Origin of the sequence: Marinobacter denitrificans (genome assembly GCF_008795955.1) — a bacterium.
Taxonomy (GTDB): Bacteria; Pseudomonadota; Gammaproteobacteria; order Pseudomonadales; family Oleiphilaceae; genus Marinobacter; species Marinobacter denitrificans.
Window position 1 is genome coordinate 228782 of the sequence record NZ_VMHN01000003.1, and the last position, 57671, is coordinate 286452.

Annotated in this window: 53 protein-coding genes (2 of these 53 running past the window's edge); 38 read left to right on the forward strand and 15 right to left on the reverse strand. The window is 57.6% G+C overall.

Annotated elements, in window-relative coordinates:
* Positions 1–316, forward strand: the 3' portion of a protein-coding gene (pdxJ, locus tag FO268_RS13190) for a pyridoxine 5'-phosphate synthase (RefSeq protein WP_150993735.1). Its footprint begins 434 nt before the window's first position; only the last 316 of its 750 coding nucleotides appear in the window; the start codon falls outside the window, past its left edge; its stop codon occupies positions 314–316.
* Positions 317–334: 18 nt separating this feature from the next.
* On the opposite strand, the gene FO268_RS13195 is transcribed toward pdxJ, so the two are convergent.
* Positions 335–3217, reverse strand: coding sequence for an ATP-binding protein (locus FO268_RS13195; RefSeq protein WP_150993862.1), 2883 nt, complete (start codon positions 3215–3217; stop codon positions 335–337).
* A gap of 247 nt (positions 3218–3464) precedes the next feature.
* Between FO268_RS13195 and cysM the strand changes: the two genes are divergently transcribed.
* The 5 genes from cysM (at position 3465) to FO268_RS13220 (ending at position 9354) form a co-directional block, all read left to right on the forward strand.
* The gene (gene cysM, locus FO268_RS13200) at positions 3465–4358 is read left to right on the forward strand and encodes a cysteine synthase CysM (protein WP_150993737.1); all 894 of its coding nucleotides are present in this window, start codon (positions 3465–3467) and stop codon (positions 4356–4358) included.
* Between the two features lie 35 nt (positions 4359–4393).
* Positions 4394–5731, forward strand: coding sequence for a 23S rRNA (uracil(1939)-C(5))-methyltransferase RlmD (gene rlmD / locus FO268_RS13205; RefSeq protein WP_150993739.1), 1338 nt, complete (start codon positions 4394–4396; stop codon positions 5729–5731).
* A gap of 58 nt (positions 5732–5789) precedes the next feature.
* Positions 5790–8027 carry a GTP diphosphokinase gene (gene relA / locus FO268_RS13210; RefSeq protein ID WP_150993741.1) on the forward strand — a complete coding sequence of 746 codons (2238 nt, stop codon included), beginning with the start codon at positions 5790–5792 and terminating at the stop codon, positions 8025–8027.
* Positions 8024–8881, forward strand: coding sequence for a nucleoside triphosphate pyrophosphohydrolase (mazG, locus tag FO268_RS13215; RefSeq protein WP_150993743.1), 858 nt, complete (start codon positions 8024–8026; stop codon positions 8879–8881). The genes relA and mazG overlap by 4 nt, the downstream gene beginning before the upstream one ends.
* A gap of 128 nt (positions 8882–9009) precedes the next feature.
* Positions 9010–9354, forward strand: coding sequence for a hypothetical protein (locus tag FO268_RS13220; RefSeq protein ID WP_027831231.1), 345 nt, complete (start codon positions 9010–9012; stop codon positions 9352–9354).
* A 78-nt stretch (positions 9355–9432) separates the two neighbouring features.
* Here FO268_RS13220 and FO268_RS13225 read toward each other — a convergent pair whose 3' ends face one another.
* On the reverse strand, positions 9433–9666 hold the full coding sequence (locus FO268_RS13225; protein ID WP_150993745.1) for a hypothetical protein: 234 nt from the start codon (positions 9664–9666) through the stop codon (positions 9433–9435).
* Positions 9667–9767: 101 nt separating this feature from the next.
* On the opposite strand from FO268_RS13225, the gene ppc reads away from it, so the two are divergent.
* The 7 genes from ppc (at position 9768) to FO268_RS13260 (ending at position 17501) form a co-directional block, all read left to right on the forward strand.
* Positions 9768–12413, forward strand: a complete 2646-nt coding sequence (ppc, locus tag FO268_RS13230; RefSeq protein WP_150993747.1) for a phosphoenolpyruvate carboxylase — start codon at positions 9768–9770, stop codon at positions 12411–12413.
* A gap of 25 nt (positions 12414–12438) precedes the next feature.
* Positions 12439–13809 carry an HDOD domain-containing protein gene (locus tag FO268_RS13235; protein WP_150993749.1) on the forward strand — a complete coding sequence of 457 codons (1371 nt, stop codon included), beginning with the start codon at positions 12439–12441 and terminating at the stop codon, positions 13807–13809.
* A gap of 204 nt (positions 13810–14013) precedes the next feature.
* Positions 14014–14667: an adenylate kinase gene (adk, locus tag FO268_RS13240; protein ID WP_150993751.1), complete on the forward strand. Its 654-nt coding sequence runs from the start codon at positions 14014–14016 to the stop codon at positions 14665–14667.
* Between the two features lie 4 nt (positions 14668–14671).
* Positions 14672–15367 carry a tRNA (adenosine(37)-N6)-threonylcarbamoyltransferase complex dimerization subunit type 1 TsaB gene (gene tsaB, locus FO268_RS13245; protein ID WP_150993753.1) on the forward strand — a complete coding sequence of 232 codons (696 nt, stop codon included), beginning with the start codon at positions 14672–14674 and terminating at the stop codon, positions 15365–15367.
* Positions 15368–15400: 33 nt separating this feature from the next.
* A complete protein-coding gene (locus FO268_RS13250) occupies positions 15401–16198 on the forward strand; it encodes an undecaprenyl-diphosphate phosphatase (protein WP_150993754.1) in 798 nt (265 codons plus the stop codon).
* A 131-nt stretch (positions 16199–16329) separates the two neighbouring features.
* Positions 16330–16692 (forward strand): UDP pyrophosphate phosphatase, encoded by a 363-nt coding sequence (locus tag FO268_RS13255; protein WP_150993863.1) that lies wholly within the window; start codon positions 16330–16332, stop codon positions 16690–16692.
* Positions 16692–17501 (forward strand): class I SAM-dependent methyltransferase, encoded by an 810-nt coding sequence (locus FO268_RS13260; protein ID WP_150993756.1) that lies wholly within the window; start codon positions 16692–16694, stop codon positions 17499–17501. The genes FO268_RS13255 and FO268_RS13260 overlap by 1 nt, the downstream gene beginning before the upstream one ends.
* 23 nt (positions 17502–17524) lie before the next feature.
* Here FO268_RS13260 and plsB read toward each other — a convergent pair whose 3' ends face one another.
* Positions 17525–19993, reverse strand: a complete 2469-nt coding sequence (plsB, locus tag FO268_RS13265; RefSeq protein ID WP_150993758.1) for a glycerol-3-phosphate 1-O-acyltransferase PlsB — start codon at positions 19991–19993, stop codon at positions 17525–17527.
* Positions 19994–20136: 143 nt separating this feature from the next.
* On the opposite strand from plsB, the gene nudC reads away from it, so the two are divergent.
* Both nudC and murI read left to right on the forward strand, forming a co-directional pair.
* On the forward strand, positions 20137–20952 hold the full coding sequence (gene nudC / locus FO268_RS13270) for an NAD(+) diphosphatase (RefSeq protein ID WP_150993760.1): 816 nt from the start codon (positions 20137–20139) through the stop codon (positions 20950–20952).
* Positions 20949–21797 (forward strand): glutamate racemase, encoded by an 849-nt coding sequence (gene murI, locus FO268_RS13275; protein WP_150993762.1) that lies wholly within the window; start codon positions 20949–20951, stop codon positions 21795–21797. The genes nudC and murI overlap by 4 nt, the downstream gene beginning before the upstream one ends.
* Here murI and FO268_RS13280 read toward each other — a convergent pair.
* From FO268_RS13280 to FO268_RS13295, 4 genes are all read right to left on the reverse strand, one after another.
* Positions 21775–22782: a DUF2156 domain-containing protein gene (locus FO268_RS13280; protein WP_150993764.1), complete on the reverse strand. Its 1008-nt coding sequence runs from the start codon at positions 22780–22782 to the stop codon at positions 21775–21777. The genes murI and FO268_RS13280 overlap by 23 nt on opposite strands.
* Before the next feature lie 19 nt (positions 22783–22801).
* Complete coding sequence (locus tag FO268_RS13285; protein ID WP_150993766.1) at positions 22802–23455, reverse strand: class I SAM-dependent methyltransferase; 654 nt, start codon at positions 23453–23455, stop codon at positions 22802–22804.
* Positions 23456–23696: 241 nt separating this feature from the next.
* Positions 23697–25871, reverse strand: a complete 2175-nt coding sequence (locus FO268_RS13290) for an EAL domain-containing response regulator (RefSeq protein WP_150993767.1) — start codon at positions 25869–25871, stop codon at positions 23697–23699.
* A gap of 22 nt (positions 25872–25893) precedes the next feature.
* The gene (locus FO268_RS13295) at positions 25894–27873 is read right to left on the reverse strand and encodes an HDOD domain-containing protein (protein ID WP_150993769.1); all 1980 of its coding nucleotides are present in this window, start codon (positions 27871–27873) and stop codon (positions 25894–25896) included.
* A 290-nt stretch (positions 27874–28163) separates the two neighbouring features.
* Here FO268_RS13295 and FO268_RS13300 point away from each other — a divergent pair, with 290 nt between their 5' ends.
* From FO268_RS13300 to FO268_RS13315, 4 genes are all read left to right on the forward strand, one after another.
* Positions 28164–29492 carry a MinD/ParA family ATP-binding protein gene (locus FO268_RS13300; protein ID WP_150993770.1) on the forward strand — a complete coding sequence of 443 codons (1329 nt, stop codon included), beginning with the start codon at positions 28164–28166 and terminating at the stop codon, positions 29490–29492.
* A 237-nt stretch (positions 29493–29729) separates the two neighbouring features.
* Positions 29730–31268, forward strand: coding sequence for a fatty acyl-CoA reductase (locus FO268_RS13305; RefSeq protein ID WP_150993772.1), 1539 nt, complete (start codon positions 29730–29732; stop codon positions 31266–31268).
* A gap of 283 nt (positions 31269–31551) precedes the next feature.
* Positions 31552–33498: an acetate--CoA ligase gene (gene acs, locus FO268_RS13310; RefSeq protein WP_150993774.1), complete on the forward strand. Its 1947-nt coding sequence runs from the start codon at positions 31552–31554 to the stop codon at positions 33496–33498.
* Positions 33499–33542: 44 nt separating this feature from the next.
* Positions 33543–34208, forward strand: coding sequence for a LuxR C-terminal-related transcriptional regulator (locus FO268_RS13315; protein WP_027831250.1), 666 nt, complete (start codon positions 33543–33545; stop codon positions 34206–34208).
* 130 nt (positions 34209–34338) lie between these two features.
* On the opposite strand, the gene FO268_RS13320 is transcribed toward FO268_RS13315, so the two are convergent.
* Positions 34339–35319, reverse strand: coding sequence for a D-2-hydroxyacid dehydrogenase (locus tag FO268_RS13320; protein ID WP_150993776.1), 981 nt, complete (start codon positions 35317–35319; stop codon positions 34339–34341).
* A 258-nt stretch (positions 35320–35577) separates the two neighbouring features.
* Here FO268_RS13320 and FO268_RS13325 point away from each other — a divergent pair, with 258 nt between their 5' ends.
* From FO268_RS13325 to FO268_RS13335, 3 genes are read left to right on the forward strand one after another with little or no spacing between them, the layout of a single operon-like run.
* Positions 35578–36804, forward strand: a complete 1227-nt coding sequence (locus tag FO268_RS13325) for a pyridoxal phosphate-dependent aminotransferase (RefSeq protein ID WP_150993778.1) — start codon at positions 35578–35580, stop codon at positions 36802–36804.
* A 5-nt stretch (positions 36805–36809) separates the two neighbouring features.
* A complete protein-coding gene (locus FO268_RS13330; RefSeq protein WP_150993780.1) occupies positions 36810–37001 on the forward strand; it encodes a CPXCG motif-containing cysteine-rich protein in 192 nt (63 codons plus the stop codon).
* A gap of 14 nt (positions 37002–37015) precedes the next feature.
* Entirely contained in the window at positions 37016–37585 is a 570-nt protein-coding gene (locus FO268_RS13335; protein WP_150993782.1) for a DUF1439 domain-containing protein, read from the forward strand.
* Here FO268_RS13335 and FO268_RS13340 read toward each other — a convergent pair whose 3' ends face one another.
* Positions 37586–38737: an isocitrate/isopropylmalate dehydrogenase family protein gene (locus FO268_RS13340; RefSeq protein ID WP_150993784.1), complete on the reverse strand. Its 1152-nt coding sequence runs from the start codon at positions 38735–38737 to the stop codon at positions 37586–37588.
* A gap of 190 nt (positions 38738–38927) precedes the next feature.
* Between FO268_RS13340 and FO268_RS13345 the strand changes: the two genes are divergently transcribed.
* The gene (locus FO268_RS13345; protein WP_191966961.1) at positions 38928–39695 is read left to right on the forward strand and encodes an EAL domain-containing protein; all 768 of its coding nucleotides are present in this window, start codon (positions 38928–38930) and stop codon (positions 39693–39695) included.
* A gap of 21 nt (positions 39696–39716) precedes the next feature.
* The gene (locus FO268_RS13350) at positions 39717–40073 is read left to right on the forward strand and encodes a hypothetical protein (RefSeq protein WP_191966962.1); all 357 of its coding nucleotides are present in this window, start codon (positions 39717–39719) and stop codon (positions 40071–40073) included.
* A 9-nt stretch (positions 40074–40082) separates the two neighbouring features.
* Here the strand turns inward: FO268_RS13350 and FO268_RS13355 are convergent, their stop codons facing one another.
* Positions 40083–40976 (reverse strand): LysR family transcriptional regulator, encoded by an 894-nt coding sequence (locus FO268_RS13355; protein WP_150993786.1) that lies wholly within the window; start codon positions 40974–40976, stop codon positions 40083–40085.
* Between the two features lie 120 nt (positions 40977–41096).
* Between FO268_RS13355 and FO268_RS13360 the strand changes: the two genes are divergently transcribed.
* From FO268_RS13360 to FO268_RS13380, 5 genes are all read left to right on the forward strand, one after another.
* On the forward strand, positions 41097–42308 hold the full coding sequence (locus FO268_RS13360; RefSeq protein WP_150993866.1) for an acyl-CoA dehydrogenase family protein: 1212 nt from the start codon (positions 41097–41099) through the stop codon (positions 42306–42308).
* Positions 42309–42698: 390 nt separating this feature from the next.
* Positions 42699–43514, forward strand: coding sequence for an SDR family oxidoreductase (locus FO268_RS13365; protein ID WP_150993788.1), 816 nt, complete (start codon positions 42699–42701; stop codon positions 43512–43514).
* A 41-nt stretch (positions 43515–43555) separates the two neighbouring features.
* Positions 43556–44620 (forward strand): phosphotransferase family protein, encoded by a 1065-nt coding sequence (locus FO268_RS13370; RefSeq protein ID WP_150993790.1) that lies wholly within the window; start codon positions 43556–43558, stop codon positions 44618–44620.
* Entirely contained in the window at positions 44620–45309 is a 690-nt protein-coding gene (locus tag FO268_RS13375; protein WP_150993792.1) for a histidine phosphatase family protein, read from the forward strand. The genes FO268_RS13370 and FO268_RS13375 overlap by 1 nt, the downstream gene beginning before the upstream one ends.
* Positions 45310–45325: 16 nt before the next feature.
* Entirely contained in the window at positions 45326–46096 is a 771-nt protein-coding gene (locus FO268_RS13380) for an SDR family oxidoreductase (protein WP_150993793.1), read from the forward strand.
* Positions 46097–46098: 2 nt separating this feature from the next.
* On the opposite strand, the gene FO268_RS13385 is transcribed toward FO268_RS13380, so the two are convergent.
* From FO268_RS13385 to FO268_RS13395, 3 genes are all read right to left on the reverse strand, one after another.
* A complete protein-coding gene (locus FO268_RS13385) occupies positions 46099–46968 on the reverse strand; it encodes a DUF6279 family lipoprotein (RefSeq protein WP_150993795.1) in 870 nt (289 codons plus the stop codon).
* Between the two features lie 175 nt (positions 46969–47143).
* On the reverse strand, positions 47144–47953 hold the full coding sequence (locus FO268_RS13390; RefSeq protein WP_150993797.1) for an OmpA family protein: 810 nt from the start codon (positions 47951–47953) through the stop codon (positions 47144–47146).
* A gap of 26 nt (positions 47954–47979) precedes the next feature.
* Positions 47980–48354 carry a DUF4398 domain-containing protein gene (locus FO268_RS13395; protein WP_150993799.1) on the reverse strand — a complete coding sequence of 125 codons (375 nt, stop codon included), beginning with the start codon at positions 48352–48354 and terminating at the stop codon, positions 47980–47982.
* A 248-nt stretch (positions 48355–48602) separates the two neighbouring features.
* Between FO268_RS13395 and napE the strand changes: the two genes are divergently transcribed.
* From napE to FO268_RS13425, 6 genes are read left to right on the forward strand one after another with little or no spacing between them, the layout of a single operon-like run.
* Complete coding sequence (gene napE / locus FO268_RS13400; protein WP_150993801.1) at positions 48603–48776, forward strand: periplasmic nitrate reductase, NapE protein; 174 nt, start codon at positions 48603–48605, stop codon at positions 48774–48776.
* Positions 48777–48785: 9 nt separating this feature from the next.
* Entirely contained in the window at positions 48786–49316 is a 531-nt protein-coding gene (gene napF / locus FO268_RS13405) for a ferredoxin-type protein NapF (protein WP_150993803.1), read from the forward strand.
* Complete coding sequence (locus FO268_RS13410; RefSeq protein WP_150993805.1) at positions 49309–49614, forward strand: chaperone NapD; 306 nt, start codon at positions 49309–49311, stop codon at positions 49612–49614. The genes napF and FO268_RS13410 overlap by 8 nt, the downstream gene beginning before the upstream one ends.
* A gap of 16 nt (positions 49615–49630) precedes the next feature.
* Positions 49631–52135 carry a nitrate reductase catalytic subunit NapA gene (napA, locus tag FO268_RS13415; protein ID WP_150993807.1) on the forward strand — a complete coding sequence of 835 codons (2505 nt, stop codon included), beginning with the start codon at positions 49631–49633 and terminating at the stop codon, positions 52133–52135.
* A gap of 11 nt (positions 52136–52146) precedes the next feature.
* Positions 52147–52623: a nitrate reductase cytochrome c-type subunit gene (locus tag FO268_RS13420; protein WP_150993809.1), complete on the forward strand. Its 477-nt coding sequence runs from the start codon at positions 52147–52149 to the stop codon at positions 52621–52623.
* Positions 52620–53207 (forward strand): NapC/NirT family cytochrome c, encoded by a 588-nt coding sequence (locus tag FO268_RS13425; protein ID WP_150993811.1) that lies wholly within the window; start codon positions 52620–52622, stop codon positions 53205–53207. The genes FO268_RS13420 and FO268_RS13425 overlap by 4 nt, the downstream gene beginning before the upstream one ends.
* A 36-nt stretch (positions 53208–53243) precedes the next feature.
* On the opposite strand, the gene dacB is transcribed toward FO268_RS13425, so the two are convergent.
* Entirely contained in the window at positions 53244–54803 is a 1560-nt protein-coding gene (dacB, locus tag FO268_RS13430) for a D-alanyl-D-alanine carboxypeptidase/D-alanyl-D-alanine endopeptidase (RefSeq protein WP_150993813.1), read from the reverse strand.
* A 260-nt stretch (positions 54804–55063) separates the two neighbouring features.
* Between dacB and FO268_RS13435 the strand changes: the two genes are divergently transcribed.
* Positions 55064–55987, forward strand: coding sequence for an aldo/keto reductase (locus FO268_RS13435; protein ID WP_150993815.1), 924 nt, complete (start codon positions 55064–55066; stop codon positions 55985–55987).
* A complete protein-coding gene (locus tag FO268_RS13440; protein WP_150993817.1) occupies positions 55984–56670 on the forward strand; it encodes a DUF6064 family protein in 687 nt (228 codons plus the stop codon). Before FO268_RS13435 ends, FO268_RS13440 begins: the two co-directional genes overlap by 4 nt.
* Here the strand turns inward: FO268_RS13440 and dkgB are convergent.
* Positions 56639–57448 (reverse strand): 2,5-didehydrogluconate reductase DkgB, encoded by an 810-nt coding sequence (gene dkgB / locus FO268_RS13445; RefSeq protein WP_150993819.1) that lies wholly within the window; start codon positions 57446–57448, stop codon positions 56639–56641. The two genes, FO268_RS13440 and dkgB, sit on opposite strands and share 32 nt — an antisense overlap.
* Positions 57449–57571: 123 nt before the next feature.
* Here dkgB and FO268_RS13450 point away from each other — a divergent pair, with 123 nt between their 5' ends.
* A protein-coding gene (locus FO268_RS13450) for a GFA family protein (protein WP_150993821.1) crosses the window boundary here: on the forward strand, positions 57572–57671 show its start. 314 nt of this gene lie beyond the right edge of the window; 100 of the gene's 414 nt are visible here — the first part of the coding sequence; the start codon lies at positions 57572–57574; its stop codon lies beyond the right edge, outside the window.

Sequence of the window (57671 nt, forward strand, 5' to 3'; positions counted from 1 at the left end):
TCAGATTGATGCCGCTGTAAGGTGCGGTGCGCCAGTGGTGGAACTGCACACCGGCGAATACGCCGAAGCCGCTACACCAGACGCTGAAAATGCTGCGTTTGACAGCCTGGTAGCGGCTGTTGAATATGCCCGGAAGAAGGGTCTGATTGTGAACGCGGGCCATGGCCTGCATTACCACAACACCGAGCGGGTGGCAGCCATTTCTGGTATCAACGAACTCAATATTGGCCATGCCATTATTGCGAGGGCCGTCTTCACTGGCCTGAAAGAGGCTGTCAGAGACATGAAGGCGATCCTCGCAGGCGCCCGGCTATGATCAGGCGCCGTTAACAGCTCAGTCTGCCGTCGCCTGTTGATTCTGCTGGCGGAACATTTGTTGCCAGTCGGTCTGCTCACTCCAGGTTTGCAGACGTTCCATCGCGACGACCAAATGGTCTTTCTGGTATTCGATATCCGGCGAGGCGCACTTCAACGCTGTTTCCAACTGGTTGGCGGCGGCTCGCAGTTCCGGTACGCCGCAGTACCGGGTTGCACCATGCAGTTTGTGCACGCACTCCAGTAACTCCTCGCGCTCACCGTTATCCCAGAGTCTGTTCACGCGGTCCAGGTCGGTGCGGATCTGTTCCACCAGCATACTGAACAGCTCTTCCGCAAGATCTGCTTTGCCAGCAGCCAGCTGGATACTCTCGGCGATGCTGACGCAATCTGCCTGTTTCTTGCGGGTCGACGGACGGAGGGCCCTGCGGGTATCGCGAACTTCGGGCACCGGCAGGTAGGCGTTTCCGGAGCCCGCGTCGCAGCTGTAGCCGGTATAGTCGTAGATGATGTCGATGAGCTGGCTGTTACTGATGGGCTTTGCAAGGTAGCCATCAAAGCCCTGCCGCACCAGCCGGTCCTGTTCTTCGGCCAGGGCATGGGCGGTGAGGGCGATGATGCGGGTGCGGTGGCTGTTATTGTCCAGGCTACGTAGCCTTTCCGTGGTCTCGACACCATCCATGCCTGGCATCTGGAGGTCCATGAAAACCAGGTCAAATGGGCTCTGTCGCGCCTTGCTGAGCGCTTCGAAACCACTGCTGGCACCTTCCGCTTCTATTCGGCAGTCATGTAACAGGGTCAGCACCAGTTTCAGGTTGGCATCGTTATCGTCCACGGCCAGCACACGCGGTACCCGACCCGTCTGCTCGACGGTCTCCCGGGGTTCGGACGGCATCGGGAGCTGCCGCTGGCCACTACTGATACCGTGTACCAGCAGCAATAGCTCATCATAGAGGGCGTCGCGACATACCGGTTTGGTGAGGTGGCCGCTGGCCAGTCCTGACAAGGGTGTGTCGTGGGTTTCCAGTGTCGGAGTCAGTAGCAGGGTGCGGCAGTCCCGCTCCAGTTCCAGGGTTCGTACCAATGAACAATACTGACTGGAGTTAAGCAGGTGACGGGTGATGCCCAGCAGGGCAACAGCGTAACCGGCCTGCTCTTTCTGGGCCTCTTCGATCTGTTCCTGCATGGCGCCCGGTGAGGAGACCCGGTCTACGGTCATGCCCCATTCCCGCAGCATATGCTCTACTGCGAGGCCGGTTGTTTTCTGCTGTTCCAGGTAAATAAGCCGTTCACCGCGCAGGGCGTCTTTCGGAGCGATTGCCTCTCCTGTGGACGATAGCTCCGAGGTGAGGGTAAACCAGAAGGTGGAGCCCTTGCCGAGTTCGCTTTCCAGGCCAATCTTGCCGCCCATCTCTTCCACCAGGCGCTTGGAAATGGCAAGACCGAGCCCGGTGCCACCATACTGGCGAGCGGTAGAGGCATCGGCCTGGCTGAAGGCATTGAACAGCGACTGCTGCTGGGCGCGGGAAAGTCCAACCCCGGAGTCGGTGATGCTCAGTCGAAGGGTAATCCGGTTACCTTCCTTGTCTTCTTCCTCCAGGCTGGCCCGCAGAACCACTTCACCGGTCTGGGTGAACTTGATGGCGTTGTTGACCAGATTGGTGATCACCTGTTTGACCCGCAGCGGGTCCCCCATGATGTTATCGGGAACGTCGTTATAAACCAGTGGTACCAGGTCAAGGTTCTTGCCATGAGCCGCCGGCGCCAGCATGACCATGACTTCCTCGACAATGTCGCGGAGCTGGAACGGAATGCGGTCAAGAATCAGTTTGCCAGCTTCGATCTTGGAGAAGTCGAGGATGTCGTTGATGATGGTCAGCAGTATCTCCGACGACTTACGGATGGTGCTCAGGTGGTCCCGTTGCTGGCGGGGCAGGGGGCTTTTAAGCAAGAGTTCGGTGAAGCCGATAATGCCGTTCAGTGGCGTGCGGATCTCGTGGGACATATTGGCCAGGAATTCCGATTTTATACGGCTGGCTTCCAGTGCTTCCTTGCGGGCAAAATCCAGTTCAATATTCTGGATCTCGATCGTTTCCAGGGTCTCGCGCAGATCTTCCGTGGCCTGGTCAATGTTCTGCTGCATCTCGGCCTGGGCTTTGCTCAGTTCCCCGGCCATGGCGTTCAGGCCCGACTCCAGTTGCTCGAATTCCGGGCCAGCCCCGGTGTAGACACGGGTGTCCAGTTTGCCTTCCTTCAGCCTGGCAACGGCTTCGTTGAGTTCGAAAACCGGGTCGGTAAAGGCGCGGCTCAAGCGCAGCGCAATCAACAGGCTGAGGAGAACCCCTCCCAGCACCAACAGCAGCGAAATCAGCAGGGCCTTATAGGTTTCCTTCTCGGTGCGGATATGGGACATCTCCACCGTGACCCAGCCAATCGGCTTCTTGTTGCCGTTACCCGCATCGGGACGGGACTCCGGGGCCAGCATGCTTTCGATCATCAGATCCTGCAGGTAAACCGGCGTGACGAACACCGTGCTGTCCGGCCTGGTGATCTGTTTCGCCTCCTCGCCGGTCAGTGCACCTTTGCCGATGTCATCCGAGCTGCCAGGGCCGGTGTGAAGCAGCCGGCCATGCTCACTGTCGAAGAAGGTAATGGAGCGGACGTCCTGCTCTTCCAGCAGCGCATTGGAAAGGCTGCTCAACAGGCTTCGATTGGCGGTGAAGAGGCCATACTCAGACCCGGCCGACAACTGTCGCGAGAGAGACTCACCACGGTCCTTGAGCAGGTTTTCAATATTGTTGACCCAGCTGTAGGTAAAGAAAAGCCCCAGCATCAAGGTGGTCAGAAGAGTGGGGACGAGTGTCACCACGAGTACTTTTTTGCGTATGCCCCAGCGCCGCATAGAATGTTCCCGATTGACTGCACCGGCCGGATATCCGGCATTCTTCCCTGTCAGAATAGATGATTCCATCCACTCTGGCCGTGATGGCACCCCCGGATATAGCCCGCAGTCATGGATATAGCGAGAAGCTGTATTGGGAGGCAGCGGATATTCCGCGTATCATGCGAATCCGGAGTGTACCACAGGCTTGTGTAGTCGGCGTTAATGGCTGGCCGCGGGTTGCGGAAGATTTGAGGAAGGTAAAAGCATGCATTTCCCGACCATAGAAGATTACGTAGGGCATACGCCTCTTGTAAGGCTGCAAAGGCTCCCCGGCGAGACCAGCAACGTGGTTCTGGCGAAGCTGGAAGGCAACAACCCGGCAGGCTCAGTGAAAGACCGCCCCGCGATCAGCATGATTCAGGAAGCGGAACGGCGCAATGAGATAGAACCTGGTGATACGCTCATTGAGGCAACCAGTGGCAATACCGGTATTGCCCTGGCAATGGCGGCGGCGATCAAGGGTTACCGGATGGTACTCATCATGCCCGAGAATGCGAGTGAAGAACGCCGGGCCTCGATGCGGGCTTACGGTGCCGAGATCATCAGTGTCAGTAAAGAAGGGGGCATGGAAAGCGCCCGCGACCTGGCGCAACAGATGGAGGCGGACGGCAAGGGCAAGGTGCTGGACCAGTTTGCCAACCCCGACAATCCACTGGCGCACTACCGCACCACCGGCCCTGAAATCTGGGAGCAGACCGGCGGCAGGATTACCCACTTTGTCAGTTCCATGGGCACCACCGGTACCATAATGGGCGTCTCCAGGTACCTGAAGGAGCGCAACCCCGACATCCGGATTGTGGGCCTGCAGCCAAAAGAAGGCGCTTCCATACCCGGTATTCGCCGCTGGCCGGAAGCCTACCTGCCAAAAATCTACGAAGCCTCCCGGGTAGACTCTGTGCTGGATATTGGCCAGCAGGAAGCCGAAGACACCATGCGCGCACTGGCCAGTGAGGAAGGCATCTTTTGTGGGGTTTCTTCCGGCGGTTCCATTGCCGCTGCATTGAAACTGTCAGCCCAGGTTGAAAACGCAGTGATCGTGGCCATTATCTGTGACCGGGGTGATCGTTACCTGTCTACCGGTGTTTTTCCCGGCGCCTGAATTTACCAAGACCAGATTCCAGCAAGAGATGTTCTATGAGCAGAAGACGCAGGAAGGCCCTGCCTACCGAGCCGGTACGTTGTGTGATTGAAACCCTGAGCCACGATGGCCGCGGCATTGCCCGTGATAATGGCAAGGCGCAATTTGTTGACGGAGCGCTGCCCGGTGAGACGGTGATGGCAAAAGTGATCAGCTCTCGCAGCAAGTTTGACGAACTGCGGACCCTGGAGGTGCTGGAAGCCGGAGGTGCCCGGATCACACCGCCATGCGAGTTTGCAGATCTGTGCGGAGGCTGCAGCCTGCAGCACATGGACAGCGATGCCCAGATCCGGTTCAAGGAAGACACCCTGAGGGAGCACTTTGCTCACTTCGGGGGCATTGAGCCAGAGGAATGGGTCCCCCCTATGCGCTCACCCGCACTCGGTTATCGCCGCAAGGCCCGCCTGGGAGTGAAATATGTGGCGGCACGGGAGTCTGTGCTGGTGGGGTTTCGTGAAAAGCGCAACAGCTTCCTCACGGATATCGATCGCTGTGTGGTTCTGGACCCGCGTATTGGTGACCGCATTACGCCGCTGCGGGAAATGCTCCATGGCCTGGAGGCCTACCGTCGCATTCCCCAGGTAGAGGTCGCCTGTGGAGACCAGGAGGCGGCGATGGTATTCCGCAATATGGACCCTTTGAGCGAGGCAGATACGGCCACGCTGATCCGCTTCGGTCAGGCCCATGAATTGCATATCTATCTGCAGCCGAAGGGGCCGGATACGGTGTACCGGATATGGCCCGAAGCCGGCGAAGAACGACTGTCCTACCAGATGGAAGAGTTTGACCTCACCATGAAGTTTCATCCCATGGACTTTACTCAGGTCAATGCAGGGATAAATCGCACCATGGTACACAGGGCCGTGGAATGGCTGGATATCCAGCCAGAGGAGCGGGTGCTCGATCTGTTCTGCGGGCTGGGGAATTTCACCCTGCCATTGGCCCGCCGTGCCGCACAGGTCGTTGGTGTGGAGGGTGACGAATCCATGGTGGTTCGGGGCCGGGAGAACGCGGAACTCAACGGGCTATCGAATGTCGCATTCCACGGCGCTGACTTGCAGGCAGATTTCACCGCGCAGCCGTGGGCGGCTGAAGGGTTTGACAAGATTCTGATCGATCCGCCCCGTTCCGGAGCCCAGGAAGTGTGTGAGTACCTGACGGCCTTCGGGGCCCGGCGGATTGTATACGTTTCCTGTAACCCGGCCACACTGGCACGGGATGCAGGCGTGATGGTGCGCAATGGCTACCGGCTGGTGCGGGCGGGGGTCATGGATATGTTTCCCCACACCACGCACGTTGAGTCCATGGCCATGTTCGAGCGCGTGGATAACTGATGAATCTCGGTGCCGGTCACGGATGGCCGGGTAAACAACCAGGAAGAACAAGAGCGATATGGTAAAAGTTCGCGAAGATTACGCAGTGACGGGCGATGGCCAGGTAGATATCGAACGCTGGGTTCGCCAGATCGAGTCACAGACGCATCTGGAAAACGCCGAACAGTTCCGGCGTGCCTGTGAAAAGGCGGCAGCCATCGATTTTGAGGCAGTGCGTGAAGACCGGGTGTGGGCCCCCGGCTCCAGCAGCTTCCGTACCGGCATAGAGATGGCCCAGGTACTGGTGGAGTTGCACCTCGACCAGACCAGCCTGGTAGCCGCGATTCTGTACCGGGCCGTGCGGGAAGAGCGTATTCCCCTCGAGGAAATCCGTAAGGAATTCGGTGACGAAGTGGCCGGGCTGATTGACGGCGTGCAGCAGATGGCCGCCATATCGTCCATTCACCACCCTCTCAAGGGCAATGTGCTTGGCCAGACCGAAGGCCAGCTCGACAACGTTCGCAAGATGCTCGTTACCATGATTGATGACGTCCGGGTGGCGTTGATCAAGCTTGCTGAGCGAACCTGCGCCATCCGCGCCGTGAAGAACGCGTCCGAAGAAAAACGTATGCGCGTTGCCCGCGAAGTCTTCGACATCTACGCACCGCTGGCGCACCGGCTGGGTATTGGTCATATCAAGTGGGAGCTGGAAGACCTTTCTTTCCGCTATCTGCATGAGTCGGCCTACAAAAAGATTGCCAAACTGCTGGACGAAAAGCGGCTGGACCGTGAAAGCTACATCAAGCGCGTGATCACCGCCCTGAAAAATGAGCTGGGCGCTTCCGGTATAGAAGGAGAGCTGTCAGGGCGCGCCAAGCATATTTACAGCATCTGGCGGAAGATGAGGCGCAAGGGTATCGATTTTTCCCAGGTCTATGATGTGCGAGCGGTGCGGATACTGGTGCCGGCCGTACGTGACTGCTATGCCGCGCTCGGTATTGTGCACACGCTCTGGCGCCACATTCCCAACGAATTTGACGACTACATTGCCAACCCCAAGGAAAACGGCTATCAGTCCCTTCATACCGCAGTGATTGGGCCGGAAGGCAAGGTAATGGAAGTCCAGATCCGCACCCATGCCATGCATGAGGAAGCCGAGCTGGGGGTCTGTGCGCATTGGCTGTACAAGGGCATGGACAAGGGCAACCGTTCCGTTGGTTATGATGCCAAGATCAACTGGCTGCGCCAGGTTCTGGAATGGCAGGAAGAACTGGGCGATCTGTCGGGTCTGGCGGATCACCTGAAATCGGACGTCGCCTCCGACCGGGTGTATGTGTTCACGCCGGAAGGACACGTGGTCGACCTGCCCCAGGGCGCCACACCCGTGGACTTTGCCTATCGCGTGCATACCGAAATAGGTCACGCCTGCCGGGGCGCGAAGGTGAACAGTCGCATTGTGCCACTGACCTATCCCCTGAAGACAGGCGACCAGATTTCCATTCTCACGTCCAATAACCAGGCACCGAGCCGGGACTGGCTGAACCCCAGCCTGGGCTATATTCAGACCTCCCGCGCCCGGGCCAAGGTGACCCACTGGTTCAAACAGCAGGACCGTGACCGCAACATCGTTGACGGGCGCGCCATCCTGGAGGATGAATTCAGGCGACTGTCACTTTATGAGGTGGATCTGAACGATCTGGCGCGAAAAGTGAACTACCAGGGGGCAGAGGATATGTTTGCGGCGGTGGGAGCCGGTGACCTTCGCCCCACCCATGTCGCCAACATTGCCCAGCAGATGCTGGAACCCAAATCGGAACAGCTCGATCTGAAGCTCAGCGCACTGAGGCGCAAACCCTACGATACCGAATCGGACATCCAGATCCGGGGCGTGGGCAAGCTCAAGACACAGGTCGCAAAATGCTGCAAGCCGCTGCCCGGCGATCCAATCGGTGGCTACATTACGGTTGGCCGTGGGGTAACGGTTCATCGGCAGGACTGCATTACCTTTCTCAGCCTCAAGGAGTTCGAGCCCAACCGGATTATCGAAGTAAGCTGGGGCGGACAGCCCGTTGCCGTTTATCCGGTGGATGTGGAAATAGAGGCATACGATCGTTCCGGATTGCTGCGGGATATCACCCAGGTGCTGTCCTCGTCCAAGAGTGATGTGCTGTCGCTGAATACCATGTCCAACAAGGATGAGAATACGGCGACCATGACGGTGACGGTGGAGATCTCCAGCCTCGACCAGCTGGCCCGGTTACTGGCACAGATCCGCAACCTGCCCAACATCATCGACGTCAGGCGCAAACGTTCATGAGCTATACCATTGACGACCTGAAAACCCTGATGGCAAGACTACGGGACCCGGAAACCGGGTGCCCGTGGGATACCCGCCAGACTTTCAAGACCATTGTCCCTCACACCCTTGAGGAGGCCTACGAAGTTGCCGACGCTATCGACCGGGAGGATTACCCGCACCTGGAAGATGAATTGGGCGACCTGTTGTTCCAGGTGATTTTCTACAGTCAGATGGGAAAAGAGCAGAGCCATTTTGATTTCGACTCGGTGGTGGACAATCTGGTGCGCAAACTGGTCCGGCGCCATCCTCACGTGTTTCCGGATGGCACTCTGGAAAGCCGGATCGACCCGGACAATCGCCCCGGTGAGGCGGAAATAAAGGCCAACTGGGAGCGTATCAAGGCCGAGGAGCGGGCAGCGAAACCGGAAAAGTCAGCCGGCACGGAGTCTGCAGGACGGCTGGATGGTATCGCCCGCACACTCCCCGCAATGGTGCGTGCTGAAAAACTTCAGCGCAGGGCCGCCACTCACGGTTTCGACTGGCCAGATGTCGAACCGGTCTTCGAAAAACTCCATGAAGAAATCGATGAACTGAAAGAAGCCTGGTATGACGCGCGCTCCGGCACCGGCCCGGTGGGAGCTGTAGAGGATGAACTGGGGGACCTGCTGTTTGTCTGCGTCAATCTGGCACGGTTCATGAAGGTTAATCCTGAACAGGCCCTCAATAGCACCAATCACAAATTTGAGTCGCGATTCCGTGCTATCGAGGAACACCTGGAACGCGAAGGCCGTGATATGGACGGTGAGTCCCTGGAGGCGCTGGATGCGGTCTGGCAGGCTGTCAAAGGGGTGGAAAAACAGCGGAAAAAGTAACGGATAAGTACAATCCGTTACCATTAAATCCGCCCCCGGCGCGGTCGCTTCGTCTACACTTCCGGTTACTGATGCACACCTTTTGTGCATCTTATGGGCCACCAAGAAGATGCAGGAGTGAAGGCACCATGAAAATCAAAGATCTGGTCAATTACTGGGACAAGCATGCACGCGGTCGGCTGACCCGGGATGCGTATTTTGCCAACCTGTCCGACCAGCATCACAAGCGACTGGAAAAACTGGCCGCGTTGTACCCGATGAAATCCTCCCAGGACCTTATGCGAGACCTGATCTCTGCGGCTCTTGATGAACTGGAGACCAGCTTTCCTTACGTTCAGGGTTCAAAGGTTGTCGCATTCGATGAGGACGGTTTCGAGATCTATGAAGACAAGGGCATGACCCCTCGCTTCATCAGCCTTAGCCAGAAGCACATCCAGAAGCTCAAGGCACGCCAGCTCGAATCGGTTGCCTGATCGGGCCTTTAGCCTGATCAAGACAGTCCTGCAATAGTTACGGGGTGGTTTGGCCACCCCGCGGTCAACTGCCCGCCGTTATTTATCCTTGCCTTCCAGTTTGTCCTTCAACGGGCTCAGCCGGACCAGGTCGTCCAGTGCTGCAGCAATCATGTCATTAAGAATGTCGCTTTCCGAGCGGTCCGGATATAGTTCGGCCAACGCGGCTATGCGCGCTGCGTCTTCCAGCGGCAAACGGAGATTGTAATCGTGGCTCCGCTCGACAGGTTCTTTCTTGCCTTCCCAGTGTTTGGGCAGATCGGTTACTTTCATGAAAACTCCTTGCGGCCACAGGTTTTAATCGTTAGACAGGCTTTAAGAGTAAATAGTATCGTAAGTTTACTTCGCCTCCGTCAATTTAAAAGGACGTCAATGTGACCGAGCTACACCCCGACCTCCGAGAAAACGTTCGCATGCTGGGTGAGTTGCTGGGACAAAGTATCCAGCGCGATCCCGGCCGGGACTGTTACGAGCTGATTGAAGAAGTGCGCGCCGCCGCCAAGGCTGATCGCCGGCAGGAAAGCGGGTCCGGACAGCGCCTGGTTAACCTGCTGGGGAAACTGAGTGATGACGAGCTTTTGCCGGTAACCCGTGCCTTTAACCAGTTTCTGAACCTGGCTAACCTGGCCGAGCAGTACCACGGAATCCGCCGCAAGCGCGGTCACCAGTCGGATCTGATGGTGGAATCTCTCGGCGAGGTGTTCAGTCGCCTCAAGAACGGAGGTGTCAGCGCGGATGAGCTGCATCGCCGGGTAGCGGACCTTCGCATTGAATATGTGCTCACCGCGCACCCCACGGAAGTTGCGCGTCGCACTCTGATCATGAAGTACGACGAGATGTCAGACTGCCTGGCACGCCTGGATCATGACGACCTTCTGCCCGCAGAGCGCGAGGAAATTGTGGACAGGTTGGGGCAGCTGGTCACCGAAGCCTGGCACACGGATGAAATACGCCATGAACGACCAACCGCCGTGGACGAAGCCAAGTGGGGGTTTGCGGTTATCGAGAACAGCCTGTGGCAGGCCCTGCCGCGTTTTCTCCGGAGCCTTGATCTGTCGCTCTCCGAAGCCACAGGCAAAGGGCTGCCCCTGGACGCGTCTCCCATCCGCATTGCATCCTGGATGGGTGGCGACCGCGACGGCAATCCCAACGTCACCCATGAAGTGACCCGCAAGGTGTTCCTCCTGGGCCGCTGGATGGCCGCCGATCTTTACCTGCGGGATATCCAGGCGCTGCGTGCCGAGCTGTCCATGTGGCAGGCAAGTGATGAGTTGCGGGCCATCACCGGGGCGTCCCGCGAGCCCTATCGCATGGTGCTGGCAGGACTAAGGGAAAAACTGATCAGAACCCGGGATTGGGCAGAAGCCAGCGTGGCCGGTGAGCCCGCGGACGCGACGGATATCCTGTTTGCCAACGAGGATTTTACTGGCCCACTGGAGCTGTGTTATCGCTCACTGGTTGAATGCGGCCTGGAAACCATCGCCAACGGCCCGCTGTTGGATACCATTCGCCGGGCACACACCTTTGGTCTTCCGCTGATTCGCCTGGATATTCGTCAGGAAGCTTCCCGCCATGCCGCAGCTGTTGCAGAAATGGTGGACTACCTCGGGATGGGCGATTACCTGTCGTGGTCCGAGCAGGAGCGCCAGGAATTTCTGGTGCGTGAGCTCAAGGGCCGGCGCCCCCTGGTACCGAGGCACTGGCAACCTTCGGAGGAAGTCGGCGAAGTGCTGGCGACCTGTGAAGTGGTGGCGCAACAGACACCGGAAGCCCTGGGCTCCTACGTTATTTCCATGGCCAGCAAGCCCTCCGACGTATTGAGTGTGATTTTGCTGCTGCGGGAAGCCGGCATGGAAAATCGCATGCGGGTAGTGCCGTTGTTCGAGACTCTTGATGATCTGCGGGGCGCACCCGACAGCATGGCAGCCCTCTACAATGTGGATTGGTACCGGGAGTATTGCGAGGGCCGCCAGGAAGTGATGATCGGCTACTCGGACTCGTCCAAGGATGCCGGCCAGATGATGGCGGCCTGGGCTCAGTACCAGGCCCAGGAACAGCTGACGGAAGTTGCCAGTGAACACGGCGTTCACCTGACCCTGTTCCATGGTCGCGGCGGTACCGTGGGCCGAGGTGGTGGCCCTGCCAATCGGGCGATACTGTCCCAGCCCCCGGGGTCCGTTAACGGCAGCTTCCGGATCACCGAACAGGGCGAGATGATCCGCTTCAAATTCGGCCTGCCCCGGTTGGCGGAGCAGAGCCTGACGCTCTACACCACCGCCGTGGTGGAAGCGACCCTGGCCCCGCCCCCTGGGCCGGAGCCGGAATGGCGTGAAGTTATGGACTGGTTGACGGAGCGGTCACTGAAGGCCTACCGCGATGTCGTCCGTGATAACCCGGAGTTTGTGCCCTATTTTCGCCAGGTCACGCCCGAACAGGCTCTTGGCAAGCTCGCTCTGGGCAGCCGCCCGGCAAGGCGCAAACCCGGCGGCGGTGTGGAAAGCCTTCGGGCCATTCCCTGGATCTTCGCCTGGACTCAGATGCGCTTGATGCTGCCCAGTTGGCTGGGCAGTGACGTGGCCCTGGAAGAAGCTTTCCGCAATGACCGGGTGCCGGTCCTGCGGGAAATGATGCAGAAATGGCCGTTCTTCAAAACCTACGTGGATATGCTGGAGATGGTACTGGCGAAGTCCGACCTGCGAATTGCCAGCTACTACGAAAAGACCCTGGTAGACGATCCCGCGTTACTGGAACTGGGCAAAAACCTGCGGGAACGCCTGCAGGGATGCATTCGCCATCTGCTGGAACTCAAGGAGCAGGAGACACTGCTGGAGCAGGAACCGGTGTTTGCCCATTCCATGCGTGTACGTAATCCGTATACTGATCCGCTACACTACCTACAGGCAGAGCTGTTGAAGCGCGACCGCGAAAGTGAAGGCAAGGGCGAAGTGCCCGATATGGTAGAGCGCGCCCTTAAAGTCACCATGGCGGGCATCTCGGCAGGCATGCGAAACACCGGATAATCAAACAGAACACAGGAGTAAAGCCGTGGCGTTAGCGGCAAGACTGGAAGGTTTTCTGGCTCGCAATGGAATCGCCTACCGGGAACTGGCAATTGATCAGGTGCTTAACTTTGATGCAGCGGTGATGGCCTCCGGCCGTCCTCAGGACGAATTTGTCCGGGCGACGCCGCTGATTGATATCAATGGCGTAATCATGGCCGTTCACGGCTATAACACCAGCCTGGACATGGATCTGGTCCACAAGCTCACAGGCCGGCGGCTCCAGCCACTGACCGCTCGCCAGTCGGCGCGCCTGTTTGCCGACTGCGACCCGGGCTTTCAGCCACCGGTAGGGGCGGCCTACGATATACCTGTGCTGGTCGACCAGGATGTGCTGGATTTCTCGCGTTCCCTGATGTGTTGTGGCACCGACAACACGCTGCTGGAGCTGGACCGTACTTCCCTCGCCAGGGCATTGGCTGATGCAACACCGGGGCACCTGGTTATCCGTGGTCAGAACAACGGAGAGCGCGAGGCCCTGACACTTGAAGAAGTAGCCGACAAACTCCAGAAGCTTTATCGCCTGCCGCCCATGCCGGCATTGGCGTTACGCATTCTCAGGCTCACGGCCAACACCGAGGCTACGGCCCGTGAGCTGGCGGAGCTGATTGAATTCGACCCCAGCCTTACGGCGCAGATTATGCGTTATGCCCGCTCAGCACTCTTTAATTACCCTGGCCAGATCAATTCCGTTCAGGAAGCGGTTACCCGCGTTCTTGGTTTCGATCGTGTTGCTCACATTGCCCTTGGCATCGCCTCCGTCCGCGCTTTCGAAGTGCCCCGCCAGGGCATGCTGGGGATGGATCAGTTCTGGCGGCATTCCCTCTACTGCGCCTTCCTGTGCCAGCGCATGGCGCCCAGGTGTAGTGCTGACAAGGGGCTGGCCTATCTTTGTGGTTTGCTACACAACTTCGGCCTGTTGCTGATCGGACATCTGTTCCCGCAGGAATTCAGCGAGCTCAACACTCTTCGTGAAGCCAACCCGGAAGCCAGCATGCATTCGCTGGAGCAGCAGGTATTCGGTGCTGATGACAGCCAGCAGATGCTGGCCGTTGGTCACGGTGCCATTGGCGGAATTCTCCACCGCTTGTGGGAATTGCCTGACCCGGTGGTCAAGGCAGCCGGCATGCATCAACACCAGGGGTATCAGGGAGAGCATGAAAACTATGTGCTCATGGTTCAGCTTGCCAACGGGTTGCTCAAGGAGAAGGGCATTGGTGACGAGTTCAACCCGGATGACCTGACGGCCCTGGCAGCGCCGCTGGGGCTTTCAGACAGCGATATCGCCAACCTCAGTGAGGAAATCGACAAGGTTTCCGGAGATCTGGACGCACTGGCACTTTCCCTGTCATCCTGACCCCCGAACGACTGCACAATACACCCTGATGTAACCTTTTGGTGCATGCTACGGAGGTCCACTTTCTCTGAAGTGGCTGAGTTCGTATAATGCGCCTTCTTCGGCGTGGCCCAGCGGGCCATGACCGGCGAGAGGCTGTCGCAAAGCCGCGGGGTTTTGCCACAGCTTTTCAAATGATAATGACTACAACGGGAGCACAGCGTTATGAGAATCATCATGTTAGGCGCACCAGGCGCAGGTAAGGGGACTCAGGCCCAGTTCATAACCGAGCGGTTTGGCATTCCCCAGATTTCCACCGGTGACATGCTGCGTGCAGCGGTCAAGGCCGAGTCGGAGCTTGGTAAGCAGGTCAAGGAAGTGATGGCCTCTGGTGGTCTGGTGTCTGATGACATCATCATTGCGCTGATCGAAGAGCGGGTAAAGCAGCCGGACTGCAAGAATGGCTTCCTGCTCGATGGCTTTCCACGCACCATTCCCCAGGCTGAAGCCCTGAAAGATCAGGGTATTGAAATAGACTACGTGGTCGAGATTGCTGTTGACGACGAGGAGATTGTGAGCCGTTTGTCCGGCCGTCGTGTGCACGAGGGCAGTGGCCGAATCTACCACGTGAAATATGATCCTCCCAAAATCGAAGGCAAGGATGACGAAACGGGTGAGTCTCTCGTTCAGCGCGCCGATGACCAGGAAGACACGGTCCGCAAGCGCCTGAAAATCTACCATGAGCAGACGGCACCGCTGGTCAACTATTACCAGGACTGGGCGAAGAAAGACCCGGCTGCGGCCCCCAAATACGTACGGGTTGAGGGAGTGGGCGGTCTGGATGACATCCGCGACCAGATTCTTACCCAACTGAAGTAACCGCGTGAAACTACTGGCACTGGATACCTCGTCGGAGGGCTGCTCAGCAGCCCTGCTGGCAGACGGCAGCGTGACGGAGCGCTTTGAACTTGCACCGCGGGGGCATACCCGCCTGCTGATGCCCATGGTTCGTGAGCTTCTTGCCGAGCAGGGGCTGGTGCCGGCTGAGCTTGACGCACTGGCCTTCGCCTGTGGTCCGGGGTCTTTTACCGGTCTTCGAATCGCTACCGGGGTGGTACAGGGCCTGGCCTATGGCCTGGATGTACCCGTGGTTCCGGTGTCGTCGCTGGCGGCCGTGGCGGCCGATGCTATTGCCCGTTTCTCACTCTCTGAAGGCGACGGCATCGCTGTGGCGTTTGATGCCCGCATGGGCGAAGTCTACTGGGCGTGCTATGTGTGCCAGGCTGGCCGTCCAGAGCTGCTTGGTGACGAACAGGTGAGTGCCCCGGAATCGGTTGCTCTGGTACCCGGTGTGCGCTGCTGGTTTGGTGTGGGCCAGGGTTGGGGCTTGAGGGACGACTTTCCGGACGATGTTACCGGAGCCATGAAGGAAGTCGACGCCACGCTGGTTCCCAGAGCGTCCCGAGTGGCTGAATTAGCGGCGCATGCGTTTCAAGAAGGAAGGGGTGTGGCTGCCGCTCAGGCCCAACCCGTCTATATTCGTGATGAAGTGGCCTGGAAGAAACTCCCGGGCCGCTGACAACCTCCTTGCTACCATACGGAAACACTGCCCATGGAACTGTGGCACATTATTGTATTGGCCATTATTCAGGGACTGACGGAATTTCTTCCGATCAGCAGCTCCGCCCATCTGATTCTGCCGTCACAGATCCTGGGCTGGCCAGACCAGGGCCTGGCCTTTGATGTGGCAGTGCACGTGGGCACCCTGGCAGCGGTGGTGTGGTATTTTCGCACGGAAGTTGTCCGGCTTAGCGTTGCCTGGGCCGGAGATACGGCCCGTGGTCGGGTGGGGCAGGACAGTGGGCTTGCCTGGGCGGTCATCGCGGGCACCATTCCGGCTGGTCTGGCAGGGCTGTTGCTCAATGATTTTATCGAGTCTTCCCTGCGTTCGGGACTGGTGATTGCCGCCTCCACCATCGGTTTTGGCCTTGTGCTCTGGTGGTCGGATGCCGTAGGGCGCCGTGCCCGGGAGCTGCCTTCCCTGACCATGAAAGACGCAGTGATTATCGGGTTGGCCCAGGCACTGGCGTTGATTCCTGGCACCTCCCGTTCCGGGATTACTATCACCGCGGCCTTATTTCTGGGCTTTGGCCGGGATGCCGCGGCACGCTTTTCGTTCCTGCTCTCTATCCCTTTGATCCTCGCCGCTGGCCTGCTGAAAACACTCGAGCTGGTGGAGCAGGGTGGAGCAACCGATTGGGCGGCCATTGCATTGGGCGCTGCGCTGTCGTTTGTCAGCGCGGTGATCTGTATACATCTGTTCCTGAAGTTTCTGGAGCAGCTTGGCCTCATGCCTTTTGTCATCTACCGGCTGGTTCTTGGTTTGTTGCTGATTGTCATGCTGTGGTAGGTCATGCTGTGGCAAGTAGTGGTTGAGGTCGGTTGAAGAGGGTAGAGCAAATTGTGAACAGCCAGCTTTTAAAACCGGGATAAATCTTCCATAATCCGGATTCAGTTGTAACCAGAATCGGTGTGCCTGAAATGATTGGTGGTGTAAATCCAAACAGCGGTCTTCCTTTCCAGTCCGGCAATAACAGCCCGGTCAGGGAGCGCAGTGACGTTGCCCGTGCGCCTGCAACTGCACCGGAGAGCAACAGCGATGCCGTTCGCCGGGACCTGTCCGACACCCCTTCCCGTAATGCCGATCTACGGCCCATACCTTCTGCAGAGTCTCTGGAGCGGCGTATTGAAGCGCGCCAGGCGGCAGAAGATGTCAGGCTGGAGCGGTTTCGCGCCGATGAGATGCCCCTGAATACCTCAAGAGCCTTGTCCACGTTTGCCGATGTAGCCGCGCGCGGTGATGCCTCCGATAATAGCCTGGCCGGCATCGATATTCTGGTTTGATGTCTTCCCGAAACCACGCTCCTGGACTTGCCGTTGCCTGCAGCCCTCTGGGTGATGGTCTTGCCGCCCGATCACTGGCCGGGCAGCTATCGTTGCCTTTTCTGGGCACGGTGCGCCCCCGTGATATCCGGGAGTATCCGGTATTACTGTTCTCCGATGAACATGGCCTCGGCCTGCAGGTTACCGGCAAGGGCGCCCCGGGCCCGGTCAGGGCCGAGTTTGTTACCGGTAAGGCGGGATACCGCCGGGAGCATGGCGGTGGCACCGGCCAGTTGATTGCCAAGGCGGTGGGCTTGCAGAAAACACGGAAACCGCTGCATGTCCTGGATGCCACCGCAGGCCTCGGGCAGGATGCGTTTGTGCTGGCATCCCTGGGCTGCCAGGTCACGCTTTTTGAGCGCTCACCTATAGTACACGCGTTGCTCAGTGACGGCCTCGCCAGAGCCGCTCTGAATGAGCAGAGTGCGCCGCTGGCTGCGCGTATGTTGTTGCAGCCTGGAAACAGTATCGAGTGGCTGCACAAGGCGGAAAACGGGGCTGCGGATGTTATCTATCTGGACCCGATGTTTCCTCACCGTGACAAGTCAGCCTTGGTGAAAAAGGAAATGCAGGTATTCCGCACAGTGGTCGGGGACGATGACGATTCAGCCGAGTTGCTGGCCGCAGCGTTGGCAGTGGCAACCTATCGGGTGGTGATCAAGCGTCCCCGCAAGGCTGATCCGGTCGACGGGCCGGAGCCAACTACCCGTATCGAGGGTAAAAGCAGCCGCTACGATATCTATTCCATCAAGGCACTGCCCAGCAGCTGACAAAATCATCAGAATCGGGGCACTCAGGCCCCGAGCATGGTCACCTGCTGAATGGCCTGGCGTTTTTCCACGCTCAGTACCAGGCGGGCATCTTCTGCAACCTCATCAAGGCCTTCGCTGTAGCACAGCAGGCCGTTTTCGTCGGTGGTGATAACGCCATTCTGCTGCATGTTGGCAATAAAGCTCCGGAACAGGGTCTTGTCAAAAAATTCCGGGGCATTGAGGCCAAACAGTATAGACATGCGCTCGGCCAGCAGGGTGCTTTGCTCTTCCAATTCGGTGGCAGTGATCTTGCCAGAACCGTACTTGCGCAGTATTCCGATAGCGATATGGTAGCGTTCCAGGGTCTGAATAATGAACCGGGACAGTATCCTTAAACGAAGCATGGCGTCGGTGCCCTCTTCAGGACGGCTGATCCGGTCGTCTGCCTCCTCGAAAAGCAAGCCTCTGGCCACCAACACATCAATCCACTGATTGACCACATTGGCGATGTCGTCCGGATGATATCTCAGGAACAGCTCCGATTTCAGGTAGGGGTAGGCAACACCGGCAAGGAACTCGATCTTTTCCCTGCGCAGCGATTGCTTGTTCTCGAACAGGCTGGCGATCAGCGATGGCAGGGCGAACAGATGTTGTATGTTGTTGCGATAATAGGTCATTAATATGGCGTTGCTGCCCTCCAGCGCGATGATGTCGCCGAGCTTCTGGGGCTGGCGGGTAACCAGTCCCATATTTTCACAGTAAGCCACCCAGTCCCTGCCACTGCCTTCCGGCAGGGTGACCGTTTCCGCGTATGGGAAGGCTTTCAGCAGGTCTGCATACTGATCCATCAGGCGGATCAACTGGCCTTCATCCATAGCCAGGCGCTCGGTGCCCAGCAGGGCAGTGGCGGTAATGCCGATGGGATTAACGGCAACAGCGGCATTGATATTGGAAGCAACACGGGTTGCCAGGTCAGACACGGCATGGTTCAGCCACTTTGGCCGGTACTCGGAGTTGTAGGCTTCTTCGCGCCAGCTGGGCTCGATTTCGTCCAGCACATCCGAAAGGTGGATGGCGTCTCCGAAATTCAGCGACACCCGACCGAAAGAGTTTCTCAGCTTGCGGACAGTCTTGGCCAGCGCGAACACGCTTTCCTTCTGTTTTTTCTTGCCCCGCAGTTCCCCCAGGTAGGACCGGCCTTCCATCACCTTTTCGTAGCCGATGTAAACCGGCACAAACACGATGGGCTTGCGGTGGTCCCGCAGGAAACTGCGCACGGTCATGGACAGCATCCCGGGGCGTGGTTGCAGCATCCTCCCGGTACGGCTGCGTCCGCCCTCGACAAAGTACTCGACGGAGTAGCCCCGGGAAAACATTACGTGCATGTATTCGTTGAAAACTGTGGCGTAAAGCGGGTTGTCACGAAAGCTCCGGCGCATGAAAAAGGCACCGCCACGGCGCAGGATGGGGCCGACAAGGGGCATGTTGAGGTTGATGCCCGCGGCAATGTGCGGAGGCATCAGACCGTTTTTGTAGAGCACATAGGACAGCAGCAGGTAGTCAATATGGGAACGGTGGCAGGGAACATAGACCACAGCGTTGTCCTGGGCTACTTCCTTCGCTACCTGGATGTTGTTGATGGCAATGCCGTTGTAAATGCGGTTCCACAGGCGGGATAGCACCACTTCCAGGACCCGGATGGTAACAACCGACATGTTTGCGGCAATTTCGTCCGCGTACTTATAGGCCTTGGCGCGGACCTTTTCCGGAGGGATGTCGTCCTTGCGGGCGGTTTCGCGGATGGCTTCCTTAACTGACTGGGTGCGTACCAGTCCGCCGACCAGGGTCCGGCGATGGGACAGGTCCGGGCCCAGGACAGCCTGGCGTACGCGGCGGAAATGAGTGCGTAGAATACGTGCCAGTTTGCGATTGGCCCGATCCTCACTGTGACGGTATTCGTCGATGACCTGCTTCAGTGATAACGGCTGATTGAACTGCACATAGGTGCTGCGACCGTGCACCAGAATGATCAGGAACTTCTGCAACCGACCCGCCACAGACCACGTGTCTGAAAGCACGAGTTTGACGACGGATTTCTCCTTGTCGGGGGAGCGGCCCCAGAACAGGGAAACCGGTACAATCTGCACGTCCTCTTCCGGATGTTCCAGGCCATGGCGAACCAGCGCCCGGAACTGGTTGGTGGGGATGGGTGTCCTGCGCCGTCGGAACAGGCCGCCAATTCTACGGTACAGGAAGAAAAAGGAATGGTTTGGCCCGTTCTTCACTGGCAGTGAGGAGGACGCGCCTGGCAGGCCGGCGCTCAGCACTTCCTGTTCCAGTACCAGGCGGCTGGACAGTGAGCTGTACTGCAACACATAGCAAACCGGTTTTTCCGGATCTAGCCCCAGGGCTTCGGCGCTGTTGCCGCTTACATCCGTCCGGACCCACAAAAACAGGATCTTGCGAAAAAGGGTCAGGATCAGGCTGCGAAGGCCCAGGAAAACACGCATAAATGGTCACTCCGGTTCACAAAATCAGGCGCTAAGTTTACTTGGTTGCGTACGGTGCCGAAAGACATGATGTCGTTCAGTTGCGTTGTGCCGGTGTGATACATTTCCAGTTCATACTTCATGGTAGCTGCAGGATCCGGATTATGGCGATATGGACACCCGGTTGGTCGACAAGAGCCCCAGGCGAGAAGGATCTGGTGTTGGCCATTGCCGGTGACTCGGTGCTCAAGCCGGATACCGGGTGGTTGAGCCAGTGGCAGACGGTGTCACCGTATACCGATACCGGGACGAGCCCGGTTTATGTGGGGCAACTGGATGATCAGCCGGTGTACGTGGCCGAAGCCGATACGCTTCCCGGCAGCTCCGAGCCGGTACCGCTCAGAGATGCACTTTTGATGATGGAGGACGCACCGGCAGCTATGCTGGGTACCGCTTTCCAGGTTCACCACTGGTGGCTGGACCACCGGTTTTGTGGCCGCTGTGGCGGGACCACGGGCCTGCACCCCCTGGAGCGTGCGAAGTGGTGCGAGGCGTGTGGTATTCCCTGGTATCCGCGCCTGGCGCCGTGCGTCATTGTGGTTATCCGCCGCGGCGATCATATGCTCCTGGCCCGTTCCTCACGGGTAAAGCGCCGCTTTTTCAGCCTGATTGCAGGGTTTGTGGAGCCCGGCGAGAGTATTGAAGAAGCCGTTACGCGGGAGGTCAAAGAGGAAACAGGGCTGGATGTCAGCGGCGTCCGTTACCAGGCTTCCCAGCCGTGGCCGTTTCCCCATCAGTTGATGCTCGGTTTCTTTGCGGACTACGCCGGTGGTGATCTGGTTTTGCAGGAAGACGAAATCGCCGAGGCCGACTGGTACCGGCCGGGGGAAATGCCTCCGGTGTCGCCGTTGACCACCATAGCTGGTCGCTTGATTCACGCCATGGCGGAAGAAATCACGGGAAAAGGGGCGCAACCGTGACTACCCCCAGGGTGCTGGTTTTTGATTCCGGTGTTGGCGGACTGAGCATTGCTGCCTGCATCCACAACCAGTTGCCGGCAGTCCGGTTGGTATACCTAGCTGATAACGCAGGCTTCCCCTATGGCAACCAGCCCGAATCGGTGGTGATTGAGCGCAGCCAGGCGCTGATTGCCGCTGCGATAGATGAGTATCCCTGTGATGTCATCGTCGTCGCCTGTAATACCGCCAGTACAGTGGTGCTTCCACATTTGCGGGCAATGACATCCACGCCGGTCATAGGTGTTGTGCCGGCCATCAAACCTGCCGTAGCGTTGACGGTGAACCGCCGTATTGGTGTGCTGGCAACGCCAGCGACCGTGCGCCGCCCGTACCTGCTGGACCTGATCAGCGAATTTGCCGATGGCTGCACCGTTGAGCGCCTCGGGCATCCGGATCTGGTTTACTGGATTGAGCGTCTTGTAACGGGTGTGCCGGTGCCGGAGGATTTGTTATACAGCGCGCTACAGCCATTTCGCGACGCGGGTGTGGATACGGTGGTGCTGGGCTGCACCCATTACCCCCTGATTGCTGACGTGTTAAAAGCGCAGCTGCCCGATGTGAAATACTGGGTGGATTCCGGTGACGCCGTTGCCCGTCGCGCCACCTGGCTGCTCGAGCAGCAGGGGCACCAGGCCGGGGCTCTGCAGGGCCCGTTAGATGACAGGCCTGTTGATGCTGCCCTGTTTACCGGGGCGGCGCCCAGAGGGCTGGAAGCGTTTCTGGGGCCGTTGAACCTGAGTAGCGTAGAAATCCGGGGACGATGGCCGGCAGCACTCAGTACCGCTACAGCAGCCGGGTCAGTTTGAACATTGCCAGGAATTCCAGCGCCGGCAAAGCGCGGCGGTGGCAACAATAGGTTTTGAAATTATCGCCCCTGAAACGCGACTTGGTGAATTCCAGCCCCTTGAAGTTGTAGAGAAAATTACCCTTCTCATACAGGCCGTGCATGATGCGCTTGAGCAGGCGGCTTTCCTGGTGCTCGGTGGCCTGGTCCAGTGACAGTGGAATCAGCCCCAGATCCAGATAGGGCACACCCTCGGCCTTGAACACGTCCATGGCGTGAGCCATCAGAGTGTAGAATATCCCCTGGCGGAAATCGGCATTTGCCCTGGAAATATTGGGTACGTAGCTGATGATTTCGTTATTGCGGTAAATGGGGTCAAAGTAGATAAAGCCCACCGCCTTGCCATCCTGGTAAGCATAGAAGTGGCGTTCGTTTTCCCGATACTCCATCTCCATGGGGCGAATCAGGAAGCGGATTTCCTTGCTCTTGCACTTGCGCGTGCGAATCCAGGCGTCGGAAATTTCCCGGGTATGGTCGTCGCTGAAACGCTCCTTGACGGTAATACCGTTTTTCTCAGCCTGGTTCAGGGCGGTGCGCAGAATCTGCTTCTTCTTGCCGGTCAGCGACCAGCTTTTCAGGTTGATGCGGGACTCGCTGCCAAACTGGGTGCCGTAGAGGCCGAACCGGCGATAGAGGTAATCCACCACGGGTTTTGAGACCTGGATATAGCAGGCGTTGGGGAAGCGTTGATGGAACTTTTCCAGTATGACCTCAAAGTGCTCCGGGGCGGTGACCGGATCAGACAGAACAAAGGTGCCGCCCCACTTGCGCATGTAGGCCAGATAGCCCACGCCGGGTACATCAAAATACTGCATGCCCGGCTGCAACGTCGAGAACGACTGGGAGTGGGTGCCGTACTTTTTCAGGTAATTGATACGTTCCGGAAAGCTGAAAACGCCTTCATCGAGTGACTGAACGCCTTCGAGCGAAAGAATCTGGTCTGCCATGATGTTGCTCCCCCGTTTGTTACGCCTGTTTTTGTCCCAGGATCGACCAGTAGCAATTCATGTTCAGCAGCTTGAAGTGCTTCTTCTCGGTAACCTGCAGGCCCAGGCGCTGCATGTGCTCGGGGTAGTTGTAGATCTTGTGGAAAGCGTTGTTGGCGAACAGCCAGAAGATAAAAACGGCCATGTACCAGTACATCTTCTTGAACAGACGGGCGACAAGGTTACCGGTGGGATAGCAGAAGTCTCCTACTACAACCTTGGCGTCTGCTTTGCCCAGGCGGATCAGGTGCTCCAGAACCCGCACCATCATGTCTTCGTCAAACACGTTGAGGAAGAAGTTGGCCACCACCATGTCGTATTGCTCGTATTCTTCCACTTTCATGATGTCGCTGTGGATGCGGCGGATGGTGAGGTGGGGGGCCTCCTTTTCCTGGGCTTCCCCGAACTTGCGTAGCATGGTTTCTGACAGGTCTACCACGGTGACATCGGCGCCCAGCTCAGCTGCACGAATGGCGTCGCGACCGTGGCCCACACCGGCAAACAGTATGCGTGCCCCGGGCTGCACGGTTTCCACATCAAGCATGGCGGTTTTGCAGCGGTGGATATTCTTGCCGCTGTAGAGGTTGCTCAGAAAATCGTAGACCGGACCAATGTATTTGTATTTATCGTGCATGATGACTTCTGCCTGTCCATATCCAGTGAAGGCTTCCATCGTTCTTGTAATGGTTGTTTCACCGGCTGGTGAATTCGATAGAAGCGCCTGATGGATTTGAGCTTAGAGAAGCCAATGGGGGAATTATGTGCAGTAATGCGCATTTCCGGATACATAAAGTAACGAACAGCAACACTTTGCAAACCAGATCAACATTTTAGATCCGAGTGTCCGACAATAGAGTATCGGTTTCTGCGACGTGTCAGAATGCTACAGCGCGGGCAGGCAGGTGGCCCAGGGTTTTCTCGATGACATCCGCTGGTCGTGCCGGGCCGTAGAAGAAGCCCTGCACCTGGTGGCAGCCCAGGCTTTTGAGGTAGGCCAGTTGTTCGTCGGTTTCCACGCCTTCAGCCACAATTTCCAGTTTCAGACCGTGGGCCATGGCGACGATCGCATTGACGATGCAGGCGCCGTCCTCGCCACTGCGAATGGCCCTGACGAAAGACTGATCCACCTTCAGGGTATGAATGGGCAGGCGATGAATGTAGTTCAGAGAGGAGTAGCCGGTGCCAAAATCATCAATGGCAATCCTGACACCTAACCCGGCCAGTTCGCGGAGTTTCTGACTGATCTGCTCGAGATCGTTCATGATCACGTTTTCAGTGATTTCGATTTCCAGGTTTTGCGGTGGAAACCCATGGGCATGGATCTGATCCATCAGGGTTTCTACAAACCTTGGGTGTTCCACCTGAACCGGTGACAGGTTGACCGCCAGGCGCAGGTCACTGTGACCATCACGGATCCATCGCCCCACATCCCGGCAGGCCCGGTCCAGTACGCACTCGCTGAGTTTTGCAATGAGTTTGGTTTCTTCCGCCAGGGGCAGGAAGTCCCTTGGGTAGAGCAAGCCACGTTCCGGGTGTTGCCAGCGTACAAGCGCCTCCAGCCCCACTATCCGGTTACTGGTAGAGCAAACCTGGGGCTGGTAGAACACCCTCAGCTCGTCTCTCTCCAGCGCCAGTCTGAGGTCCCGTTCCAGGTTCAGGCGGTTGGCGGTGTCGATGCTCATGCTCTCGGAGTAGAAACGATAGCCGTCCTTACCTCGGGCTTTGACATGATACATGGCGATGTCGGCATTCTGGATCAGGTGGTCCATCGATTCGCCGGCTTCCGGATATATTGCAATACCGATACTCACACCGACAAAAACTTCGTGATCACCCAGCTGGAATGGCGCTCGCAGGGCCTTGATCAGTTTTTTGGAGATCTGCCGGGCATCTTCATGGCTGTGGATCGATGGTAGCAGCAGGGTGAATTCATCCCCGCCAAAGCGGGATAGGGTGTCACCCTTCCGGAGGCAGCGCTCCAGTCTCTGGGTTACCGCCTGCAGCAATCGGTCGCCCATGGCATGGCCCAGGGTGTCGTTAATGACCTTGAAGCGGTCGAGATCAAGGAACATCACCGCCAGTTTCTGCTCACTACGGCGGGCATGGGTAATCGCCAGGTCAAGACGATCCTTGAACAGGGCACGGTTCGGCAGGCGGGTAAGCAGGTCATGATAGGCCTGGAAGTTGATAAAAGCTTCCGCTTCCTTGCGCTCGGTAACATCCCGGGCTGTACCGTAGTAACGGGCTTCCCGTGTGCCATGCTTGCCCTCTTCATCGTTGGAGTGGGGCCAGGTTTCAGGATCGATGGGAAAGGCCGTGATTTCGAAGTGCCGGTTAGCTTTGCGGCTGCCCCGGGTTTTCAGCCTGACTTCAAGGGTGCGGGGGTTGTCGGCCGAAATATTGGGGCCTTTGAGGGCATAGGTGCCGCGGGCTATGTCCCGATCGTCCAGTATGTGGCGGAAGTGCCGGCCACAGAGCTCAGCCGGCTGGTAGCCCAGCAGACTTTCGATTTTGCTGTTCACAAAGCAGAAATGGCCGTCACCATCGAGCATGAATACGATGTCCGGCGAACTGTTGACAATGTATCGGTGAAGTTCTTCCGACTTCTCCAGGCGCATGCGTATGTGTTCGTGGGCGCGAATCAGCGAGCGCTTGCCGAGGACTCCATTTACCGTTGTCAGCAGCTCTTCCGGGTCGAACGGCTTGCGGATATAGTCCAGTGCGCCTCTGCGCAGGGCCCGGCTGACAGAGCTGAATGAGCTTTCCCCGCTGACCACCACGACGCCGCAGTCTGGCTGTTCTGAGGCCAGCCGCTCCATGACATCAAAACCGTCCACGTCGGGCATGCGAAGGTCCAGCATCGCCAGATCGAACGAGTGGGTCTCAAGAATGCGGTAAGCCATACGGCCGCCTTCCGCCTCGGTGACGTCATAGCCCCTGCCTTTGAGCAGTGATGCGAGGCCAGCTAGCAGCCTCGGGTCGTCATCGACAACGAGAATACGTGGCTTTGCGCCGCTGTCGGAGGTCCATTCGGTGCTCGAAGGTTTCATTGTTTACGCCCGTCGCTTTTCGTCATTCATCATCGTTTTTGTTATTTGCCGCCGAGGGGAACAGTATCCGGAATGCCGTCCCTCCACGCCCTGTGCGGCAATTAATGATGCCCTCCATGTCATCAATGAGTTGTTTTACTACGCTCAGGCCGAGTCCGCTGTGGCCCTTGCCTTTCGTGGATCGAACCGGAGAAAACAGGTGTGTGCGGATGTCGGCAGGAATTCCTTTGCCAGTATCCGCTATCTCCAGTTCAACCCAGGTTTTTCCGCCTTGCCAGAACGGAGCCAGTGTGTGGATGGAGACATCGCCACCCTCGGACAGGCTCTCCGCAGCATTGCGGACCAGGTTGATCACCACTTGCCGGATCACTGCACGGGGGACCGAAACGTCGGTTGGTTCCTCGCAAAGATCCAGCGTCAATGTCTTTTCGTCGCCGCTGAAAAGGCTGTCTTCCAACAGGTCACGCAGTGTTCTCAGTTCGTCATTAAGGTTACAGACTCCGGGGGCTTCGGGGGAGTCATAGCCCGGAGTGCGACTGATCTGTAGCAGAAGATCGCCAGCCCGATCGAGTTCGTCCCGGATAACATCCAGCTCTTCCTGAACTTCGTCATCGTCGAGCCGGTTTCTCAGCTGATAAATATACTGCCGTATAATGGTTAGCGGGTTGCTGACCTCGTGAACCTGCCGCCGGATAGCGTCCCGGGCCAGTTCGACGTCGATATTCTCCCGGCTCTCGCCCCGCTGAGAAAGCATGCTGGTAACAGCTTGTGAGAGTTTCGCGCTGAACAGTCTTCCCAACTCTTCTGTTTGCCCTGAGTTGTTGTTATCGGTCCCTACAGCAAACACCCCGCCGCACTGCTCGTCACCAGCCACGGGGATGGCAACCAGCGAAGGGGTTTTCAGTAACGATAACAGTTGTCGGTCAAGCACCGTTGGCGCACGGTCGCCCAGGCAAAGGGCAGTCCCGCTGGTGAAAGCTTCAGTGAGAACACTCGTGGCTGGACCGCTGGCCACCGTGAGATCGGGGGCGTCGCCGGTGCTGGCAGACAGCAGGGTCAGGCCATCCCCTGTCTGACCGAAATACAGAGCCGGCAGGCCAGTGATCAGCGTCAGGCTGTTGACGGTTGCGGCCAGATACTCCTGCGCACTTCCTCCCAGCGGCGACAGGCCCAGCGCCTGATTGGCCATAGCCTGTTTGAGTATTGTGTGTTTGAGCTTGCGGTTGGAATGGCTGGCATCGTATTCCTCAGACAGCGGTATTCCGAGGGATTCGGCCACGCCAGTGACTTCCTGGTCAATACGCCGGTTGATTTCCCGTGTCAGTTCTTCGTTAAGCCCGAATATGGTACCGGCGGCGGCAATACCGGCTGCGTCGGACTGAGCAAGCCGTGTGGCAAGGCTGATCAGTTTGACCAGATGGCCGGCATCGCGAATCTCCGTTGGCATGGCCTGCTGGTAACGCATGGCGTCGGCGGCCATGGAGCCAAGCCCCCAGGAACTGACAAGCGCTGCAGCGATGTCCGCCTGGTGGTCAAAATAATACTGTTGTGTATCTCCAGCTGGCGTCTTGAGGGCAATCAGTTCACCCACGTTATGAAGCATGCCCAGCATGAAGGCCTGGTCGGGCTCGGGGTAGCGCGTCAGCGTGGCCAGTGCCCGGGCCGTCAGGGCGGTGGTGAGGGAATGTCGCCAGAAATCCCTGAGTTGCTGCCATTGGTCGGCCCCCAGCTCATACAGAATCTGTCGCAGGGCGGCGGTCAGCACCAGGGTGTGAAAGCGGCGTGTTCCGAGCCGGAGCAGGGCCTGGTCTATTGAGCGGATTTCCGCAACCGGGCCGTACAGGGCTGAATTGGCAAGGGCAAGTACCCGTGACACCAGTGCGGTGTCTGCCGACACAATGTCACTGATCCTGCGATAATTCTCATCCTGATGACAGGCTTCCAGCGCCCTGAGGGTGACCTCCGGGAGACTTGGTAACTGTATGTCAGGGGCAATCTGCATAAGCCTGCCTGTATTCGATACCGAATTAGTCGTCAGTTTCTGACAGTTTGTTCATGAAAAAAACATGGGATCTGAGCTTAGACAATAAGCCGCGCTTATTAAACAGTTATTGTTCCTTTTTTAGGCAGAGTATTACCCGGCTTGTGATGTGTGTAAACTTTTTACAGATAAAATGTAGCTGATTTATCCATTTTCGCCCGCTCAGATAGCACGTTTTTGGCTACAGTTAGAGCTCTGTCCGGGTTACACTTTGACCCAGTGCACAAAATCCCGGCGCCAAACAAGAACCCATGACGGACTCTCTCTCGACCAGGCAGCATCAGAGCCAACCCCGAACACTGGCGATTACCGGTGGCAAGGGGGGTGTGGGTAAAACATCTGTTGCGCTGAACCTTTCTCTTACCCTTGCCCGCGAAGGCCACAAGGTACTTCTGCTGGACGCTGACACCGACCTTGCCAATGTCAGCATCATGCTGGGGCGCTATCCCACACGTACCCTGGCCAATGTGATGGCCGGTGAGTGCAGCCTTCGCGACGTTATTATGGAGGCAGAATGGGGGCTTCACATTGTTCCGGGGGCGTCGGGTGTCGAGCAGTGCGTGGATATGGCGGCAGACGAAAGTCTGCGTGTGCTCAGGGCGCTCTCACGGCTGGAGAAAGACTACGATTATGTGATCACGGATACCGCCTCGGGATTGCAGAAAACCGGGATGCACATGATTGCTGCGGCGGAGCTGGCCTGCCTGGTGGTCACGCCTGACCCGGCCTCACTGACTGATGCTTTTTCTCTTATCAAACTGCTGATTCGCCGTGGTTATCGAAGGACGCCCAGTGTGCTGGTCAATATGGCCCAGGGCGCGAGCCAGGCCAGGTCTGTTTATCAGCGCCTGGAGGCCGCGGCTCAACGTCACCTGGGAATACAGCTACATTACCTGGGGGCGATCTGGCGGGATGAAACGCTGCGCCAGTCGGTACTGAATCAACGGCCGGTGGCGCTGATGCATCCTTCGGACCCTTCCTGTCGCCAGTTTCGTACGCTTTGCGACATGCTTAATGTGCGGTTGCGCCAGCTCCCCCCGCGAAAGGCCGGAATTGCGGCATATTGGCATCGGGTATCCACTGCACCTGCATTATCTGCTGCTGCCCCCGAAATCAATGAGCCGGTTGCTCCGCCAGATCCCGCTGCGGAGTGCAAGCGGCTGATTGCCGAAATAGGCAAGGTGCTGGAAGAAAACAATGACGCTTCTTTGCTGCGTTATGAAGCGTTTAACGGCTTTTTTGCACTGTTGGGGCGCACAATTGATGCAGACACAATCGAAATTATCCAGACCGGTATGGCTTCTCTTGACTGGGAACGACTGGAGAAAGACCAGCGTGTCCATCTGGCTACCCACCTCCACCACATTGCCAGCCGCGTTGACCCGGAGGCAGGTAAGCCCTCTTCCGGTCAGAGCCGTGTCCACAGAGAAGCGTCCAGAAAAGACCGTGAACCCTATTATGACCGTATCAGCTTCGGCGACCAGAGCAGGCTTGTACGGGCGCTCAGGGAGCAGCCTTCCGATATTTCCCTGGACCAGTTGTTACGGTCCCTGGCAGATAAAGACAGGAATGGATCCTGACCGTTTTCTGTCTCCTTTTTTTCCCGGAAATCACCTTATTTTATCGTCATTTTATTTACGCTTTTTGTAGCGTAACTTTGCTGTGTGTCACCGCACTGTAATGGCGTCTGTGCAAACATTGACCTTACTTCCCGGAATCGTGGCCCGCAAAATGCAGTGGTCAGGGAACCGTTATTTTTTACCTGAAACCACCTGCACGTAATGGCTGCACAGTGACTTAGAGAAGGAGTTCACGCCATGGCAAAACCGCATCTACAAACCGGAACGTCAGCGTCCGGCGTTCTGGAACAGCTTCGTGGCAAACACGTGCTTATCACCGGTACTACCGGGTTTCTCGGTAAGGTGGTGCTGGAAAAGCTGATCCGCACGGTACCGGATATCGGCGGTATACATCTGTTAATCCGGGGCAACAAGCGGCACCCCGGAGCCCGCGAGCGTTTTAACAACGAAATCGCCAGTTCGTCGGTATTCGAACGCCTTCGTCACGAAGACAACGAAGCTTTCGAGAATTTTCTCGAAGACCGCGTTCACTGTATTACCGGTGAGGTTACAGAGCCCCGCTTCGGCCTGACACCGGACCGTTTCCAGGCCCTTGCCGGCCAGGTGGATGCATTTATCAATTCCGCGGCCAGTGTCAACTTCCGGGAAGAGCTCGACAAGGCCCTGAAAATCAACACACTGTGCCTGGAGAACGTGGCAGCACTGGCGCGGTTGAACAGCCAGATGGCAGTCATCCAGGTATCCACCTGTTACGTAAACGGGAAAAATTCCGGGCAGGTCACAGAATCCGTGATCAAGCCTGCGGGGGATGCCATTCCGCGCAGTAATGATGGTCACTATGAAATCGATGAACTGGTGCATCTGCTGCAGGACAAGATTGCGGATGTCCGTTCCCGCTATTCCGGTAAAATGCTGGAGAAGAAACTGGTCGACCTGGGGATTCGTGAAGCCAATATCTATGGCTGGAGTGATACCTACACCTTTACCAAGTGGCTTGGCGAGCAACTGTTGATGAAGGCCCTGGCGGGCCGGTCGCTCACCATCGTTCGCCCATCCATCATAGAGAGCGCGCTGGAAGAACCATCGCCCGGCTGGATAGAGGGTGTGAAGGTTGCCGACGCCATTATTCTGGCCTATGCCCGTGGCAAGGTGTCCCTGTTCCCCGGCAAACGCAGTGGCGTCATTGATGTCATTCCGGTGGACCTGGTGGCCAACAGCATCATTCTGTCCCTGGCTGAAGCAATCACCGAGCCCCCACAGCGAAGGATTTATCAGTGTTGCAGCGGCAGTTCCAATCCGATTTCCCTGGGCGAGTTTATCGACCATCTGATGGCCGAGGCGAAGTCCAATTATGCCGACTACGAGCAGTTGTTCTATCGCCAACCCACCAAGCCTTTTATTGCCGTTAATCGTAAACTGTTCGATGTGGTCGTGGGTGGCATGCGCTTTCCACTGTCCATGGCCGGGAAGGCGCTGAGGCTGGCAGGTCAGAACAGGGAGCTGAAAGTTCTGAAAAATCTGGATACTACCCGATCACTGGCAACTATCTTCGGATTTTACACAGCGCCGGATTATATTTTCCGCAATGACGGGCTGATAGCGCTGGCCTCCCGTATGGGAGAACTGGACAGGGTGTTGTACCCGGTGGATGCACGCCAGATTGACTGGCAGCTTTACCTGCGCAAGATCCACCTTGGTGGTCTCAATCGATACGCCCTCAATGAACGCAAACTGTACAGCCTGCGCGCTGCCCGGCCCCGGAAGAAAGCCGCCTGAAAACTGCATGATGGTGGATCCCTGTCTCCCGGGGATCCGCTTTTCACTTGTTGTTTCTGCCAGCGGGTCTATCCTTTATGGCAGGCTCCTGAACACCAGCCTTACCCCTTGTAAAGTCGTCGTTTTGGCTAAAAGTGCTGGCGCATTAGGACGTTAGTCTAATTCATTGTTCACTGGCACGCATGTTGAACTATGGGTATCCGTCTTCAGGGCTTTTTTTGCCCGCACGCTCTAAATTACAAAACCGATAATGACAACAGACTCTAACTAAAGGGGGAGCACAATGACTGATAAACAGGTTTATCCGGTAAGCCCGGACGTGGCCAAACGAGCCCTGCTAAACCGGGATCAGTACGAAACGATGTACCGCCAGTCAATAGACGACCCGGAAACCTTCTGGGCCGAACACGGCAAACGCCTTGACTGGATCAAGCCTTTCTCGAAAGTAAAGAACACCACTTACGACTACGACAACCTCTCCATCAAGTGGTTCGAGGATGGCCAGCTAAACGCCGCCGCCAACTGCCTGGACCGTCACCTCGAAAAACGCGGTGACCAGACGGCGATTATTTTCGAAGGTGATGACCCCGCCGATTCCCGTAATGTGACCTATCGCGAACTGTACGAAGAAACCTGCAAGTTCGCCAATGTCCTGAAAGATCAGGGCGTCAAGAAAGGCGACGTGGTCACCATCTACATGCCCATGATTGTCGAAACCGGCGTTGCCATGCTCGCCTGTGCCCGCATCGGCGCCATTCACTCTGTTGTCTTCGGTGGGTTCTCACCGGAGGCGCTCGGCGCGCGCATCGCCAATGGTAAATCGCGCTTTGTGGTAACCGCCGATGAAGGTGTACGCGGTGGCCGCAAGATCCCGCTGAAGAAAAACGTGGATGCGGCACTGAACAATGAAGCCGGTGCGGACGTCGACAAGGTGATTGTGGTCAAGCGCACGGGTGGTGACGTGCCCTGGAACGAAGGCCGTGACCAGAACTATGAAGAGCTGATGAAGGGCGCGTCTACCGACTGCCCGGCGGAGCCCATGAATGCGGAAGATCCGTTGTTCATGCTCTACACCTCCGGTTCTACCGGCGCTCCGAAAGGCGTGCTGCATACCACCGGTGGCTACATGGTCTACACCTCAATGACCCACCAGTACGTGTTTGATTATCACGATGGCGACGTTTACTGGTGTACAGCCGACTTCGGCTGGGTCACCGGTCACAGCTATATCCTCTACGGCCCGCTGGCTAACGGCGCAGTCACTGTGCTGTTCGAAGGCGTGCCTAACTATCCGGATACCTCCCGCATGGGCCAGGTAGTGGACAAGCACAAGGTGAATATCCTCTACACCGCGCCCACCGCAATCCGCGCCCTGATGGCGGAAGGCGAGTCCTGCATGAACGGCACTACCCGTGAAAGTCTGCGCCTGCTGGGTTCAGTGGGTGAGCCGATCAACCCGGAAGCCTGGGAGTGGTACCATCGTGTGATCGGCAACAGCAAGTGCCCGATTGTGGACACCTGGTGGCAGACCGAGACCGGTGGCATCCTGATTTCCCCGCTGCCTGGCGCCATTGATCTGAAGCCTGGCTCCGCCACAGTGCCGTTCTTTGGTGTGAAGCCGGCGCTGGTGGATAACGATGGCAAGATTCTGGAAGGCAAGACCGAGGGCAACCTGGTTATCCTCGACAGCTGGCCCGGCCAGATGCGTACCATCTACGGCGACCACGAGCGCTTCAAGCAGACCTACTTCAGCACCTACAAGGGGATGTACTTCACTGGTGACGGTGCCCGCCGTGATGAAGACGGCTACTACTGGATTACCGGCCGTGTAGACGACGTGTTGAACGTATCCGGTCACCGTCTTGGGACCGCCGAGGTAGAAAGTGCCCTGGTAGCCCACGACAAGGTTGCCGAAGCGGCTGTGGTAGGCTATCCGCATGAGATCAAGGGGCAGGGCATCTATGTCTATGTGACCCTGGTTCACGGTGAGGAGCCGTCAGACGAGCTCAAGAAAGAACTGGTCCAGTGGGTGCGCAAGGAAATTGGTCCGATTGCATCTCCGGATATCATTCAGTGGGCGCCTGGACTCCCAAAAACACGTTCTGGCAAGATTATGCGTCGGATTTTGCGTAAGATTGCATCAAACGAGCACGATCAGCTTGGCGATACCTCCACGCTGGCGGACCCGGGTGTGGTGGATGACCTGATCAGCGGTCGTGCGAACAAGTAAGGCCTGCCTGTGATCAGGCTGTGACCCTGTGAGGAATCTGTTGAATGACACAAACCATTATCGTCGCCGATGATCACCCGCTGTTTCGAGCAGCTTTGAAGCAGGCGGTCAGTCAGGCGGTACCTGATGCCAGAACAGTGGAAGTGGACAGCATCAAGGCGCTGCAGGCGGCGGTAGAGTCGCATCCGGATGCGGATCTGGTACTGCTGGATCTGAACATGCCGGGCGCCCATGGCTTCTCCGGGCTCGTGTTCATGCGCGGGCAGTATCCGGGGCTGCCGGTGGTGGTTGTGTCAGGATCGGAGGAAATGCAGGTCATGCGTCGCTCGATCGACTACGGGGCGTCGGGCTTCATTCCGAAGTCCGCGCCGTTGCCGACCATCACCGAGGCTATTCAGGCGGTCCTGGAAGGGGACGTCTGGTTGCCGGAAGGCGTGGCGGACAAGATCGAGCGTATGCATTCGGACATGACGGATTTCTCCGAGAAACTGGCGTCGCTGACGCCGCAGCAGTTCCGGGTGCTGGGTATGCTGGCCGAGGGGCTTCTGAACAAACAGATTGCGTACGATCTGGATGTGTCAGAGGCCACCATCAAGGCGCATATTACAGCGGTATTCCGGAAGCTGGGGGTTCGTAACCGGACCCAGGCGGTAATTGCGATCCAACAGATGGAGATTGATCCTTCGGATACATCGTTGTCTGGCAGCTGAGTGGTCTGAAGGTTTTACTGATAAAAAAGCGGAAATCCTGTTTTTGGATTTCCGCTTTTTTAATGGAGGGAAGTCTGGTTTTGTCGGATTACGCCTGCGGCTAATCCGACCTACAACATGAAAGGGGCCCTCACTTGCTGGCATACCCCAACTTCTTGTCCACAAAATTGAACAGCTCCTCGCCCTTGTGCCACCGGTCCAGATTTTCCAGGAACTGATCGGTCAGTGCCCGTTTCCAGCCGATGAAATCCCCCGACATGTGGGCCGTCATGATCACGTTCTCCATGTCCCAGAGCGGATGATCCTCGGGCAAGGGCTCTTCCTCAAACACATCCAGGGCGGCGCCGGCGATGTCACCGTTATTCAGTGCTTTGATCAGATCGTCGGTTTTCACCACCGGACCACGGCCTATGTTGATCAGGCGAGCAGACTTGCGCATGGCCTGGAAGGCTTTCTCGTCGAACAGGCCTTCGGTCTGGGGGGTGAGGGGAGCGGCAATCACCACAAAGTCCGCCAGGCCCAACTGTTCTGTCAGGTCGTCGTTGCCATGAACTGCGATAAAGTCCGGGTCGTCGTGGCGTGGCTTACGGGCAATGCCATGGGGCTTCAGGCTGGCGGCCTTGCACAAGCGGGCAATCTGGCCGCCGATGGAGCCAGCGCCCACGATCAGCACCTGTTTACCCGCGGCTCTCTCTGTGTCCCGGTGCTGCCATTTGTGCTCAGCCTGAAGCTTCAGCGAGCGAGGGAAGTCCTTGGCGAACATCAGGATGGTGCACAGCACGTATTCGGCAATGGTACGGTCGAAGATACCCCGGGCGTTGGTCACAACGACATCGCCGTTGATCAGATCGGGAAACATCAGGGCATCAACACCGGCACTGGTGGCATGAATCCACTTCAGTTTGTCGGCTGAAGGCCAGGCAGCAGCCAGTGCTTCCGTGCGGAAGTCCGTCACCATCATCACGTCGGTACCGGGCAGGGTTTCCCGCAGCGTGGGTTCGTCACTGGCAAAGCGGACCTCTGCCCGAGCCCTCAGTGCATCCATGCCGGGAGGTTCCTTTTCTCCGGGCGCTGTCAGAACGGTCACAACCGGTTTGCTGTGTTGGGTCATCTATCCTCCGCCAATGCAGTTTGTCCGCGTCCGGTCGCGGGAATCGACAGTCCGGATGTCAGATTTACAGTCTGGTATCTGTCTGTGAACTGGTCAACCTGAGCCGTTATAGGATAAAGGTCGTAGGCCCTGTAACGACGGCGCTGACAACGTCTTGGGTCATCCGTTGAATCTTTCTGTTTTATGTCTTGTACGCCCCCTGTTTACTGACTAACCTGCAGGGGTAGCTACTATTTTGCCCCGTTTCAGGAGGTGTTTATGGCAGAAGCCGCCAATAAAGAAACCGGCCAGACCAAACCGCGTAAGGTTAAGTATCGCAAGAACAAGGCCAGCTGGAATCCGGCCATGCAGGCGGTTCCGGTGCCGGGCATTCGTCGCATGGTGAATATGGCGGCCACCATGAAGGATGTCATCCATCTTTCCATCGGTCAGCCGGATTTGCCGACACCCAAGCATGTCATCGATGCCTATATCGATGCCCTCAATGCGGGGCAGACAGGCTACACCATGGACGCGGGCCTGCCTGAGCTACTCGTAGCGCTGCGCGATTATTACGGGGCCCGCTACGATCGCAAGCTGACACGGGACAATATCCTGATTACCAGTGGCGCCACCGAGGCCATGTACCTGGCGATTTCGGCCACGTCAGCACCCGGGCGTCAGTTCATTGTGACGGACCCGTCCTTTCTGCTTTATGCACCGTTGATTCGCATGAATGGCGGTGAGGTGAAGTTCGTCCCCACCCACGCGGAAAACGATCATCAACTGGATCCCGATGAGGTCATCCGCGCGATGGGGTCTCGGACGTTTGCCCTGATCCTCAACAATCCGAATAACCCAACGGGGGCGGTTTACCCCCGCAGCACCATTGAGACCATTCTCGAAGAGTGCGCCTACCGTGGTATCCAGGTATACGCGGATGAGGTCTACGACCATCTGATTTTCGACGATGATGACTTCGCCAGCGTGCTGAACTGCTCGATGGATCTGGATAACATCATGTGCATCAGCAGTTTCTCCAAGACCTACAGTATGGCGGGGCTGCGGGTAGGCTGGGTGATTGCAAGCCAGGCCGCCATCAAATCCCTCCGCCGGTTCCACATGTTCACGACCTCAGTAGCGAACACGCCTTCGCAGTTTGCCGGTGTAGCCGCCCTGACTGGCGATCAGCAGTGTGTCAGGAACATGGTGGACATCTATCGTGAACGCCGCGACAAGGTGGTGGAACTGATTGATCAAACGCCTTACATGACAGGTTACAAACCCGGAGGTGCCTTCTTTGCCTTCCCGGATCTGCCTCGGCATGTGGATGGCTCTGATCTCGCACTGCGGATGCTCAAGGAAACCGGCGTCTGCCTGGTTCCCGGTGACGCCTTCGGTGAAGCCTGCACCAACGCCGTCCGTATCAGTTTCTCGACCACTTGTGAGAAGCTGGAGGAAGCGTTCGACAGGATCATTCCCTGGATGGCGAAACAGCAGTTCTGACCACCATGTCAGCCCTGGACTCGGTGCTCATCCAATGCCCTTACTGTTGGGAGACGCTGGACCTCAGCGTCGACCCTTCAGTGGCTGATCAGGAGTACGTAGAGGATTGCCAGGTGTGCTGCCAGCCCATCGTGGTCCATGTTGTCCTGGACGATAATCTGACCCCAACGGTGGACGTCCGGGCCGAGAACGAATAAGGAGATTTGCCCTGATGTTCATCACCCCTTCCCGTTTTATCTCGGTTATCGTGCTGATTTCCGTCGCGTTACTGGGAGGCTGTGCCAGCCTGTCCCCCTATTCCATATCCGAGGCAACACTGGAGCGCCACCTTCAGGATACCGTCAGCGCCTTTGACCGGCAGCAGTTGCAAAGTGGCTCACCACTGAGCCTTAACCTGAGCAATGCGGATATCACCCTGGGCCCGGATGGCCGTGACGTGGCGGTGATTGATTTGCGTGGTCAGGTGTCCCTGAATGCCCTGTTGGCCAAGCTGCCAGTGGACATTGCCCTGAAAGTGGAGGGTGCTCCGGTTTACGACAGCGAAGAGAAAGCCATTTACATCCGCCGTCTGCAGTTACTCGAGAGTAGTATTGATTCGCCCTATTTCAAGGGGGACCTGAAGCCTGTAACCGACACGGTTATGAGGGCTGTCGCCCAGATGCTGGAAACCATGCCGGTGTACCGACTGGATGAAGCGGACTTCACCCAGCGGATGTTCGGCATGGTCCCCATGGGCGTACGCGTAGCGCCCGGGCGGCTTGAGTTTGTTATGGCCGACTAGTTATTTCAGGCGGTCGCGGACGGCCTTGCCAATTTCCTGGGTGCCGCGCCTGGTGCCGGCATTTTCAGCCAGGTCTGCAGCGACGGCATCGAACAGTTCCTGGCCAGCTGCGGCTAATGCCGGGTTGTTCCGCCCCAGCCAGTCCAGCATACGTGCCGTGGTAAACAGCATGGCTGTGGGGTCGGCGAGCCCCTGCCCGGCAATGTCCGGCGCACTCCCGTGGGTCGGTTCGAACATCGAAGGCATGTTTGGGTCGTCAGGATTGAGGTTGCAGGAGGGAGCTACCCCCATCCCGCCGGAGAGCACCGCCGCCAGATCGGTCAGGATGTCGCCTTGCAGGTTACTGGCAACCACCACGTCGAAAGCCCAGGGGGCCTGAACAAACTTCATGCAGGCTGCATCCACCAGCTCATGGTGGGTGGCCACATCCGGGTACTGCTTTGCCATTTCCTCGAAGGCTTCTGAGTACATGTCTCCCCAGTAACGCAGGGCGTTGCGCTTGGTGACAATGCACACCTGGCTTTCGCAGGTTTTTCCATCCAGGGTCCGGAAATGGCGGGTTCTGCCCTGTTCGGCACGTGCGGCCGCCCGCAGCCGGGCCTGCTCAAAACCATAGCGGATAATCCGGTCGGTGGCCCGGCGGGTGAACACTTCCATCTGGGTGGCCACTTCGTCCGGTGAACCCTTGCGCAGGCGGCCGCCCTGGCTAACATACTCGCCCTCGCTGTTCTCACGGATCACGAGCATGTCGATGTCTTTGGCGCGCTCGTCTGCAAGGTACTGGCGGGCACCCGGCAGCAGCCTGGCAGGCCGTTCGCAGACCCATTGATCGAAGCCTTTGCGCATATCCAGCAGTGGCGCCAGGGAAATGCTGTCAGGCAACAGGTAGCGTTCCGGGTCGTCGACCGGGCCCGGGTCCCCAAGCGCCCCCAGAAGAATCGCGTCGTACTGTTTCAACTGGTCGAGAGCGTCAGCCGGCATGGATTCACCATTTTCTTCATGCCAGGCATGGGATGGCCAGGGGAAGCGGGTCCACTCCAGGGGCAGGCTGTGGCGGGACCTTAGCGCTTCCAGGCAGTGTACTGCCTCGGCAACCACTTCAGGGCCGATGCCGTCACCGGGGGTTACGGCGATGCGGATATTCTGGGCCATTCCGGTTACTCCTTCGGGTCGCTTTGCTCGTATAAAGAATCGCGTGTTCCCAGTGTAGTCGGGTGTCACAGGGATTCCACACGATTTAACAAGACATAGGTTTTACCGGCAATGCTTTGATGGCTATAGTGCATTTGATTGTTATAGTCAGGTTCCGAAGAGCGAGCCATAAATCTGGTCAGGAGTTGCAGTGGATAATAAGCCTGCCGTTTTGTTTGATGAGTCTCATTGCGAGCAATGCGCCTGTGGAGAAGGACTCGATTTCGCATTTACCTTTGCATTCCAGCCGATCGTCGATATTACCAACGAGACTGTTTATGCGTACGAAGCCCTGGTGCGTGGGCCGGAGGGGGAGGGTGCCTACCATGTTCTCTCGAAGGTCAATGAGAAAAACCGCTACTCCTTTGACCAGATATGCCGGGTAAAAGCCGTAAAGCTGGCGGCTCGCTTGGGTATGGAAACGAGGCTGAGTATCAACTTCATGCCCAATGCGGTGTACAACCCCGAGTATTGCATCAGGACCACGCTCGCTGCTGCACAGACGTACAAATTTGATACCCGCAAAATCATATTTGAGCTGATCGAGACCGAGGATCTGTCATCGCTCGATCATCTGGTGAATATCATCAATTCCTACAAGGAGATGGGGTTCCATACCGCCCTGGATGACTTTGGCGCCGGTTATTCTCGCTACAACATCCTGATCGCCAGTCCCCCAAACCTGCTGAAGCTTGATATGGGCCTGGTGCGGGACGTTCACAAAGAGCCGAACAAACAGGCGGTTGTTGCTGGTATCATCACGATGATGAAGCAGCTCGGTGGGCAAATCGTAGCTGAAGGTGTCGAGGTTAAAGAAGAGTACTTCTGGTTGCGGTCTCAGGGCATTACCCTGTTTCAGGGGTATCTCTTCGCCAAGCCGGGGTTTGAATGCCTGCCAGAGCCTTACTTTCCCTGTTAGAAAAGCGTTCGAGGATCAACTTTGTTCTATCGCCTGATTACCATCGTTGGCGGGCTCATTTTCGTCATAGTCCTGTTCGCCCTGATCTGGTTCTTCTGCAAGCAGTTCCTGCTTCGCCACGGCGTCAAGGAGCAGGTATCTGACCATGCCACGGTGCTGGCCACCTGGACGTTTGCGGGTGTGGGTGTGGGCCTGGTCTTCGCCGTTCTGGGGGCTTTCGTCCTTGGTCCATGGGCCTTTTATCGCACACTGCGCGGGCATGACGTGCCGGTGTCGGATGCGGCTGCGATCTGGTGGGGCTTCGGTATTGTCGTCGCCTCACTGGGTATCACGGCCGCCGGGTTCCTGGGGTTCCTGAAACTCGTGGGCGCCTATTAGCGGCCGGGGTCACGCAATGCTGTTCAGTTGCTCCCGGAACCATACCAGCGCCGGCTCCCGCTCATAGGCTTTGTGCCAGTACAAGTGCACATCAATAGGAGGCAGGTCCGCCGGGGTAGTGTGAATGTCGATATCCGCCCGCTCTGCGATAATCCGTGCGTAATTCTCCGGCATGGTCAGTAGCAGATCGGTTCCCTCTGCTACGCGACAAGCGGCGTAATAATGCTGGCATCGCAGCCTGATGTTTCGCTGCACCCCGAAACGCGACAGCTCGAAATCCTCGATGCCCGGCCCCTCGGAGCGGGATGACACAAGCACGTGTTTCGCTTCCAGGTATTTGTCCATCGTCAGTTCGCCGGCGATCAGCGGGTGCCCCTTTCGTGCCAGCACCACCAGGCGATCCCGCCGTAACAGGTCATGGCCAGTCTGATTGCTGACTGGCAATAGTACATCCACCGCAAAATCCAGCTTGCCTGCGGCCAACTGGGTTTCCATGTCCCGTCGGGGCACTCTCTGGCTGATGATTTCGAGCTCCGGGTAGCTCTCAAGCCGGCCCATCAGTTTTGGCAAAAAGGTCGATTCCAGGATATCCCGCAATGCCAGTGAGTAGGTTTTACGCTGGTTGGCGGGGTCGAACGCGTGGAACTGGTTAACCGCGCTCTGGATCTGGGTCAGCCCGGGTCGCATGGATTCCAGAAAGCGACGGGCCAGGGGCGTGGGTACCATCTGGTTGCCCTGACGGCTGAACAAGGGGTCATCGAAATGCTCCCGCAACCGTGACAGGGAATGGCTGACCGCCGGCTGGGTAAGGTGCAGGGCTCTGGCCGCACGGGTAAGGCTGCCTTCCCGGTATATGGTGTCGAATACATGCAGCAGGTTCAGATCCAGCCGGTTGAGTGCCATGGGCGCCTCCTGTTCGCGAATAAACAGTTCTTATGATAAAGGATAAGAATAATTCAGTCGCGTAATAGTTAGGAGAAATCTAGACTGGTGTCATATTGGTTTAACCACGAGGATACGGCGATGGATTTCAATATTTCCGAGAAAGGCCAGGACTATCTCAAGCGCGTCAAAACCTTCATGAAGGAAGAAATCTTCCCTATTGAAGAGCAGTACCACAAGGAATTGATGGCGCAGGAAAACCGCTGGGTGGTGCTGCCCATCATCAACGAACTGAAGGAAAAAGCCAAAGCCGAAGGTCTGTGGAATATGTTCTTCCCGGACGAGAAAAATGGCTGCGGCCTGCTGAACTCCGACTACGCCCTGATTGCCGAAGAAACCGGCCGCAGCTTCATTGCCCCGGAAATCTTCAACTGCAACGCCCCGGACACCGGCAACATGGAAGTGCTGATCCACTACGGCTCAGAAGAACAGAAAGCCGAATGGCTGCCACGCCTGCAAAGTGGTGAAGTACGCTCGGCTTTCTGCATGACCGAGCCCGCCGTTGCGTCCTCAGACGCCACCAATATGGAAGCCACCGCCATCGTTGAAGGTGATGAAGTCGTCCTCAACGGCCGCAAATGGTGGAGCACAGGTGTGGGCCACCCGGACTGCAAGGTCGCCATTTTCATGGGCCTGACAGACCCGGACGCGCACAAGCACCGCCGCCATTCCATGGTGCTGGTACCGCTGGACACCCCGGGTGTCAAAATCGAACGCATGCTGCCTGTCTTCGGCGCCTACGATGAGCCTTATGGCCACGGGGTGGTGTCTTTCGAGAACGTGCGCCTGCCCAAGAGCGCCTTCATCGCCGGCCCGGGCCGCGGTTTTGAAATCGCACAAGGCCGTCTCGGGCCTGGCCGCGTACACCATTGCATGCGGGCCATTGGTGCGGCAGAACGCACTCTGGAATTGCTGATCAAGCGCGCCACCAGCCGCGAAGCCTTCGGTCGCCCGATTGCCAAGCTGGGCGGTAACCCGGACATTATTGCCAATGCGCGTATGTCGATTGAGCAGGCTCGGTTGCTGACATTGAAATGCGCCTGGGCGCTGGATACCAAGGGTATTTCGGGTGCTTTGCAGGAAGTGTCGATGATCAAGGCGGTGATTCCCAAGATGCTCCAGCAGATTGTGGACGATGCCATTCAGATTCACGGTGGTGCCGGTGTCAGCGATGACGATTTCCCCCTGACCCAGTTGTTCGCCTATGCTCGGGTTCTGCGCCTGGCCGATGGGCCGGATGAGGTTCACCGTGCGATGGTTGCCCGGTTGGAGCTGGCCAAGTATCGGGGCTGACCTGCTTTTATCGTGGCCCTCTGACTGGGAGCTTGGAGACGGCGGGAGGATGTGTCAGAAACACGCTCCTTCGGCACATCCATGTGACGCTTGGACTCCGCCCTCCATGGCTCCGTACAGTTTCTGACACATCCTCCCGCCGTCTCCGGCTAACTCAGGAGCAGGTCTGTGAGGGGAAGCGGAGTAAAGCAACAGGCTGTCTGGAAAAGTGGATCGGCTAGCTGAAATGTCTGGGAGCCGGCGATGGGGAGGTTCTTCTGAAACCCTGCGGAGCCATGGATGGCGGAGCGGAGCGTACAGGGACGTATTTACAGCGTGTTTCAGAAGGACCTCCCCGTCGACGGCTCATGCGCCAAATTCATAATCACGAAAACACAGCGGAAAATAACGATGAAACAAAGAGTATTTATAACCGGCGGGGCCAGTGGCCTGGGCCGGGCGATTGCGTTGAAGTATGCCAAAAAGGGCGCGAAGGTCTGCATCGGTGATATTAACCCGGAGCAGGGGGTTGCCGTCGAGCAGGAGATTAACAACGCCGGTGGCGAAGGTTACTTCGTTGAGTGCGATGTGCGCCGGCTGACGGACCTGGAGAAAATCTGCGCGGACCTGACCGGTAAATGGGGTGGGGTGGACGTTGTGGTCAACAACGCCGGCGTTGCCTCCGCGGGTTCCATTGAAGACACCACCATGGCCGACTGGGAATGGATCATGGACATCAACGTGCTGGGTGTGGTTCGGGGCTGCAAGGCTTTTACCCCGCAGTTCAAGAAGCAGGGTGCCGGCGCGTTTGTGAATATCGCCTCCATGGCAGGGCTCATGCTCGCGCCGCTGATGGATAGCTACAATGTATCGAAGGCAGGTGTGATTGCGCTCTCGGAAACCCTGAGCCAGGAATTGAGAGACTCCGGCATACACGTCAGCTGCGTGTGCCCGGCGTTTTTCCAGACCAATCTCACCAGCAGCATGCGGTCGGATATTCCCGGTATCCAGCAGAATGTGAACAAACTGATGAAGCGCTCCACCATCACCGCTGAAAATGTGGCTGACGATATTATTCGCGCGGTGGAAAAGGGCGATTTCTGGGTGCTGCCCCATGCCAAAGAACGCCGTATGTGGATGGTCAAGCGCCATGCGCCCAAGGCGTTTGACTGGTTGATGCACCAGGAGAGTAAGCGCTGGATGAAGAAAATGGGCGGTAAGGCTTAAGTCACCGTTTAACACAGAATCAGGAAGTAAGGGAGAGCCGAATGACCCAGATTGACCAGGCTGTTGATATCCGCGAAGGCGAAGAGCTGGATGTTGCGGCTGTTGACCGCTTCATGAAGCAGGCCATTCCGGACCTGGAAGGCGCGCCTGCAATCAAGCAGTACCCCGGCGGTGCTTCCAACCTGACCTACCAGGTAGATTACGGCGACCGTTCCTACGTCCTGCGCCGGCCGCCGTTCGGCAAGATCGCCAAGTCCGCCCATGACATGCTGCGGGAAGCGAAGGTAATGCGGGCTCTCAAGCCTGAGTTCCCCTATGTTCCGAATATCGTCGCCATCTGTGATGATCATGACGTACTGGGCTGCGATTTCTACGTGATGGAACGCCTGAAGGGCATCATCCTGAGGCAGGATTTCCCCAAGGACTTCGAGCTCAGCGAGGCAGATACCCCCAAGCTGTGCCTGAACGTGATCGATAAGCTGGTGGATCTGCATAAGGTAGATGCCAAAGCCACTGGCCTGGACAAGCTGGGCAAGGGCGCGGGCTATGTACAGCGCCAGATTGGCGGCTGGAGTGACCGCTTCCGCAAAGCGAAAACCGATGACGTGGGTGACTTCGAGACAGTCATGACATGGCTGAATGACAAGATGCCGGAGGATGTCGCCCAAGTCGTCATCCACAACGACTACCGCTTCGATAATGTGGTACTGAATCCGGACAACCCGTTCGAGGTGATCGGCGTTCTGGACTGGGAAATGGCGACCATCGGGGACCCGTTGATGGACCTGGGCAATAGTCTGGCGTACTGGATTGAGGCGGATGACGAAGGCCCGTTCCAAATGCTTCGTCGCCAGCCCACGCATCAGCCCGGAATGCTGACCCGCAGGGAAGTGGTCGCTTACTACGCGGAGAAGTCCGGCCTGAAAATCGACAACTTCGACTTCTATGAAATCTACGGCCTGTTCCGGCTGGCGGTGATTGTCCAGCAGATCTATTACCGCTTCTACCATGGCCAGACCAAAGACAAGCGCTTCGCCGCCTTTGGCCATGCCGCCAATTACCTGGAGAAGCGTTGCCAGCGACTGATCGAGGCGAGCGACCTGTAATGGCAACGATTTATCTGATTCGCCACGGGCAGGCCAGTTTTGGTAAAGAAAACTATGACCAGTTGTCGCCCAGGGGTTGGGAGCAGGGCCGTGTCCTGGGCCGTTGGCTCGCTGGCAAGGTAACGCCCAGCGCGGTGTTTGGCGGCAATATGGAGCGTCACCGGGAAACCGTGGAAGCCATTACCAGCGGCTACGGCGACACCCTCCCGGATATGCAGGCGGTAGAAGGTTTCAACGAGTTTGATCATACCCAGGTGGTTGAGCGCCTACGCCCCGAATGGGGAGACCGCGACCGAATGGCGCGGGATCTGGCGGCGTTTCCCAAACCCGCCAGGGCGTTCCAGCAGGTTTTCGAGGAGGCCATGGTTCGCTGGGTCGGTGGCGACTACGATGATGAATACGCAGAAACCTGGGGCGATTTCCGCAAGCGGGTGATCACCGCCCTGGAACAACTGATCGAATACTCAGACGGCGGCGACACCCTGGTGTCCACTTCTGGGGGCCCCATTGCCGTTATTGCCCAGCACCTGCTGCAACTGAGTGATCGCAAGGCACTGGATATGAATTCCGTCATTGCCAACACCAGCGTCACCCGCATCCTGCACTCTGAGGCACGGCGTAGCCTCGCGGTGTTCAATAATTACAGTCATCTGGAAGCGGAAGACGTCTCCCTGGTGACTTTCCGATAACGAACCGAGGTGAAGAATGAGCAAGCAAGACCTGTTTGACCTGAGCGGCAAAGTGGCCCTGATCACCGGTGCCAGCCGTGGTATTGGTGAGAGCATCGCCCGTACCCTGGCCAACTATGGCGCCCATGTGATCGTCAGCAGCCGCAAGATTGATGGTTGCGAAGCCGTGGCCGGCAGCATTCGCGAGGCTGGCGGCAGTGCCGAGGCCCATGCCTGCCATATCGGAGAAATGGACCAGATTGAAGACATCTGGCAGTACATCGAAGCAAAGCACGGCAAGCTGGATATCCTGGTGAACAACGCGGCGGCGAATCCCTATTTTGGTCCGATTGAGGACACCGACCTCGGTGCCTATCACAAGACCGTGGACGTAAACATTCGTGGCTATTTCTTCATGTGTGCCCGTGGGGCGCAGATCATGAAGAAAAACGGTGGCGGTTCCATTATCAACGTGGCGTCTGTAAACGGGGTGAACCCGGGCCATTTCCAGGGTATTTATTCGGTGACCAAGGCGGCGGTTATCTCCATGACCAAATCCTTCGCCATGGAACTGGGCCAGCAGAATGTGCGGGTGAACGCCCTGTTGCCGGGGCTGACGGACACCAAGTTCGCCAGTGCGCTGACCAGCAACGAAACCATCAAGAAACAGGCGATGGCCCACATTCCGATGAAGCGAGTGGCGGATCCGGACGAGATGGCGGGCACGGTTCTTTATCTGGCCTCGGGCGCCTCCAGCTACACAACAGGTACCTGCATCAATGTGGACGGCGGCTACCTGACCATCTGATCTCAGCCGCTGACCTTCCCGGTATCCTCGCCGACACAGGCGAGGGTATCGAAGTCGCCCTTCAGTTCTGAAGCCTGCACCAACAGATGATCAAGGTGGTGCTGATCCGCTTGCTGTAGAAGGTCTCTCATCAGTTCTGCTATGGCAGTCCGGCTTTCGGCCATCATCTGCTGATAGCGTTCACCACGGACTTCTTCGTTATTGTCGATCAGATAACTGATACGGTCGCTGAAACCGTCGCTGTCTCGCTCTTCCAGCGAGTCCAGCAACGCCTGCTGCCAGTTGCGCCGGCCTTCCAGCCAGATTTCCGTCTGTTTTCCCCGGGCTTCTGACCATCTGCCAACGGTTTCCCGCTGGCTGTCATTCAGTGGGCCCAACCAGCGCTCGATCCGTTCCGTGGTGCGCTCAGCTCGGGCTACGCGGGTCTGTTCCGGATTGTCCGCTAGCAGTTCGTCCTCCAGCTCCTGCTGGGTGTCCTTCATATTCGCAGCCAGCTGGCGGACCTGATCATCGGTCAGGCTCCCGAGAAGCCGTACAGCGGCAGGTTTGGCCCGATCCATCAGCGGCGGGAAGAAAGAAAACAGCTTTTCCTGATGCCAGGCCACCGTCGACTCATCAAGCTCGCCGGAACGTACGTCGCTTTTAAGCCGGGTAAGCCACTGGGAATACTGCGGAAGTTCGGTGCTGCAGTGCCACTGGCGAAGATTCCGTATGTCCCGCTCAAGGCGGGATTCCTGCTCCGATGTCATGGGGATGTAGTCATCCACCCACCAGACAATGCCCCAGTCCGCGTAGCGGTATGCCAGCTTGGTGGAGCTGCACCCTGCCAGTATTAACAGGCTGAATAACGTAGTGAATAGATAGCGCCCCATGAATTTCTGTTCCGGTAAGTACTTTCTGAAACATACGTTGATTGATGGCTTTCAGATGGAGTTCACGAGCAATCACGGGAATTGTCAGAGTAGATCTGACCTTACTGGATTATTTTGTAATTAAGCCCCGGCTCTTACCGGGGCTTTTTTCGCTTACAGGTCCGCTATATGGCAATTACCGGGTCTCGATATCGCCGTCCTCATCGGAGATTACAATCTCCACCCGGCGGTTCTGCTGCCGCCCGCCAGAACTATCGTTACTCGCTACCGGGTACTCTTCGCCAAATCCTTTCGTTTCTACCCGGTCCCGGCTGATGCCCATGTTGAGCAGAGCATCGCGTACTGCTTCGGCCCGGCGCTCAGACAGCTCCTGGTTATACGAGGCCTCGCCGGTGCTGTCGGTATAGCCTTCCACCCGCACCCGGCGCTCTTCATATTCCCTCATGAACTCGGCCAGTCGTTGAACGGTCGCTTCGCCGGAAGCTTTCAGTTCTGCCTGGTTGAGATCGAACAGAACGTCTCCAAGCGTGAGAACCATGCCCCGGTCTGTTTGCTCGGCCTGCATGGCTTCCATCTGCAGGCGAAGCTCTTCCGCTTCCCGCCTGGCTTGCGCTGCTTTATTGGAGCTCATCTGCATTTCCAGCTCCCTGCGCCGTTCCTCCGCGGAGTTGATCTGTTCCTGCAATGCCGCACGTTTTCCCTGTTCGGCGGCAATTTGCGCGTGGCGATTGGCAAGGTAGGCGGCATGCTCAATCTTGATGATCTCTGCGTCTTCCTCCAGCAGGGATTCAGCGCGGGACAGCTCCTGCTGGGCGCTCCTCAGGTGACGATCACCGCTGCGGGCCACGTTCGGGTCGTCCTTGATTTCCTCGTAGGCAGCCCTTGCCTCATCGACTTTCTGGTTGTCGTCGGGCGTACTGGCACAGCCGGCCATCAAGACAGAAAAGCTCACTGCCATGCCCAAAGTCATGTTGCGCTTGTTCATAACAATCTCCTTATTCCGCTGAGGCCTTACTGGCTTTCTTCGATTCGTTGGCGAAGAGCCTCTATGTTGCTATTGATCTCTTCAACCGCCTGCTGTGCCTTCGCGGTGTCTGAGCGGGCGCCGGCCAGTTCTGCATCGACGGAAGCCTTCTCAAGAAGGCGGGTAGCCTCCATATACTTCTCTGCTTCTATCAGTTCTTCCGCATCGGCCACTCTGTTCTGCGCCTGGTTCAGAAGTACTGGCTCGAAGTCCCTGGCATCCGATGATACTGCCTGCTGGATGGCAGACTCGGCAGATTGCATTTGTTCGTCCGGCCGTTCGACTGAACTGGCACAGCCTCCCACAACGACAGCAATGCCAATAATGCCGGCAGCGCCTAACATCGAAGTATGCTTGTTCATGCATTATCTCCTTCCAGTGAGGGGCGAGGAGTGAGTGACCCGCCCACGTTCTCCAATCAGAATGTCTTACTCTCGCTACGTTTAAGGTTAGCAGCTGGTTCAGGACCAGGCATGACGGTATGGAAATAAACTTCCGCACGAGCCGTTATCTTGCCCCTTCACGGTTTCCCTGAAACTTGATACGTGTCACTTGATAAACGTCAGGTGTTTACTAGGGTTTTAGTTATATCCAACTGAAAGGAAGGTTTATGGATGACCACCCAGTTTCGTCCCAGGAGGACAGGCAAAAGTACGAACTCCGGCTGTTCGTTTTCCTGATCGTATTTCTCTTTCCCATTCTTTCGGTCGCTGTGGTTGGCGGGTACGGCTTTATTGTCTGGATGTCCCAGATTCTGACGGGCCCCCCGGGGCCGCCAGGCTGAGGAGCAATCATGGCAGTATCCCTGGCTCGCCGTGCATTTCTCCGGGGCGGTAAGCGCTCTGCGCCTGAGCGTCGCCCACCCTGGACCGGCAGCGACTTCGTCGACACCTGCGTACGTTGCGATAACTGCATCCACGCGTGCCCTGAAGGCATTCTCCAGAAAGGAGACGGCGGCTTCCCACAAATAGTTTTTGAGCATGAGGGCTGCACCTTCTGCGAGGAATGTGTGCGGGCCTGTGATGAACCGGTTTTTGACCTGGCAAGGGACGCCTTCCAGTGGCAAGCGGCCATTCGGGATAACTGTCTGGCGAAAGCCGGCATTCATTGTCAGAGCTGCCAGGATGCCTGTGAACCGGAGGCCATATCATTTCGATACAGCGTTGGCCATGTGCCACGCCCGCACGTTGATACGGGCAGTTGCACAGGGTGTGGGGCCTGCGTTGCTGTTTGTCCGCAGGATGCCATTGATCTGATCGCACCGGAGGATGTGCGGCCGGATGACAAAACCGTAACCTTGAACAGGGGGAAAACCGATGCCTGAAACACTCACGGACGAGCTGCACATTGCCAGCTTTATCGTCCATTGCTGGCCAGATCATCTGGATGCCATCAAGGCGCAGGTTAACCAAACAGAGGGTCTTGAAACCGGTGCGGAATCGCCGGAAGGAAGGCTGGTTGTCATTGCGGAAGGTCCGCACCAGCGCCAGCTTCTGGAAACCGTTGAACTGCTGGAGAGCCAGCCAGGCGTTCTGGAGTGCATTCTGGTCTATCACGAGCTGATGTCAGCGGCAGAAGCCAATCACGAAATGATTGATCTGAACAAAACACAACAAATCTGATGACAGGGACCGAACCATGAACCTGACACGACGCGAATTCGCCAAGGCCAACGCGCTCGCCCTGGGTGCGTCAGCGGCGGGACTGTCGATTCCCGCAGCGGCCAGTAACCTGATTACCAACGCAGAACTCACGGAGCTGAAGTGGAGCAAGGCGCCGTGTCGCTTCTGCGGAACCGGTTGCAGTGTGATGGTTGCCACCAAAAACAACCAGATTGTCGCCACCCACGGTGACACCCAGTCTGAGGTGAACCGTGGGCTGAACTGTGTGAAGGGCTACTTCCTGTCCAAGATCCTTTACGGGCGGGACCGCCTCACCAAACCCCTGTTGCGAAAGCGGGACGGCAAGTTCCACAAGGAAGGTGAATTCCAGGAAGTCAGTTGGGACGAGGCCCTTGATGTGATGGCCGAAAAGTTCACTTCCTCGATCAGGGAGCACGGTCCGGACAGTGTGGGTATGTTCGGTTCGGGGCAGTGGACGATCTGGGAGGGGTATGCTGCCAGCAAGCTGTTCAAGGCCGGTTTCCGCACCAATAACATCGACCCGAACGCACGACACTGCATGGCCTCAGCGGTAGCGGGATTCATGCGCACGTTCGGTTCCGATGAGCCCATGGGGGTCTATGACGACATCGAGAACGCCGATGCCTTCGTGCTCTGGGGTTCCAACATGGCGGAAATGCACCCGATTCTGTGGACACGGGTTACTGACCGACGGTTGTCGCATCCGTCCACCGAAGTGGCGGTGCTCTCCACCTACAAGCATCGTTCATTCGATCTTGCCGATTTACCGATGGTGATGACGCCTAACGCAGATGTGGCCATTCTCAATTACATCGCTAACTACATCATTCAGAACGACGCGGTTAATGAGGATTTCGTCAACAAGCACACAAAGTTTGTGAAAGGCGCGGAAGATATCGGTTATGGCCTTCGCCCGGAGGACCCCCGCGAGAAGAACGCCAAAAATGCCAACAACGCCAACAGCTTCGAGGATATGAGCTTTGAGGCGTTTGCCGACTATGTAAAAGAGTACGACCTTGAACGTGCAGTCAGGGAATCCGGAGTGCCGGCCAACCGGCTCGAACGGCTGGCCAAACTCTATGCCGACCCGGACAAGCGCGTAACCACTTTCTGGACCATGGGCGTTAACCAGCATACCCGTGGCGTGTGGGTTAACAACCTGATTTATAACGTACACCTGCTGACCGGCAAGATTGCCACCCCCGGCAACAGCCCGTTCTCACTGACCGGGCAGCCCTCTGCCTGTGGCACTGCGAGGGAGGTCGGTACCTTTGCCCACCGCTTGCCGGCGGACATGGTAGTGGCCAACCCGGAACACCGGGCCAAGGCAGAGAAAATCTGGAAACTCCCTGAAGGCACTATCCCCGAAAAAGTCGGCTATCACGCCGTGCTGCAGAGCCGGATGCTGAAAGACAGCAAACTGCGGGTGTACTGGACCCAGGTCACCAACAACATCCAGGCCGGCCCCAACACCATGCAGGAAACGCTGCCGGGCTGGCGTAACCCGGACACCTTCATCATTGTCTCTGATATCTATCCAACGGTATCCGCCCAGGCGGCGGATCTGATCCTGCCCTCTGCAGGCTGGGTTGAAAAAGAGGGGGCTTACGGTAACGCCGAGCGTCGCACCCAGTTCTGGCAGCAGTTGGTCAAGGCGCCGGGGGAGGCCCGCTCCGACCTCTGGCAGACGGTGGCCCTGGCCAGGCGCATCAAGGTCGCTGATGTGTGGCCGGAGGAGCTGTTGGCCAAAGCGCCAGAGATGCGAGACAAGACCCTGTTTGATGTGCTCTACCGCAACGGAAATGTTAATGCGTATCCTGTGGGCGACCTGAACCCGGATTACGGCAACCACGAGGCGGACGATTTCGGCTTCTATATCCAGAAAGGCCTGTTCGAAGAGTACCGTCAGTTTGGGAAGGGCAAGGGCAAGGACCTGGCCGATTTCGACACCTACCACAAAACCCGCGGCCTGCGCTGGCCCGTTGTGGATGGCAAGGAGACGCTGTGGCGCTACCGGGAAGGCTCCGACCCGTATGTGGAAGAAGGCAGTGGTTTTCAGTTCTACGGAAATGCCGATAACCGGGCGCGGATATTTGCCGTACCCCATGAGCCACCCGCTGAATCACCTGACGAGGAGTATCCCTTCTGGCTCTGTACCGGTCGGGTACTGGAACACTGGCATACGGGTTCCATGACCCGACGGGTCAGCGAACTGCACAAGGCAGTACCGGACGCCCTGCTGTACATGAACGCCGAAGATGCGCGGGCCAAGGGCTTCCGCCGTGGCAGCGAGGTGCTGGTGGCCAGCCGCCGTGGGGAGGTGCGACTACGGGTGGAAACCCGCGGCCGAGTCAGCGTTCCCAAGGGCATGGTGTACGTGCCGTTCTTCGATGCCGGCAAGATCATCAACAAGGTCACGCTGGATGCCACCGATCCTATTTCCAAGCAGACGGATTTCAAAAAGTGTGCGGTTCGTCTGGAACTGGTCAACCTGGCTTGAGGAGACACACCATGAAAAAGCTGATCGCTATCCTGCTTATGGCCTCCCTTGCCCTGGTTGCCCTGGCAGAGCCGCCCTCCCTCTCGCCATCGTCGCCTGATGGGCTGCGGGAAGGAGGAACCCTTGGTGAAACGCGGAATGCACCAGCCATTGCCGGGGACCCCAGAGACGTCAAAAGGGAGGTGCGCAATTACCCGGAGCAGCCGCCGGTGATTCCGCACGTTATACGGGACTACCAGGTGGACAAGCGCTTCAATCGTTGCCTGGATTGCCACAGCCGTGAGGCGGCGCCGTCAGCCGGCGCACCCATGGTCAGTGTGACGCATTTTATGGACCGCAATTTCCAGGTCAGGGCAGAGGTTACACCGGGTCGCTATTTCTGCACCCAGTGCCATGTGCCCCAAACCGATGCAGAAGCGTTGGTGGAGACCGACTTCAAACCCATCGATCAGGTTATCCGTGAGGGCGATCGGGGGGAGAACCAATGATGGATCGGCTGAAGTATTACTGGAGCCTGCTTCGAAAGCCCAGCGTTCACTACAGCCTTGGTTTCCTCACGTTGGGGGGATTCCTCGCCGGAATCATATTCTGGGGCGGTTTCAATACGGCGCTTGAGGCTACCAACACCGAACAGTTCTGTGTGGGGTGTCACGAGATGTACAGCAACCCTTACCAGGAACTGAAAGGAACCATCCATTACAGTAACCGCTCCGGGGTCAGGGCCGAGTGCTCTGACTGCCACGTGCCCCACGACTGGACCCACAAGATCGGCCGCAAGATGGAAGCGTCCAAGGAAGTCTGGGGCTGGCTGTTCGGATCCATAAATACGCCGGAAAAATTCGAGGCCAAGCGTCTCGAGCTGGCCCGGCGGGAGTGGCACCGGTTGAAAGCCAATGACTCACTGGAATGTCGTAATTGCCATGAGTTCGACTCCATGGACTTTACCTTGCAGGACCCGCGTGCGGCAGAAGCCCACTCTACAGCGTTGACGGACGACAGCGATGAAACCTGTATCGACTGCCACAAGGGCATTGCCCATGAGCTGCCTGATATGGCAGAGGTAAATCGCTAGAAGGAAATGGCTGAGCCAGACCTTTGAGGTGTGGGCTCAGCGAATCTCGGTGCCACTGGATGGCGCCTGGGAGAGCGTTGTTCCGGTGGGCGGGCGGTGATGAAGGGAATAGATAATCCTGTCCAGTACCGCCTGGCCATTCCAGGCCGGGTCATTATTGACCATGCCGACAATGGCCCAGGTGGTGTCGGTATCGTCCCGCGTGAAGCCGGCGATAGAACGGACGTTTTCCAGATAACCGGTCTTGATGCGCCCTTTGCCGTCAAGACCTGTGTTTTTGAGGCGCCTGGCCATGGTGCCATCCATCGCGATCAGTGGCATGGACGCCATGAGGTCGGCGGAAAAATTGCTGTTCCAGGCATGCTGGAGGATCTGAGCACCCTGGCGAGCCGTAATGCGGCCGTGACGGGTCAGGCCGGCGCCATTATCAATGACCATGCCTGCGGTATTGACGCCTTTGTCCTGAAGCCACTGGTATATCACACGTATACCGGCCACCCGGTCGTCTTCATCTTCGTCCATCCGGTGTTCGGCGCCAATGGTCAGCAACAGCTGGCGGGCCATGACATTGCTGCTCCATTTGTTGATGTCGCGCACCATGGTGACCAGGTCGGGCGAGGTGGTTCTCAGTAGCAGCCGGGCGTCTTCCGGTGTGCTGGCCAGCAGGCTCTTGCCGCTGATCTCGATGCCCATATCCGAGAGCAGTGAGCGTATCAGCGAAGCGGTGTATTGTTCATGGGGCAGCACAGACAGATACGCTGTGGTGCGACAACCCTGGGGTAACTTACCTGTAACCCGGACGGTGACCCGGTGGTCTTCATGGAACACAGGCTCCCAGTCAAAGTTTCTGCGCGAAGGGCAGGGCCCTTCCGCTGCTGCCGTAACCCGGTTATCGATGACAACATCGTTCAGCGACGGGGCGCTCCAGGCCTGGGTGCCGCGCTCATCGGCCCGAACCTGGAAGTGCACCAGGTTGAGGTTGGTGAGGAAGGGTGAAGGCTGAACCAGAAATGGTGCGTGGGGATTGTCGCCGTTGTCGTCGAACACGGGCAGCCCGCCTGCCAGGCTGAAAACGTCTCCATCCAGCACCAGGTTACCGTTAATGGCGCTGATGCCCATGCCACGAAGCTCGTTCAGGGTGCTCCACAGGCGCTCGATGGTGAGTTTCGGATCGCCGCCCATATCAACGTAGAAGTTGCCGTTGAGCGTGTCGCCTACCAGCTCTCCGTCAGTATAGAAGTTGGTATCCCAGCTATAGGTTGGCCCCAGGGTTTCCAGTGCTGCGTAGGTAGTAATCAGCTTGATAATGGAACCGGGGCTCATCAGCGCATCGGCGTTAATGTACTGTTCGATGCCGGGACCATTCAGGGGGATGGCCGCCATGCTCAGCGCGTGCTCGTCATTCAGCGACTGAAACGCGTAATCCCGTACCTGGCTGCTCCAGGTTTTCTTGGTGCTGGTTTCATCAGCGTAAGCCGTGCTGAACGAGAGCAGGGCTGCCATCGCAGAAACGAACAGGCGCGGCAGCACTCGACCATGCTGGCAGGCAGTTCCATTATACGACTTGTCAGGATGGCTTCTTGCCTTCAGCAACATGGTGCAGCGCTCATTGATTCCAGATGCAGTAACGATAGCCCAAAATCGAGGCTCATACTATGTGGAAAGGTTCTACATGACGTTAAAAAATGCCAGTAGTGTCGTTGTTTATACAGCATTTTTGTTAGCAGATGTAAGTGCTCTATGCTAATCAACAGGTTATCGACAGCGCAACGTGAAGCGTTAAGATACAGACAGAACCCTGACCCGCACGGGTGCGTAACAACCGCATGTGGGTAATGAACACCGGAGCGAGAGCCATGGCTATAAAGTTGTCCCGACGACAGTTCCTGGCTGCACTGGCGGCCACAGGTCTTTCACTGCGCATGCCGGCGCTGATGGCAGCTTCCGGGGAAAAGGCGATCGCCCGGCCTATTCCCTCTTCGGGAGAGCCTTTACCCGTTATTGGTATGGGGACCTGGCGCACTTTTAACGTGGGCGGAGATCAGCAGCTTGTGCAGGAGCGTACCGGTGTTCTGAAGCGGTTCTTTGAGCTGGGCGGTACCCTGGTGGACTCGTCGCCCATGTATGGCTCGGCAGATGAAGTGATGGGGGAAGCACTGGATACCCTCAATGCCCACGACAGGGTATTCGCTGCCAACAAGGTCTGGACCCGGGATGGCAACGCCACGCGGGAGCAGGACAGGGCCTCACGACGTAAATGGGGTATCGATCGCTTTGACCTCCAGCAGGTGCACAATCTGCTGGCGTGGGAATCCCATCTGGAAACCCTGAAGCAGATGAAAGCGGACGGGGATATCCGCTATCTGGGTATCAGCACCTCTCACGGGCGTCGCCACCGGGACCTCGCGACCATCATGGAGCAGGAGCCTCTGGATTTCGTGCAACTGACCTATAATGTGCTGGACCGGGAAGCCGAACAACGGCTCCTGCCGCTGGCGAAAGAGCGGGGCATTGCCGTTATCGTGAACCGCCCGTTCCAGGGTGGCGGCCTGTTTCGCCGCTACCAGTCCGAGCCATTGCCCGGCTGGGCGGAAGAGGCTGGTTGTAGCACCTGGGCCGAGTTTTTCCTCAAGTTTATCGTGTCTCATCCCGCGGTCACCTGCGCCATTCCAGCGACAACTCGCGTGGAGCATATGGAAGAGAACATGGGCGCCCTTTACGGGAGACTTCCGGACGATGAGCAACGTCGGCAAATGGCCGACTATGTGGCGGGGTTATGATCGATGGGGACTGGTTGAGCTATTCACTGTCTGATTTCCTGATGTTCGGGCCGGAGGTGTTTCTCCGGCTCTTCGTTCGTATAAACCAGGATTTCTGGCCCTGGCAGGGCATTGCGTTGGTCCTGCTGTTGGTGGTGGCCGGGTTGCTGGTGCGGGGTGATACGCTGGCGAAACGCGGCGTGCTGTTGCTGCTTGCGGCAGCCTGGGTGGGCAGCGGTGCCGGTTTCCTGATGGAGTATTACGGGCCCATCAACACCCCGGCCATCTGGTTTGGCTGGGCTTTCATTCTGCAGGCTGCACTTCTGACGGTCGCGGCTCTGGTCTGGCCGTGGGATAAAACGACCGCAGGGCTTGCGCGGCGATGGCAGGCCGGCATCGGCTGGCTGGTGATGGCGGCACTGCTACCCCTGCTGGTAGTGGTCCAGTCGGGAAACTGGCATGCCCTCGCGTTGTTCGGGATAACGCCAGACGTGACCGTCGCCGCCTCCGTACCCTGTCTGCTGCTGTTGCCCAGACGGGTTCGCTGGCTGTTTCTGTTGCTGCCGCTGCTCTGGTCGCTGTTCAGCGCCGCGACCCTGTGGACCCTGGGAACACGGCTCATGTTTGTGCTTCCGGCGGCCACTCTGGTGCTGACGATCGCCTGTTTCCGGTTCAGTCCCAGGCCGGGGAAAAGTCAGGATTAGCAATGCGCTCACCACGGTCCAGCTTGTCTATCGCGGCAATTTCTTCTGCACTGAGCGTGATGTGGAGCGCGTCCAGGTTGGCTTTCTGGTGCTGGGGACGCGTTGAAGACGGAATGGGTACCACGCCCCTGGAGGCAACCCAGGCAATGGCGACCTGCGCCGGTGACGCATTGTGTTCGCGGCCAATGCGAATCAGCGTCTCGTCTTCCATCACTTTGCCTACCGCCAAGGGCATGTAGCCCGTCACGGTGATGCCCAGTTTACGGGCGTGCTCGACGACCTTGCGATTGGCCAGGAACGGATGCACCTCAACCTGATTGGTGAAAATGGGTGTTTCCCCCAGGATCTCTTTGGCCTGGTCCATCTGGGCACAGGTGAAGTTCGAGATGCCGATGTGTGTTGTCAGCCCCTCCCGTTGTGCGTCCCGCAAGGCACCCAGGTATTCCTCCATGGGGACTTCGTCGTCCGGTGAAGGCCAGTGAATCAGGGTAAGGTCCACGTGGTCCGTCTTCAGCCGTGCCAGGCTGTCGTGCAGACTGTTGATCAGGTCGCTGTGGCGAAGCTGGTCGTGCCAGATCTTGGTGGTCAGGAAAACTTCGCGGCGAGGGATGCCGCTGGAGGTAATGCCATCGCCCACTTCGGTTTCGTTTCCATACATCTGGGCAGTATCAATGTGCCGGTAACCGAGTGACAGGGCGCTTTTAACTGCCTCTCTCGCATCGTTGCCCTTCAGGCGGAATGTGCCCATACCGATTTTCGGAAGTGTGCTGAATGCCATAGTGTCCTCCTTTGCGAACGCTCTGACTTGTATGTGGTGCTCGCCCGCTGGTTCTTCAAGTGGCAGGTGGTTATCATACCGGCCCGGAATCAGGGCAAGTCTACGAATCATCGAGGTCAAACCATGCTGACAGGGCAATGCCTTTGTGGCGATATCAAACTGGAATACGATGGCCCACTGGGGCCCATAGCCCTGTGCCATTGCAGCCAGTGCCGGCGTGCCC

What these genes read in the sequence shown, in the direction of transcription:
- FO268_RS13195 (WP_150993862.1), bottom strand. Translation starts at nt 3,217, where the DNA reads ATGCGGCGCTGGGGCATACGCAAAAAAGTACTCGTGGTGACACTCGTC.
- cysM (WP_150993737.1), top strand. Translation starts at nt 3,465, where the DNA reads ATGCATTTCCCGACCATAGAAGATTACGTAGGGCATACGCCTCTTGTA.
- rlmD (WP_150993739.1), top strand. Translation starts at nt 4,394, where the DNA reads ATGAGCAGAAGACGCAGGAAGGCCCTGCCTACCGAGCCGGTACGTTGT.
- relA (WP_150993741.1), top strand. Translation starts at nt 5,790, where the DNA reads ATGGTAAAAGTTCGCGAAGATTACGCAGTGACGGGCGATGGCCAGGTA.
- mazG (WP_150993743.1), top strand. Translation starts at nt 8,024, where the DNA reads ATGAGCTATACCATTGACGACCTGAAAACCCTGATGGCAAGACTACGG.
- FO268_RS13220 (WP_027831231.1), top strand. Translation starts at nt 9,010, where the DNA reads ATGAAAATCAAAGATCTGGTCAATTACTGGGACAAGCATGCACGCGGT.
- FO268_RS13225 (WP_150993745.1), bottom strand. Translation starts at nt 9,666, where the DNA reads ATGAAAGTAACCGATCTGCCCAAACACTGGGAAGGCAAGAAAGAACCT.
- adk (WP_150993751.1), top strand. Translation starts at nt 14,014, where the DNA reads ATGAGAATCATCATGTTAGGCGCACCAGGCGCAGGTAAGGGGACTCAG.
- FO268_RS13250 (WP_150993754.1), top strand. Translation starts at nt 15,401, where the DNA reads ATGGAACTGTGGCACATTATTGTATTGGCCATTATTCAGGGACTGACG.
- FO268_RS13255 (WP_150993863.1), top strand. Translation starts at nt 16,330, where the DNA reads ATGATTGGTGGTGTAAATCCAAACAGCGGTCTTCCTTTCCAGTCCGGC.
- FO268_RS13260 (WP_150993756.1), top strand. Translation starts at nt 16,692, where the DNA reads ATGTCTTCCCGAAACCACGCTCCTGGACTTGCCGTTGCCTGCAGCCCT.
- plsB (WP_150993758.1), bottom strand. Translation starts at nt 19,993, where the DNA reads ATGCGTGTTTTCCTGGGCCTTCGCAGCCTGATCCTGACCCTTTTTCGC.
- nudC (WP_150993760.1), top strand. Translation starts at nt 20,137, where the DNA reads ATGGCGATATGGACACCCGGTTGGTCGACAAGAGCCCCAGGCGAGAAG.
- FO268_RS13280 (WP_150993764.1), bottom strand. Translation starts at nt 22,782, where the DNA reads ATGGCAGACCAGATTCTTTCGCTCGAAGGCGTTCAGTCACTCGATGAA.
- FO268_RS13285 (WP_150993766.1), bottom strand. Translation starts at nt 23,455, where the DNA reads ATGCACGATAAATACAAATACATTGGTCCGGTCTACGATTTTCTGAGC.
- FO268_RS13290 (WP_150993767.1), bottom strand. Translation starts at nt 25,871, where the DNA reads ATGAAACCTTCGAGCACCGAATGGACCTCCGACAGCGGCGCAAAGCCA.
- FO268_RS13295 (WP_150993769.1), bottom strand. Translation starts at nt 27,873, where the DNA reads ATGCAGATTGCCCCTGACATACAGTTACCAAGTCTCCCGGAGGTCACC.
- FO268_RS13300 (WP_150993770.1), top strand. Translation starts at nt 28,164, where the DNA reads ATGACGGACTCTCTCTCGACCAGGCAGCATCAGAGCCAACCCCGAACA.
- FO268_RS13305 (WP_150993772.1), top strand. Translation starts at nt 29,730, where the DNA reads ATGGCAAAACCGCATCTACAAACCGGAACGTCAGCGTCCGGCGTTCTG.
- acs (WP_150993774.1), top strand. Translation starts at nt 31,552, where the DNA reads ATGACTGATAAACAGGTTTATCCGGTAAGCCCGGACGTGGCCAAACGA.
- FO268_RS13315 (WP_027831250.1), top strand. Translation starts at nt 33,543, where the DNA reads ATGACACAAACCATTATCGTCGCCGATGATCACCCGCTGTTTCGAGCA.
- FO268_RS13320 (WP_150993776.1), bottom strand. Translation starts at nt 35,319, where the DNA reads ATGACCCAACACAGCAAACCGGTTGTGACCGTTCTGACAGCGCCCGGA.
- FO268_RS13325 (WP_150993778.1), top strand. Translation starts at nt 35,578, where the DNA reads ATGGCAGAAGCCGCCAATAAAGAAACCGGCCAGACCAAACCGCGTAAG.
- FO268_RS13330 (WP_150993780.1), top strand. Translation starts at nt 36,810, where the DNA reads ATGTCAGCCCTGGACTCGGTGCTCATCCAATGCCCTTACTGTTGGGAG.
- FO268_RS13335 (WP_150993782.1), top strand. Translation starts at nt 37,016, where the DNA reads ATGTTCATCACCCCTTCCCGTTTTATCTCGGTTATCGTGCTGATTTCC.
- FO268_RS13340 (WP_150993784.1), bottom strand. Translation starts at nt 38,737, where the DNA reads ATGGCCCAGAATATCCGCATCGCCGTAACCCCCGGTGACGGCATCGGC.
- FO268_RS13355 (WP_150993786.1), bottom strand. Translation starts at nt 40,976, where the DNA reads ATGGCACTCAACCGGCTGGATCTGAACCTGCTGCATGTATTCGACACC.
- FO268_RS13360 (WP_150993866.1), top strand. Translation starts at nt 41,097, where the DNA reads ATGGATTTCAATATTTCCGAGAAAGGCCAGGACTATCTCAAGCGCGTC.
- FO268_RS13365 (WP_150993788.1), top strand. Translation starts at nt 42,699, where the DNA reads ATGAAACAAAGAGTATTTATAACCGGCGGGGCCAGTGGCCTGGGCCGG.
- FO268_RS13370 (WP_150993790.1), top strand. Translation starts at nt 43,556, where the DNA reads ATGACCCAGATTGACCAGGCTGTTGATATCCGCGAAGGCGAAGAGCTG.
- FO268_RS13375 (WP_150993792.1), top strand. Translation starts at nt 44,620, where the DNA reads ATGGCAACGATTTATCTGATTCGCCACGGGCAGGCCAGTTTTGGTAAA.
- FO268_RS13380 (WP_150993793.1), top strand. Translation starts at nt 45,326, where the DNA reads ATGAGCAAGCAAGACCTGTTTGACCTGAGCGGCAAAGTGGCCCTGATC.
- FO268_RS13385 (WP_150993795.1), bottom strand. Translation starts at nt 46,968, where the DNA reads ATGGGGCGCTATCTATTCACTACGTTATTCAGCCTGTTAATACTGGCA.
- FO268_RS13390 (WP_150993797.1), bottom strand. Translation starts at nt 47,953, where the DNA reads ATGAACAAGCGCAACATGACTTTGGGCATGGCAGTGAGCTTTTCTGTC.
- FO268_RS13395 (WP_150993799.1), bottom strand. Translation starts at nt 48,354, where the DNA reads ATGAACAAGCATACTTCGATGTTAGGCGCTGCCGGCATTATTGGCATT.
- napE (WP_150993801.1), top strand. Translation starts at nt 48,603, where the DNA reads ATGGATGACCACCCAGTTTCGTCCCAGGAGGACAGGCAAAAGTACGAA.
- napF (WP_150993803.1), top strand. Translation starts at nt 48,786, where the DNA reads ATGGCAGTATCCCTGGCTCGCCGTGCATTTCTCCGGGGCGGTAAGCGC.
- FO268_RS13410 (WP_150993805.1), top strand. Translation starts at nt 49,309, where the DNA reads ATGCCTGAAACACTCACGGACGAGCTGCACATTGCCAGCTTTATCGTC.
- napA (WP_150993807.1), top strand. Translation starts at nt 49,631, where the DNA reads ATGAACCTGACACGACGCGAATTCGCCAAGGCCAACGCGCTCGCCCTG.
- FO268_RS13420 (WP_150993809.1), top strand. Translation starts at nt 52,147, where the DNA reads ATGAAAAAGCTGATCGCTATCCTGCTTATGGCCTCCCTTGCCCTGGTT.
- FO268_RS13425 (WP_150993811.1), top strand. Translation starts at nt 52,620, where the DNA reads ATGATGGATCGGCTGAAGTATTACTGGAGCCTGCTTCGAAAGCCCAGC.
- dacB (WP_150993813.1), bottom strand. Translation starts at nt 54,803, where the DNA reads ATGTTGCTGAAGGCAAGAAGCCATCCTGACAAGTCGTATAATGGAACT.
- FO268_RS13435 (WP_150993815.1), top strand. Translation starts at nt 55,064, where the DNA reads ATGGCTATAAAGTTGTCCCGACGACAGTTCCTGGCTGCACTGGCGGCC.
- FO268_RS13440 (WP_150993817.1), top strand. Translation starts at nt 55,984, where the DNA reads ATGATCGATGGGGACTGGTTGAGCTATTCACTGTCTGATTTCCTGATG.
- dkgB (WP_150993819.1), bottom strand. Translation starts at nt 57,448, where the DNA reads ATGGCATTCAGCACACTTCCGAAAATCGGTATGGGCACATTCCGCCTG.